Annotated in this window: 49 protein-coding genes, 1 tRNA gene and 1 pseudogene (1 of these 51 cut by a window edge); 27 read left to right on the top strand and 24 right to left on the bottom strand. The window is 72.0% G+C overall.

The features are described 5' to 3' along the window. The 4 genes from ACLBYE_RS05835 to ACLBYE_RS05820 all read right to left on the bottom strand — a co-directional run. On the bottom strand, positions 1-587 hold the 5' portion of the coding sequence (locus ACLBYE_RS05835) for a chlorophyllide a reductase iron protein subunit X (RefSeq protein WP_447693423.1). The gene continues 418 nt to the left of window position 1, outside the view; the window shows 587 of its 1,005 coding nt (coding positions 1-587); the start codon lies at positions 585-587; its stop codon lies off the left edge, out of view. Beyond that, complete coding sequence (gene bchC / locus ACLBYE_RS05830; RefSeq protein WP_447693422.1) at positions 584-1,522, bottom strand: chlorophyll synthesis pathway protein BchC; 939 nt, start codon at positions 1,520-1,522, stop codon at positions 584-586. The genes ACLBYE_RS05835 and bchC overlap by 4 nt, the downstream gene beginning before the upstream one ends. A gap of 94 nt (positions 1,523-1,616) precedes the next feature. Further along, positions 1,617-2,744: a methyltransferase gene (locus ACLBYE_RS05825; RefSeq protein ID WP_447693421.1), complete on the bottom strand. Its 1,128-nt coding sequence runs from the start codon at positions 2,742-2,744 to the stop codon at positions 1,617-1,619. 29 nt (positions 2,745-2,773) lie between these two features. Beyond that, positions 2,774-3,643 carry a polyprenyl synthetase family protein gene (locus ACLBYE_RS05820; protein WP_447693420.1) on the bottom strand — a complete coding sequence of 290 codons (870 nt, stop codon included), beginning with the start codon at positions 3,641-3,643 and terminating at the stop codon, positions 2,774-2,776. A 106-nt stretch (positions 3,644-3,749) separates the two neighbouring features. Between ACLBYE_RS05820 and crtD the strand changes: the two genes are divergently transcribed. Both crtD and ACLBYE_RS05810 read left to right on the top strand, forming a co-directional pair. Further along, on the top strand, positions 3,750-5,285 hold the full coding sequence (crtD, locus tag ACLBYE_RS05815; protein WP_447693431.1) for a 1-hydroxycarotenoid 3,4-desaturase CrtD: 1,536 nt from the start codon (positions 3,750-3,752) through the stop codon (positions 5,283-5,285). Beyond that, positions 5,282-6,142 carry a carotenoid 1,2-hydratase gene (locus ACLBYE_RS05810; RefSeq protein WP_447693419.1) on the top strand — a complete coding sequence of 287 codons (861 nt, stop codon included), beginning with the start codon at positions 5,282-5,284 and terminating at the stop codon, positions 6,140-6,142. The genes crtD and ACLBYE_RS05810 overlap by 4 nt, the downstream gene beginning before the upstream one ends. On the opposite strand, the gene ACLBYE_RS05805 is transcribed toward ACLBYE_RS05810, so the two are convergent. After that, positions 6,102-7,430, bottom strand: coding sequence for a glycosyltransferase family 87 protein (locus tag ACLBYE_RS05805; protein WP_447693418.1), 1,329 nt, complete (start codon positions 7,428-7,430; stop codon positions 6,102-6,104). The genes ACLBYE_RS05810 and ACLBYE_RS05805 overlap by 41 nt on opposite strands. A gap of 148 nt (positions 7,431-7,578) precedes the next feature. On the opposite strand from ACLBYE_RS05805, the gene ACLBYE_RS05800 reads away from it, so the two are divergent. Genes ACLBYE_RS05800 through ACLBYE_RS05765 form a run of 8 tightly spaced genes read left to right on the top strand, consistent with a single transcriptional unit; the run spans position 7,579 to position 18,887 of the window. Next, positions 7,579-8,829: a glycosyltransferase family protein gene (locus ACLBYE_RS05800; protein ID WP_447693417.1), complete on the top strand. Its 1,251-nt coding sequence runs from the start codon at positions 7,579-7,581 to the stop codon at positions 8,827-8,829. Continuing rightward, a complete protein-coding gene (locus ACLBYE_RS05795; RefSeq protein WP_447693416.1) occupies positions 8,826-10,106 on the top strand; it encodes a glycosyltransferase family 4 protein in 1,281 nt (426 codons plus the stop codon). Before ACLBYE_RS05800 ends, ACLBYE_RS05795 begins: the two co-directional genes overlap by 4 nt. Next, a complete protein-coding gene (locus ACLBYE_RS05790; protein WP_447693415.1) occupies positions 10,094-12,046 on the top strand; it encodes a glycosyltransferase in 1,953 nt (650 codons plus the stop codon). The genes ACLBYE_RS05795 and ACLBYE_RS05790 overlap by 13 nt, the downstream gene beginning before the upstream one ends. Beyond that, positions 12,043-13,884, top strand: a complete 1,842-nt coding sequence (locus ACLBYE_RS05785) for an ABC transporter ATP-binding protein (protein WP_447693414.1) — start codon at positions 12,043-12,045, stop codon at positions 13,882-13,884. Before ACLBYE_RS05790 ends, ACLBYE_RS05785 begins: the two co-directional genes overlap by 4 nt. After that, positions 13,884-14,750 (top strand): hypothetical protein, encoded by an 867-nt coding sequence (locus ACLBYE_RS05780; protein ID WP_447693413.1) that lies wholly within the window; start codon positions 13,884-13,886, stop codon positions 14,748-14,750. The genes ACLBYE_RS05785 and ACLBYE_RS05780 overlap by 1 nt, the downstream gene beginning before the upstream one ends. Beyond that, positions 14,747-16,714: an ABC transporter substrate-binding protein gene (locus ACLBYE_RS05775; RefSeq protein WP_447693412.1), complete on the top strand. Its 1,968-nt coding sequence runs from the start codon at positions 14,747-14,749 to the stop codon at positions 16,712-16,714. Before ACLBYE_RS05780 ends, ACLBYE_RS05775 begins: the two co-directional genes overlap by 4 nt. After that, a complete protein-coding gene (locus tag ACLBYE_RS05770; protein WP_020091976.1) occupies positions 16,711-17,727 on the top strand; it encodes an ABC transporter permease in 1,017 nt (338 codons plus the stop codon). Before ACLBYE_RS05775 ends, ACLBYE_RS05770 begins: the two co-directional genes overlap by 4 nt. A gap of 11 nt (positions 17,728-17,738) precedes the next feature. Continuing rightward, positions 17,739-18,887: an ABC transporter permease gene (locus tag ACLBYE_RS05765; protein ID WP_020091975.1), complete on the top strand. Its 1,149-nt coding sequence runs from the start codon at positions 17,739-17,741 to the stop codon at positions 18,885-18,887. A gap of 25 nt (positions 18,888-18,912) precedes the next feature. On the opposite strand, the gene ACLBYE_RS05760 is transcribed toward ACLBYE_RS05765, so the two are convergent. Both ACLBYE_RS05760 and ACLBYE_RS05755 read right to left on the bottom strand, forming a co-directional pair. Then, the gene (locus ACLBYE_RS05760) at positions 18,913-21,129 is read right to left on the bottom strand and encodes a sensor histidine kinase (protein ID WP_447693411.1); all 2,217 of its coding nucleotides are present in this window, start codon (positions 21,127-21,129) and stop codon (positions 18,913-18,915) included. Between the two features lie 55 nt (positions 21,130-21,184). Next, positions 21,185-21,526 (bottom strand): SelT/SelW/SelH family protein, encoded by a 342-nt coding sequence (locus ACLBYE_RS05755; RefSeq protein ID WP_447693410.1) that lies wholly within the window; start codon positions 21,524-21,526, stop codon positions 21,185-21,187. 258 nt (positions 21,527-21,784) lie between these two features. On the opposite strand from ACLBYE_RS05755, the gene ACLBYE_RS05750 reads away from it, so the two are divergent. Together ACLBYE_RS05750 and ACLBYE_RS05745 are read left to right on the top strand one after the other, a co-directional pair. Further along, positions 21,785-21,859, top strand: a tRNA-Val gene (locus ACLBYE_RS05750). A 157-nt stretch (positions 21,860-22,016) separates the two neighbouring features. Further along, positions 22,017-23,549: an acyl-CoA carboxylase subunit beta gene (locus tag ACLBYE_RS05745; protein WP_020091972.1), complete on the top strand. Its 1,533-nt coding sequence runs from the start codon at positions 22,017-22,019 to the stop codon at positions 23,547-23,549. Positions 23,550-23,587: 38 nt separating this feature from the next. Here the strand turns inward: ACLBYE_RS05745 and ACLBYE_RS05740 are convergent, their stop codons facing one another. From ACLBYE_RS05740 to ACLBYE_RS05730, 3 genes are all read right to left on the bottom strand, one after another. Beyond that, a complete protein-coding gene (locus tag ACLBYE_RS05740) occupies positions 23,588-24,049 on the bottom strand; it encodes an ABC transporter ATPase (RefSeq protein WP_447693409.1) in 462 nt (153 codons plus the stop codon). A 77-nt stretch (positions 24,050-24,126) separates the two neighbouring features. Then, positions 24,127-24,681 (bottom strand): tellurite resistance TerB family protein, encoded by a 555-nt coding sequence (locus ACLBYE_RS05735; RefSeq protein ID WP_447693408.1) that lies wholly within the window; start codon positions 24,679-24,681, stop codon positions 24,127-24,129. A gap of 191 nt (positions 24,682-24,872) precedes the next feature. Continuing rightward, a complete protein-coding gene (locus ACLBYE_RS05730) occupies positions 24,873-25,793 on the bottom strand; it encodes a metallophosphoesterase (protein WP_447693407.1) in 921 nt (306 codons plus the stop codon). Positions 25,794-25,976: 183 nt separating this feature from the next. Between ACLBYE_RS05730 and hemC the strand changes: the two genes are divergently transcribed. Both hemC and ACLBYE_RS05720 read left to right on the top strand, forming a co-directional pair. Then, complete coding sequence (gene hemC / locus ACLBYE_RS05725; protein WP_447693406.1) at positions 25,977-26,900, top strand: hydroxymethylbilane synthase; 924 nt, start codon at positions 25,977-25,979, stop codon at positions 26,898-26,900. A 10-nt stretch (positions 26,901-26,910) separates the two neighbouring features. Next, the gene (locus ACLBYE_RS05720; protein WP_447693405.1) at positions 26,911-27,822 is read left to right on the top strand and encodes a PhzF family phenazine biosynthesis protein; all 912 of its coding nucleotides are present in this window, start codon (positions 26,911-26,913) and stop codon (positions 27,820-27,822) included. 50 nt (positions 27,823-27,872) lie between these two features. Here ACLBYE_RS05720 and ACLBYE_RS05715 read toward each other — a convergent pair whose 3' ends face one another. From ACLBYE_RS05715 to ACLBYE_RS05700, 4 genes are all read right to left on the bottom strand, one after another. Beyond that, on the bottom strand, positions 27,873-28,001 hold the full coding sequence (locus ACLBYE_RS05715) for a hypothetical protein (RefSeq protein WP_447693404.1): 129 nt from the start codon (positions 27,999-28,001) through the stop codon (positions 27,873-27,875). A gap of 22 nt (positions 28,002-28,023) precedes the next feature. Next, positions 28,024-29,040, bottom strand: coding sequence for a phytoene/squalene synthase family protein (locus ACLBYE_RS05710; RefSeq protein ID WP_447693403.1), 1,017 nt, complete (start codon positions 29,038-29,040; stop codon positions 28,024-28,026). A gap of 34 nt (positions 29,041-29,074) precedes the next feature. Continuing rightward, positions 29,075-30,598, bottom strand: a complete 1,524-nt coding sequence (locus ACLBYE_RS05705; RefSeq protein WP_447693402.1) for a phytoene desaturase — start codon at positions 30,596-30,598, stop codon at positions 29,075-29,077. Positions 30,599-30,672: 74 nt separating this feature from the next. Then, positions 30,673-32,244 carry a hypothetical protein gene (locus tag ACLBYE_RS05700; protein WP_447693401.1) on the bottom strand — a complete coding sequence of 524 codons (1,572 nt, stop codon included), beginning with the start codon at positions 32,242-32,244 and terminating at the stop codon, positions 30,673-30,675. Positions 32,245-32,565: 321 nt separating this feature from the next. Between ACLBYE_RS05700 and fcl the strand changes: the two genes are divergently transcribed. The 3 genes from fcl (at position 32,566) to ACLBYE_RS05685 (ending at position 35,339) form a co-directional block, all read left to right on the top strand. Beyond that, a complete protein-coding gene (gene fcl / locus ACLBYE_RS05695; RefSeq protein ID WP_447693400.1) occupies positions 32,566-33,537 on the top strand; it encodes a GDP-L-fucose synthase in 972 nt (323 codons plus the stop codon). Positions 33,538-33,614: 77 nt separating this feature from the next. Beyond that, the gene (locus tag ACLBYE_RS05690; protein WP_447693399.1) at positions 33,615-34,637 is read left to right on the top strand and encodes an SGNH/GDSL hydrolase family protein; all 1,023 of its coding nucleotides are present in this window, start codon (positions 33,615-33,617) and stop codon (positions 34,635-34,637) included. A gap of 3 nt (positions 34,638-34,640) precedes the next feature. After that, the gene (locus ACLBYE_RS05685) at positions 34,641-35,339 is read left to right on the top strand and encodes a GDSL-type esterase/lipase family protein (protein ID WP_447693398.1); all 699 of its coding nucleotides are present in this window, start codon (positions 34,641-34,643) and stop codon (positions 35,337-35,339) included. Here ACLBYE_RS05685 and ilvD read toward each other — a convergent pair whose 3' ends face one another. Further along, positions 35,340-37,169, bottom strand: coding sequence for a dihydroxy-acid dehydratase (ilvD, locus tag ACLBYE_RS05680; RefSeq protein WP_447693397.1), 1,830 nt, complete (start codon positions 37,167-37,169; stop codon positions 35,340-35,342). It abuts the gene before it with no gap. A 127-nt stretch (positions 37,170-37,296) separates the two neighbouring features. Here ilvD and ade point away from each other — a divergent pair, with 127 nt between their 5' ends. Both ade and ACLBYE_RS05670 read left to right on the top strand, forming a co-directional pair. Then, a complete protein-coding gene (gene ade, locus ACLBYE_RS05675; RefSeq protein ID WP_447693396.1) occupies positions 37,297-39,018 on the top strand; it encodes an adenine deaminase in 1,722 nt (573 codons plus the stop codon). 85 nt (positions 39,019-39,103) lie between these two features. Then, positions 39,104-39,529 carry an organic hydroperoxide resistance protein gene (locus ACLBYE_RS05670; protein ID WP_020091957.1) on the top strand — a complete coding sequence of 142 codons (426 nt, stop codon included), beginning with the start codon at positions 39,104-39,106 and terminating at the stop codon, positions 39,527-39,529. 124 nt (positions 39,530-39,653) lie between these two features. On the opposite strand, the gene ACLBYE_RS05665 is transcribed toward ACLBYE_RS05670, so the two are convergent. The 6 genes and pseudogenes from ACLBYE_RS05665 to ACLBYE_RS05640 all read right to left on the bottom strand — a co-directional run bounded on the left by ACLBYE_RS05665 (position 39,654) and on the right by ACLBYE_RS05640 (position 48,372). After that, positions 39,654-40,487, bottom strand: coding sequence for an FAS1-like dehydratase domain-containing protein (locus ACLBYE_RS05665; protein WP_447693395.1), 834 nt, complete (start codon positions 40,485-40,487; stop codon positions 39,654-39,656). A gap of 1 nt (position 40,488) precedes the next feature. Further along, on the bottom strand, positions 40,489-41,637 hold the full coding sequence (locus ACLBYE_RS05660; RefSeq protein WP_447693394.1) for an acyl-CoA dehydrogenase family protein: 1,149 nt from the start codon (positions 41,635-41,637) through the stop codon (positions 40,489-40,491). 10 nt (positions 41,638-41,647) lie between these two features. Continuing rightward, positions 41,648-42,488 (bottom strand): annotated as a pseudogene (locus tag ACLBYE_RS05655) (SDR family oxidoreductase). 34 nt (positions 42,489-42,522) lie between these two features. Beyond that, complete coding sequence (locus ACLBYE_RS05650; RefSeq protein WP_447693393.1) at positions 42,523-43,668, bottom strand: CaiB/BaiF CoA transferase family protein; 1,146 nt, start codon at positions 43,666-43,668, stop codon at positions 42,523-42,525. Positions 43,669-43,904: 236 nt separating this feature from the next. Then, complete coding sequence (locus ACLBYE_RS05645; protein WP_447693392.1) at positions 43,905-47,069, bottom strand: efflux RND transporter permease subunit; 3,165 nt, start codon at positions 47,067-47,069, stop codon at positions 43,905-43,907. 49 nt (positions 47,070-47,118) lie between these two features. Beyond that, the gene (locus ACLBYE_RS05640; protein WP_447693391.1) at positions 47,119-48,372 is read right to left on the bottom strand and encodes an efflux RND transporter periplasmic adaptor subunit; all 1,254 of its coding nucleotides are present in this window, start codon (positions 48,370-48,372) and stop codon (positions 47,119-47,121) included. Positions 48,373-48,627: 255 nt separating this feature from the next. On the opposite strand from ACLBYE_RS05640, the gene ACLBYE_RS05635 reads away from it, so the two are divergent. Continuing rightward, entirely contained in the window at positions 48,628-48,855 is a 228-nt protein-coding gene (locus ACLBYE_RS05635; RefSeq protein ID WP_042673504.1) for a hypothetical protein, read from the top strand. A gap of 447 nt (positions 48,856-49,302) precedes the next feature. Further along, positions 49,303-49,482 (top strand): hypothetical protein, encoded by a 180-nt coding sequence (locus tag ACLBYE_RS05630; protein WP_447693390.1) that lies wholly within the window; start codon positions 49,303-49,305, stop codon positions 49,480-49,482. Here the strand turns inward: ACLBYE_RS05630 and ACLBYE_RS05625 are convergent, their stop codons facing one another. From ACLBYE_RS05625 to ACLBYE_RS05615, 3 genes are read right to left on the bottom strand one after another with little or no spacing between them, the layout of a single operon-like run. Continuing rightward, positions 49,483-49,698: a hypothetical protein gene (locus ACLBYE_RS05625; RefSeq protein WP_447693389.1), complete on the bottom strand. Its 216-nt coding sequence runs from the start codon at positions 49,696-49,698 to the stop codon at positions 49,483-49,485. After that, positions 49,691-50,305 (bottom strand): cysteine hydrolase, encoded by a 615-nt coding sequence (locus ACLBYE_RS05620; protein WP_447693388.1) that lies wholly within the window; start codon positions 50,303-50,305, stop codon positions 49,691-49,693. Before ACLBYE_RS05620 ends, ACLBYE_RS05625 begins: the two co-directional genes overlap by 8 nt. Further along, on the bottom strand, positions 50,302-51,555 hold the full coding sequence (locus ACLBYE_RS05615) for a GNAT family N-acetyltransferase (protein WP_447693387.1): 1,254 nt from the start codon (positions 51,553-51,555) through the stop codon (positions 50,302-50,304). Before ACLBYE_RS05615 ends, ACLBYE_RS05620 begins: the two co-directional genes overlap by 4 nt. A 97-nt stretch (positions 51,556-51,652) precedes the next feature. Here ACLBYE_RS05615 and ACLBYE_RS05610 point away from each other — a divergent pair, with 97 nt between their 5' ends. The 6 genes from ACLBYE_RS05610 to ACLBYE_RS05585 form a co-directional block, all read left to right on the top strand. Continuing rightward, a complete protein-coding gene (locus ACLBYE_RS05610; RefSeq protein ID WP_447693386.1) occupies positions 51,653-52,666 on the top strand; it encodes a LysR family transcriptional regulator in 1,014 nt (337 codons plus the stop codon). Positions 52,667-52,789: 123 nt separating this feature from the next. Then, positions 52,790-53,410: an urease subunit gamma gene (locus tag ACLBYE_RS05605; RefSeq protein ID WP_447693385.1), complete on the top strand. Its 621-nt coding sequence runs from the start codon at positions 52,790-52,792 to the stop codon at positions 53,408-53,410. A gap of 2 nt (positions 53,411-53,412) precedes the next feature. Further along, on the top strand, positions 53,413-55,140 hold the full coding sequence (gene ureC, locus ACLBYE_RS05600) for an urease subunit alpha (protein WP_447693384.1): 1,728 nt from the start codon (positions 53,413-53,415) through the stop codon (positions 55,138-55,140). Between the two features lie 32 nt (positions 55,141-55,172). Next, positions 55,173-55,652 (top strand): DUF29 domain-containing protein, encoded by a 480-nt coding sequence (locus ACLBYE_RS05595; protein ID WP_331317903.1) that lies wholly within the window; start codon positions 55,173-55,175, stop codon positions 55,650-55,652. A 33-nt stretch (positions 55,653-55,685) separates the two neighbouring features. Beyond that, positions 55,686-56,204, top strand: a complete 519-nt coding sequence (locus ACLBYE_RS05590; RefSeq protein ID WP_447693383.1) for an urease accessory protein UreE — start codon at positions 55,686-55,688, stop codon at positions 56,202-56,204. Then, positions 56,152-56,929, top strand: a 778-nt coding sequence (locus ACLBYE_RS05585; RefSeq protein ID WP_447693382.1) for an urease accessory protein UreF, incomplete at its 3' end; no start/stop codon positions are given. The genes ACLBYE_RS05590 and ACLBYE_RS05585, both read left to right, overlap by 53 nt.

The following is a 56,929-nucleotide window of genomic DNA, read 5'->3' as shown; positions in this document are numbered from 1 at the left end:
TTGGCGACGTAGAGCGACTGCAGGTCGTTCGAGCCGACGACGATGACCTTCTGGCACATGTCCCGGGCGATCGGCAGGCCGAAGCCGCCGCAGACCACGTCGCCGAGGAAGTCGAGGAGGACGAAGTCGAAGCCCCACTCGTGGAAGCCGAGCTTCTCCAGAAGCTCGAAGCCGTGGATGATGCCGCGGCCGCCGCAGCCGCGCCCGACCTCGGGACCGCCGAGCTCCATGGCGTAGACGCCGTCGCGCTTGAAGCAGACGTCGCCGATCGCGACCGACTCGCCCGCGAGCTTCTTCCTGGTCGACGTCTCGATGATGGTCGGGCAGGCCTTGCCGCCGAAGAGGAGCGAGGTGGTGTCGCTCTTCGGGTCGCAGCCGATCAGCAGGACCTTCTTGCCCTGCTGGGCCATCATGTAGCTGAGATTGGCGAGGGTGAACGACTTGCCGATGCCGCCCTTGCCGTAGATCGCGATGATCTGCGTCTCTTTCTTCGCCGGTGCGGTGGACACGGCATCGGGCTCGATCGCGGCCTCGGCGCGGAGCTGAGTCGCCTGGGACAGGGCAGCCTTGTTGAGCTGAACGTTCACGCGGCGTCCCTCCAGTCGAGGATCATCTTCAGGCAGCCCGGATCCGCGAACGCGGTGCGGTAGGCGTCCTGGGCCTGTGCCGCCGGGGCACGGTGGGTAATCAGACCGTCGAGGGAGAGCCGGCCGCTCTCGATCATCCGCGGCACCGCCACCGTGTCCTCGGGCCTGAACTCGGCCGAGATCCGGATCCGGGCCTCGCGCATGAAGGCGGGCGGGAAGGCGAAGCTGAGGGGCGCCTCGTAGAACCCGGCGAGGACGATCTCGCCCCCCGGAGCGAGCCGGGCGATCAGGTCGTCGAGGCCGGCGGCGTTGCCGCTGACATCCGTGATCGTCGCGTAGTCGCGCCGGGGATCCGCGTCGGGCGGGACGACGGTGTATCCGTGCTCGCCGGCTGCGCGCACGGGGTCCGTCTCCCAGACGGTGGGCGCGGCGCCCGCAGCCAGGGTCAGCCGCGCGAGCAGCCGGCCGAGGACGCCGTGCCCGACAATGAGCGGAGCCGCGCCGGGGGCGAGGCGCCCGAGGGCGCGATGGGCGGTCGCCGCGAGGGCCAGAAGGCAGGCCTGCTCGCCGAGGGCCTCGTCCACCGGCACGAGGCGGGCGGCCGGTGCGACCAGATGGGACGCGGCGCCTCCGAACAGGCCGCGAACGGCGCCGAAGCAGCGGGCCCCCGGGACGTAGACGGTCTGGCCGACCCGGACCGAAGCGCCGGCATCCGCCTCCACGACCGTCCCGACGGACTCGTAGCCCGGCACCAGGGGGTAGCCCATGCCCGGGAACGGCGGCATCCGCCCCGACCAGAGCAGGCGCTCGGTGCCGGTGCTGATCCCGCTCCAGGACACCGCCACGACCGCATCCGCGTCAGTGGGCGGCGTCAGGGCCAGGCGCTGAACCGAGAGGTGCTCCGGGTTTTCCAGAATGACGGCCAGTGCGTCCATGGCTGGAAGTGTCCACCCTTTGCGTTGCGACTCTCTCTGGTGTGAAGCCGCTATGTGTCATCCTAGATAGACACAGGTCAGCGTCAAGTCACACTTACTTTGCTGGGCCTGTTTTTTGGGCTCTGAGCACCCGCGCGAGCAGGGGGCGACGTGTCGGATGCTCGTGCGTGGCGGTGAAACCTGCGGCCGCGAGCATCGCGCGCAGCTCTTCGGCCCGGCGCGGCCGGCCGGAGCCCATCGCCAGGAGGTAGAAGCCGAAATAGGCGTCGCCGACCGGCTCCGCGCCGGGCGTCCCGGCCATCGGCTCCGCGATGAGCAGCGAGCCGCCCGGCGGCAGCGCCGCGTAGGCCGCCCGCAGCAGTGCCTGGGCCGCCGCGTCGTCGTGATCGTGGACGATCCGCACCAGGGAGATCGTGTCGGCGCCCGCGGGCAGCCCGCCGTGGAAGTCGCCGCCGCGGCAGGCGACCCTGTCGCCGAGGCCGGCTTGGTCGAGGCGGGCTCGGGCGCGGTCGGCGACGGCGGGCAGGTCGAACAGGGTCAGGTGGGGGGCAGCGTGCCGCGCCGCCACGGCCTGCAGGAAAGCGCCCTCGCCGCCGCCGACATCCATGAGGTGCCGGACGCGCGACAGGTCGCAGGCGTCGAGCACATCCTCGGCGATCAGCGCCTGCGAGGCACCCATCAGGCTGCTGTAGGGAGCCACCGTGCCCGCGTCGCCCGCCGCCCCGGCCGCGTAGGGCCAGTAGCCCGCGAGGCGGGTCGGCTGGGCCTGTCCGCGCAGCAGGGCGACCGGATCCGCGAGATCCGCGTAGAGCAGCCCGTGATGCTCGATCATGGCGGCGATGCCGGGATTGCCGACGAGGGCCGCGCCCAAGTCGGCGAGCCCGAATCGGTCATCCGTCAGGGCGCGCAGCAGACCGAGGGACTCGGCGGCGCGCAGCAGGCGTCGTGCCGCGTCGGGCGTGAGGTCGAGCCGCTGCGCCAGCGCGTCGACCGTCTGCGGGCCCTCCGCGAGGATCGCGAACAGGTCCAGGCGGATGCAGGCGGTCAGGACCTGCGCGTAGACGAAGCCGGCACAGAGGTCGAACAGCGCGCGCGTGTTGCGCTGCGCGATGCGGCGCGTCAGCGGAAAACCCGCCGCCCAGCGCTGGAACCGGGGGCTGGCGACGAGGCGGTTGCGCCACGCGAGCCACCTGTCCGCCCACGCGGGCGGAACGGGCGGCACCGTGCCGGTTCCGGGGAGCGATCCGGCGCTCAGACCGCCACCGCGCGCAGGCTCGCGGGCAGGAACAGCCGCGCCTGCGCCTCGATCTCGGCGGTGAGCGTGGCCACGCCCGGACAGGGCGGGATCGCCGCGATCGCCTCGCGGGTCAGCCGGGACAGGCGCTCCATCGCGCCGCCGGTCCCCAGCAGGGCGGCGGCGTTGGGGCGGCCCAGCGTCGCGTCGCGCCCGGCGGGCTTGCCGATCTCCTCCTGCCGGCAGGCGACGTCGCGCAGGTCGTCGGCGACCTGATAGGCCTCGCCGAGGCACTCACCGAGGCGGCGCCAGGGTTCCGGATCCGCGCCCGCCGCCGCGGCACCCGCCACGGTGGCGGCGGCGAACAGGGCGCCCGTCTTCGCCTGCTGATAGTCGCTGAGGCTGATATGCGCCTCCGATTCCCAGGCCTGCCCGGCCGCGATGCCGGACGGCGACCCCGCGGCGCGGCCGAGGAGTCCGACGAGGCGCCCGAGGCGCGCCGGATGAGGCCCGACGGACCGCGCGAGGGTCTCGAAGGCGAGGACGATCAGAGCGTCGCCGGTCAGGACGGCGATCGGCTCGCCGAAGGCGACGTGGACGGAGGGCTTCTGCCGCCGCATCGGCGCGTCGTCGAAGCACGGCAGGTCGTCGTGGACCAGTGAGGCGCAGTGCAGGAACTCGATAGCGGCGGCGGCCGCCACGGACCCCGCCGGGTCGTCGTCGCCGCAGGCGCGGGCCACCGAGAGGCAGAGGCGCGGCCGGATCCGATGGCCGCCGGGAAACACCGCGTAGCGGAGAGCCTCCGCCAGAAGGGGCGGGGCGCCGGGCGCCTCCGCGTGCGCAACGGCGCGATCCAGCGCCATCTCGATCCGCCGACCGGACTCCATATCGTTGCCTCCCGTGTTGTATGCGGTTGTCAGCAACAGGTGTCATTTCTTATTGACACTTTGCGGAGGGGAGATCAATCCCGTGGTGGGGGAGTTCGGAGCGGCCGTGGCGCAGGAGCGCGTCGTCGTGATCGGTGCCGGGATCGGTGGCCTCGCCGCCGCCCTGCGGCTCGCCCATGCCGGCTTCGAGACGACAATCCTCGAGCGCGCGCCGCAGCCCGGCGGGAAGATGCGCGCCGTCCCGGTCGGGGACCGCGCCGTCGAGGCCGGTCCGACCGTCTTCACGATGCGCTGGGTTCTCGAGGAGCTGTTCGCCGACTGCGGGGCGGATCTCGGCGACCGGGTCGCCCTGTCACCGGCAAGGCTCCTCGCCCGTCACGCCTGGAGCCGGGACGAGCGTCTCGACCTCTTCGCCGATATCGCCGCGTCGGCGGACGCGATCGCGGCCTTCGCGGGACCGCGCGAGGCGGACGGCTACCGGCGCTTCTGCGCCCGCTCGGCCGAGGTCTACCGCACCCTCGAAGGGCCCTTCATCCGCGAGGGCCGGACGGGTCCCGCCGGCCTCGCGCAGCGGGTCGGGCTCTCGGGCCTCGGCGATCTCTGGCGAATCCAGCCCTTCACGACGCTCTGGTCGGCGCTGGGGGCGTACTTCCGCGACCCGCGGCTGCTCCAGCTGTTCGGCCGCTACGCCACCTATTGCGGCGCCTCGCCCTTCATGGCACCGGCGACGCTGATGCTCGTCGCCCACGTGGAGCAGGCCGGCGTCTGGACCGTCGCGGGAGGGCTCAGCGGCCTCGCGCGGGCGGTGGCCGATCTGGCGGCGGAGCGCGGCGCGACCTTCCGGTACGGCGCGGAGGTCGCGCAAATCCTCGCGGACGGCGGCCGCGTCACCGGCGTGCGCCTGAGCGACGGCACGACCGTGGCCGCCGACTACGTCGTCTGCAACGCGGACTGCGCGGCCCTGGGGGCGGGGTTGCTCGGGCCCGATGCGGCCGCCGCCGGCGAGCGGCTCGCGCCCGGCGAGCGCTCGCTCTCCGCGGTCACGCTCTGCGCGGAGGCGGTGCCGGCGGGTTTCCCGCTGGCGCACCACACGGTGTTCTTCTCGCGCGACTACCGGGCCGAGTTCGACGCGCTCCTGCGCGCCCGCCGCCTGCCCGACGACCCGACCGTCTACGTCTGTGCCCAGGACCGGGACGCGGCGGGCGCCGCGCCGCGGGGACCGGAACGCCTGCTCCTGCTCGTCAACGCTCCGGCGGATGGCCGGGATCGCCCCCTTCAGCCGCCGGAGATCGAGAGATGCGAGAGGAACCTGATCCGCCGGCTGGAGGCCTGCGGGCTCACCCTGGACTTCACGTCGTCGGCGGTCACGACGACGCCGCGGGACTTCGACGCCCTCTTCCCCGGGACGGGCGGAGCCCTCTACGGTCGGGCGGCGCAGGGATGGGCGACGACCTTCAAGCGCGCGGGCGCGCGGACGGCGGTGCCGGGCCTCTATCTCGCGGGGGGCTCGATCCATCCCGGCCCGGGCGTGCCGATGGCGGCGCAGTCGGGGCGGCTGGCAGCGGCAGCGATCCTGGACGACCGCGATTCGATGGCGCGGTCGCGCGGGGCGGCTACGCGTGGTGGTACGTCGATGCGGTGAGCGACGACGGCCGCCAGGGCCTCACGATCATCGCCTTCATCGGCAGCGTGTTCTCGCCCTACTACGCCTGGAGCGCCGAGAAGGACCCCTTCGCCCACTGCGCCATGAACGTGGTGCTCTACGGCGACCGCAGCCGCTTCGCCATGACCGAGCGCCGCGCAACCAGCCTGTCGCGCAGCGCCGACCACATCGCCGTCGGACCCAGCGCCATGCACTGGGACGGCACGGCGCTGACGGTGCGGATCGACGAGCGCGGCGCGCCCCTGCCCCGGAGGATCCGCGGCACCGTGCGTCTCGAGCCGCGCGGATTCACGGGCGGCCCGTTCCATCTCGACCGGGCCGGGCGCCACCGCTGGTGGCCGATGTCGCCGTCCTCGCGGGTCGAGGTGGATTTCGACCAGCCGGACCTCCGCTGGAGCGGGAGCGGCTACTTCGACACCAACGACGGCGACGAACCCCTGGAGGCCGCCTTCTCGCGGTGGACATGGTGCCGGGCCGACCTGCCGGACGGCGCGGCGATCCTCTACGATGTCCATCACCGCGACGGCGGCGGCCAGAACCTGTCGCTCCGGTTCTCCGCGGACGGCAGCCGCCGCGAGATCCGGCCGCCGCCCGGCGCGGCGCTCCCGGCGACGCGCTTCTGGCGGATGCCGCGCGAGACCCGCAGCGACGGCGGCCGGTCTCGGGTGCTCGCGACCTACGAGGACACGCCGTTCTACGCCCGCTCGCTGCTCGCCTCGACGCTGGGCGGCGAGCCGGTCCGGGCCATGCACGAGAGCCTGTCGCTCGACCGGTTCCGCAACCCGATGGTCCGACTCATGCTGCCCTTCCGGATCCCGCGGCCGCTGGCTCCGTGAGGGCCCCGGCGCCGACCGTCCCGGATCGCCGTCGGTCCAGGGTGACGCTCCGCGGCACGATGCGCGCCGCGATGCAGGCGAAGGTCGCGACGCTCAGCACGAGGCCGAGGGGGAAGCCGGTCAGCGCGGCCGCCTCCCGGACGACCGCGAAGAGCGGCACCGCGCAGAGCAGGGCCCGCTCGCGCGCCCGCAGGCCGCCCGCGCGGTGCGCGGCGAGCGCCAGGAGGAGCACGGCCGGCACGAGAGGCGCCAGGTCGTAGACCGGGAGGTACGGTGACAGCAGCGGCGCGGAGACGAGGAGCGCGGCCGCGCGCAGCGTCGGGTCCGTGGGCCGGGACCAGGCGCGTAAGGCGAGGCCGAGCGCCAGGACGGCGACGAGACCCTGCGCCGTCCAGGCGGCGGCCATCGAGCCGCCGAGCAGGCGCACCGCGCCGAACGCGCTGGCGTTGAGGTTGAGGCTCGCCGCCGCGTTCTGCAGGATGATCCGGTTCGTGTCCCCGAGCGTGCCGAGGAAGCCGGTCCAGGGCGCCGTCCCGAACAGCGCCAGCGACGCGAGGCAGAGGGCCAGCACCGTCGACGCGCAGGCGGCCAGGCATGCGTGCCGTCCCGTCACGAGCAGGAGCAGAGGGGCCAGGGCCGCGAAGTGCGGCTTGTAGGCCAGCAGGCCGAAGCAGAGCCCGGCGAGCCACGGGCGGCGATCGACGAGCACCGCGCCGAGGGTGAGCAGCGACGCGGTGAACAGGCCGTTCTGGCCGTAGACGAGGTTGCAGAGCACGAGTGGGTGCGCGAGCGCGACGAGGGCCGCGTCCCGCCGGCCGGCCGCGACCCGCATCGCGAGCGCGAACAAGGCGAGGGAGAGCGCGGTCCAGAGCAGGTAGGCTGGCTGCAGATCCAGCAGTGCCATCGCGGCTGCCGGCAGGAGGAACACCGGGGGATAGTGCCAGGCGAACCGGCACGCCTGCCCGCAGGCCGCCTTCAGGTTCGCCAGATGCACCGGCAGGTCGTAGGGGTCTGCTCCCCGCCCCTCCAGCGCCGAGCGGCCCGCCACCCAGACCTGGACGAAGTCGTTGCCGAGGGGGTCGCCGTACCAGTTGCGCCGCGGGTCCGGGCCGGTCCCATAGACCAGGAGGACCATGGCGAGGCCGAGCGGCACCAGCACCCAGGCCGCCCGCCTACTGAGGGCGAACAGGCGGGCATCGCTGCTCAGAAGATCCACGAGATCTGACCGGAGCGCGGCGGCGCGTGCGGTCGGTGAGCCCGGCACGCGGGTCTCGATGGGCGCTGGCATGACGGAGGATTTCCGCGTCCGGATTCCGCGGCAGCCTAGGCACGCGCGGTTCCGGGCCCGTTAACAGGGGTGTTTGCGGCCCGGCCCGGCTTGTGCAAGAGGGCGGCGGCTGCGATCCTCGCGCCGTCAAACCGGGGCGATCACATCGATGCGACTGGACGAGGCGTCTCCGGCCCCGCGCGTCCTGATCTACAGCCACGATACCTTCGGGCTCGGTCATCTGCGCCGCTCGCGGGCGATCGCCAACGCGATCGTGGCGTGCAACCGCGGCGCACGGGCGATGATCGTCTCGGGCTCGCCCGTCGTCGACCGCTTCGCCTTCGCGGCGGGCGTCCGGACGGTCAGGCTGCCGCCGGTGACCAAGTTCGCCGACGGCGGCTACGCCAGCCTCGACGGCGCGACCCCGCTGGCGCGCACCGTCGCGCAGCGTTCCGCGATCATCGCCCAGGCCTGCGACGCCTTTCGACCCGACCTGATCATCGTCGACAAGGAACCGGCCGGCTTCCACGGCGAATTGCTGCCGGTGCTGGAGAAGGCCGCGGACCGCGACATCCGCCTCGTTCTGGGCCTGCGCGACGTCCTCGACGACGCCGACCGCCTCGTCCCCGAATGGGAGCGCAAGGGCGCTGCCGAGACGATGGCGCGCTTCTACGACGAGATCTGGGTGTACGGGCTGAGCCGGATCCACGAGCCCCTGGCGGCGCTGCCGATGGAGCCCGAGATGGCCGCCCGCATCGACGGGCGCCTGATCTACACCGGTTATCTCCGCCGCGACCTCCCGGAGCGCCGCGCCGGCCGCGAGGAGCCCCCGGTCGCGAGCGGCCCCTTCATCCTGGTGACGCCGGGCGGCGGCGGCGACGGGGCCGCCCTGATCGACTGGGTGATCGCCGCCTACGAGGCCGATCCCGCGATCCCCCTCCCCGCGCTCATCGCCTTCGGTCCCTTCCTCGACGCCGGCATCCGCGACGGGTTCATGGCGCGCATCCGCCGCCTCGGTGACCGGATCGCGGCCATCACCTTCGACAGCGAGATCGAGTTCCTGATGCGCAAGGCCGCCGGCGTCGTCGCCATGGGGGGCTACAACACGTTCTGCGAGATCCTGTCCTTCGACCGCCGGGCGATCCTCGTGCCCCGGACCGAGCCGCGGCGGGAACAGGCGATCCGGGCGCTGGCGGCCGAGCGGCTCGGCCTCGCGCGGGTGCTGATGGAGGCGGAAGGCTGGGCGCCCGGGCGCATGGCGGCGGCGCTCCGCGACCTGCCGGGACAGGACCCGCCGTCGCGGGTTCTGGTGCCGGGTCTCCTGGACGGCCTCGACGCGGTCGCGCGCCGCGTCCGGGCGCTGACCGCCCGCGGCGGCGCGGACGTCGCGGCCCGGCCGTACCTGCAGGCCTATTCGTGAGCGCCAAACGGGTCGCCGTGGTGCTGAAGGGCTATCCGCGGCTCTCCGAGACCTTCATCGCGCAGGAGTTGCTGGCGCTGGAACGGTGCGGACTGGCTCTCGAGATCTGGTCCCTCCGGCGCCCGACCGATCGGGCCCGCCATCCGATGCACGCGCAGATCCGCGCGGAGGCCGCCTACCTGCCCGAGTACCTGCGCGACGCGCCGCTGCGGGTGCTCCGAGGCCTCGGCGCCGCGCTCCGGCGGCCGAACCTGCCCGCGCTCCTGGCGCTGTTCGCCCGCGATCTCCGGCGCGATCCGACGGCGTCGCGGCTGCGGCGCCTCGGGCAGGCCCTGGTCCTCGCCCGGGAATTGCCGGCCGAGGTCGCCCATATCCACGTGCACTTCCTGCACACGCCGGCCAGCGTCGCCCGCTACGCCGCGCTCCTGACCGGGCGCCGGTGGAGCTTCTCGGCGCACGCCAAGGACATCTGGACCACGCCCGACTGGGAACTGGCCGAGAAGCTGCGCGACGCCGAATGGGGCGTGACCTGCACCCGTGACGGCCTCGCCCGGCTCGACAGCCTCGCTCCGGGCCGGACGCTGCTCGCCTATCACGGGCTCGATCTCGCCCGGTTCCCCGACGCGCCGCCGCCGCGCGAGCCGCGCGACGGGACGGACCCGGACCGCCCCCTCCGGCTCCTCTGTGTCGGCCGGCTCGTCGCCAAGAAGGGGCACGACGACCTCATCGACGCCCTCGCCGCCCTGCCCGCGCACCTGCACTGGCGGCTCGACCTGATCGGCAGCGGCGAGCGGCGCGAAGCCCTGGAGGCCCGGGTCGCTGCCTGCGGCCTGGCGGAGCGGGTCCGCTTCCGCGGCGCCCTGGCGCAGCCCGCGGTGATCGAGGCCATGCGCGCGGCGGACCTCTTCGTCCTGCCGACGAAGCCCGCCCCCGGCGGCGATCGCGATGGCCTGCCGAACGTGCTGATGGAGGCCGCGAGCCAGGCGCTCCCGATCCTGGCGACCGCCTTCGCCGGCACGCCGGAATTCATCACCGACGGTGTCCACGGCGTCCTGACGCCGCCCGGCGAGCCGGCGGCGCTGGCCGAGGCCCTGGTCCGTCTCGCGGGCGATCCGGGCCTCCGTCAGCGGCTCGGTGCAGAGGCCCTGGCCCGGCTCGTGCAGGACTTTTCCGAGGAAGCGGCGATCGCGCTGATCGCCGGCCGGCTGCGCGCGTCCGCGGGTCTGCCGCAGGGCGCGGTCGCCCGCGAATCGGAGTTGTCCGCGTGCGCGTCCTGATCGCGGTCACGCATCTGCTCGGCGCGGGGCACCTCACCCGCGCGGCCGCCATCGCCCGCGCCTTCGCGGCGGCCGGCCACGAGACGATGCTGGTCTCGGGCGGCGTCCCGGCACCGATGGTCCGACAGGACGGGCTGCGCCGCGTGCAGCTGCCGCCGCTCCGGATCGCCGGCACAGACTTCTCAACGCTGCTGGACCCCGACGGACGCCCGGCCGGGCCGGCGCTCCTCGAACGCCGCCGGGCCCTGATGGTCGACACCCTGGCGGCCTTCGAGCCGGACGCGGTGATCACCGAGCTGTTCCCGTTCGGCCGGCGCGCCCTGGCGGCCGAGTTCCTCGCCCTGGTGGACGCGGCCCGCGCCCGGCGGCCGCGCCCGCTCGTCCTCGCCTCCGTGCGCGACGTCCTCGTGGCCTCGACCAAGCCGGAGCGGATCGCCCAGGCGCACGCGCGTGTGGCGGACCTCTACGACGCCGTGCTGGTGCACGGCGATCCGACCCTGATCCCCCTCGAGGCCTCGTGGCCCCTCGACGCGGCGACAGCCGCGAAGGTCCGCTACACCGGCTACGTGGACGAGGGGACCGTGCCCGCGCCGGCCTCGCGCCGCTCCGGCGTGGTGGTCGCCGCCGGATCCGGACCGGCCGGGCTGGTCCTGCTGCGCGCGGCCGCAGGCGCCGCCCGGCTCCGGCCGGATCTTGGCTGGCGGATCCTGGCCGGCCACGGCGTCCCCGAGGCCGAGCTGTCAGAGATCGGTCACGGTCTCGCGCCCGGCATCCTCGGTCGCGCCCAGCCGGACTATCGCGCGCTCCTGGCCGGCGCCGCCCTGTCGGTCAGCCAGTGCGGCTACAACACGGCCGTCGATCTCCTCGCCACCGGCACACCCGCTGTCCTCGTGCCCTTCGAGGCCGGCGGAGAGACCGAGCAGCGCCTGCGCGCCGAGCGCCTCGCCGCCCGGGGACTCGCCCGGGTGCTGCCGGAATCGGAGCTGACGCCCGGGACCCTGGTGCAGGCCATCGCGGCGCGGGGCGTCCTCCCCGCGCCCGGCGATCCCGGGATCGATCGGGACGGCGCAGCGCGCACGGTCGCGCTAATCGAATCCCTCCGCGGGGGCGAGCGATCGCGCCCCGTCCGGGCTAAGCCGGTCGAGCCGGCCCTCGACGCTCTCCGCCGTGCTCTCGACGCCGTCGCGGCGCGGGGCCTGCGCGTGCCGCTGTTCTGGCGCGACGACGACGCGGTCGCGGGCGGTCCGGACCTCGACCGCCTCATCGGTCTCGCCGAGCACCACGGCGTCCCGCTGCTCCTCGCCGCGATCCCGGCCGTCATCGACGCCTCGCTGCCGCGGCGGCTCGAAGCGGCTGCCGGTGTATCCGTCGCCGTCCACGGCCTCGCCCACCACAATCACGCCCCGCCGGGCGAGAAGCGGGCCGAGTTCGGCGCGCACCGCCCGCTCGACACCCTGGTCGCCGACGCCGCTGCCGGCCTCCGGATCGCCCGGCAGCGTCTGCCGGAAGGCTCGCTGCTGCCTGTCTTCGTGCCGCCGTGGAACCGCGTCGCGCCGGAACTCGCCGCCGCCCTGCCGGATCTCGGCTATCGCGGCCTCTCGGCCGTGCCCGGCCCGTCGATCCCGGGTTTGCGCCGGCTCGATGCCACCCTCGACCCGATCGACTGGCGGGGCAGCCGGTCCCTGCGCGATCCGGAAGCCCTGCTGCGCGGCCTCGCCGCCGACATCGCGGGCGCGCCGGAGCGGCCGCTCGGCCTTCTGACGCACCACCGCGTCCACGACGAGGCCGTCTGGGACTTCGTCGGCGCGCTGGTGGCCAACCTCCTGCGGCACCCGGCGATACAGGTCGTGAATGTTCGGGCGCACTTCGGCGCGTCCGCGATGGACAAGGGGCCGGCGGCATCTAAGTCTCAGGTCTCACAGATCGCGAGGACGGGTTGAGCCCGCTATTGTCCATCCGCGACCTCGCGGTCGCGTTCCGCACGGAGAGCGGTCCGTTCGAGGCGCTGCACGGCCTGTCCCTCAACGTTCACCGCGGCCGCACCCTCGCCCTGGTCGGCGAGTCCGGTTCGGGCAAATCAGTGACCGCCCAGGCGATCCTGCGGATCCTGCCGCCCTCCGCCGCCATCACCCGCGGTCAGATCCTGTTCCGGGACGGCGAGGTCGAGGCCGACATCGCGCGGCTCCCCTCCGAGGGCGAGGCGATGCGGGCGATCCGTGGCCAGCGCATCGCCATGATCTTCCAGGAGCCCATGACCTGCCTGTCACCGCTCCACACGGTGGGCGACCAGATCGGCGAGGCGCTGCGCATCCACACCGGGGCCGACCGCAAGGAGGCCGATGCCCGGACCGAGGGGGCGCTGGCCCGGGTCGGCTTCCCAGACCCGCACCGCGCCCTGCGGACCTACCCGTTCGAGCTGTCCGGCGGCCTGCGCCAGCGCGCCATGATCGCCATGGCGCTGATCCTGAAACCCGCCCTCCTCGTCGCCGACGAGCCGACCACCGCGCTCGACGTCACCACCCAGGCCCAGATCCTCGCCCTGCTGGCCCGGCTCCAGGAGGAGACCGGGATGGCGATCCTGCTGATCACCCACGACCTCGGCGTGGTCGCCAACATCGCCCACGACGTCGCCGTCCTCTACCGCGGACGCCTCGTCGAGGCGGGCCCGCGCGACACGGTGATGCGCGCGCCGGGCCACGCCTATCTCCGCGCGCTCCTCCACGCGGTGCCGCGCTTCAACATGGCGCCCGGCGAGCGGCTCACGCCGATCCGCCCGGCCAAGACCGAGATCCCGCCCGGCCAGGCGCCCGCGCCCCTGGCCGGGCCGATCCTGCAGGTGGAGGGGGTGAGCAAGAGCTTCACGCTGCGCGCCGGTCGGCTTTGGCAGAAGCCGCGGATCGTCCACGCCGTGTCCGACGTCTCCTTGAGTTTGGCGGCGGGCCAGACGCTGGGGCTCGTCGGCGAGTCCGGGTCGGGCAAGACCACGGTCTCGAAGATGATCATGCGGGCGCTCCGGCCGGATTCCGGGCGGATCCTGTTCGACGACGGCAGCGGCCCGCGCAACGTCCACGGCCTCAGCGGCGACGCCCTCTTCGCCTACCGCCGCACGGTCCAGTTCGTGTTCCAGGACCCCTACGCGTCCCTCGATCCGCGCATGACCGTCCGGCAGATCCTGTCGGAGCCGATGGAGATCCACGGCGTCCCGGCGGCGGAGCGGCGGGAGCGCTGCCGCGCCCTGATGGCCATGGTCGGCCTGGAGCCCAGCGGTCTGGGCCGGTACCCGCACGCCTTCTCGGGCGGGCAGCGGCAGCGCATCGGGATCGCCCGGGCGCTCGCCCCGAAGCCGCGGCTGCTGGTGCTCGACGAGCCGGTCTCGGCCCTCGACGTCTCGGTCCAGGCGCAGATCCTGAACCTGCTCAAGGATCTCCAGGCCGCCCTGGGCCTCTCCTACCTCATCGTTTCCCACAATCTGGCAGTGATCGACTACATGGCGGACACGATCAGCGTGATGTGCCGGGGCCGCATCGTCGAGGAGGCGCCCCGCGCCGCCCTGTTCCGCCGGCCCGTCCATCCCTACACGCGGGCCCTGCTCGCCGCCGTGCCCGATCCGAGCCTGGACCATCCCCTCGACTTCGCGGCCGTCGCCTCCGACCGCAACGACCCGACCCGCTGGGAGGAGCCGTTCCGCCTGGCCGCCGACGAGGCCGGGGCGATGCGCCCGGTCGAGGACGGCCACCGGGTTCGCTTCGGCGCCGCCCACAGTGCGGAGGCCGCGTGATGCAGGCCCGGCCGCCCGTGATGCTGGAGCGCCTGCGCCGCAAGGTGCTGTCGCCGTTCTTCGACCGCCTGGGCTACGACCTCGTCCCGGCCGCCCCCGACTGGACTCACCGACCGACCTCGCCGCGCGAAGTCGCCACCTTGCTCGAATCGGCCGCCGCCATCCTGGAACGCGATCTCGCCGCCGCGGGCCTCGTCCCCGACGGCGACGTGATCGAACAGGTCCGGGCGTTCTGGGCGCTGATACCCACGGCCCCCGTCCGGCAGCGGCGCGGCGGCAGCGGCTTCAACGGCGCGCTGCAGCTCTACGTCGCTATGCGGGCGCTGAAACCCGACTTTGTGATCGAATCGGGCGTCTTCCGCGGACTCACGACCTGGGTGATCCGGCAGGCCCGCCCGCAGGCGCAGATCTTCTGCCACGATCCGGACCTGTCGGGCCTACAGTACCGCGACCGGCAGGCCCACTACAGCACGGCGGATTGGTCGACCGCCGACTGGTCCATGCTCGACCCGGCGCGGACGGTGGCGTTCTTCGACGACCACGTCGCGCAGGGGCGGCGGGTCGTGGAGGCGCGGGCGCGCGGTCTGACCCGGCTGCTGTTCGACGACGACGCGGCCGGGCACCGGATCCACGCCCATGGCGGCCCCGCGCACCCGACCATCGCGATGATCACCGGGCCCGAGCGCAGCCCGGAGCCGATCCGCTGGACGCGGAACGGCCGCCATTTCGAGCAGCCGGCCGACGACGCCCTGGTGCGGCAGGCCGCCGGGCTGATCGCCCGGTCCCACGCCTTCGACGACCTGCACAGGGCGACCGGCTACTCGCCCGCCCGGCTCACCTCCGTGACGTTGCGGGGCAGCTCATGAAGGCCTGGGACATCCGGGACGGCACCCCGTCCGCTCTCTCGCTGGGGAGCGGGAACGACAGCACCGTGTCCCGCCGCGCCCTGCTCGCCGGGCTCGGCGCGGGCCTGATCTGGTCGCGCGCGCCGTCGCGGGCCTTCGCTGATACCCCGCCGGCCGACGCGCCCGGCCCGCCGACCACTCCCTACGTGGCCGACCTCGCCGCCCACGGACGCCGCCTCGGCAGCGCGGGCGGCACGATCCGGACCCTGATCGCCAAGGCACGGGACGTCCGCTACCTGTCGGTCTACGGCTACACCCGCCTCGTCGGCTACGATTCCGACCTCAACCTGCGGCCCGACGTGCTGGAGCGCGTCGATGTCGAGGGCGGCCGCTTCACCTTCACGCTCCGCCAAGGCCACCGCTGGTCGGACGGGCACCCGTTCACCGCGGAAGATTTCCGCTACTACTGGGAGGATGTCGCCAACGAGAAGGCCCTGAGCCCCGACGGGCCGGCGGCCTTCTTCCGGGTCGACGGCAAGCTCCCGGAGGTGGAGTTCCTCGATCCGGTCACCGTCCGCTACAGCTGGGACCGGCCGAACCCGATGTTCCTGCCGGCCCTGGCGGCGCCGCGCGACCCGCTGATCTACCGGCCATCGCACTATCTCAAGCCGTATCACGCCCGCTACATCGGCAAGGAGGCAGCCGACGCGAAGGCCAAGGCGCTCAAGCTCCGCAGCTGGGCGGCCCTGCACAATCGCCTCGACGACAATTACGAGCTCAACAACCCGGACTGCCCGACCCTTCAGGGCTGGGTCCCGCGGACCCGCTCGCCGGCCACCCGGTTCCGGTTCGAGCGCAACCGCAGCTACCACCGGGTCGACACGGCCGGCACGCAGCTCCCCTACGTGGATTCCATCGTGATGGACGTGGCCTCGCAGGGCCTCCTGGTCGCCAAGACCAATGCCGGCGAGGCCGACCTGATGTTCCGCGGGCTGATGATGCCCGATATCCCGAGCCTCAAGGAGGGTGAGGCCGCGCATCGCTACCGTACCAACCTGTGGCCCGTGGCCCGCGGCTCGGAGATCGCGCTCTACCCGAACCTCACCACGACGGATCCGGCGTGGCGGCAGCTCAACCGCGACGTGCGTTACCGGCACGCCCTGTCGCTCGCCATCGATCGGCGCACCCTGAACAACACTCTCCTGTTCGGCCTGGGCACCGAGGGCAACGACACGATCGTGCCGGAGAGCGCGCTGTTCGAGCCCGAGATGCGGACCCTCAACGCCGCCTACGACCCGGCCCGGGCCGCCAAGCTTCTGGACGAGATCGGGCTGACGGCCCGCGACGGTTCCGGCACGCGGCTGCTTCCGGGCGGTCGGGCCCTGGAGCTGGTGGTCGAGAGCGACGGCGAGGCGGAGATGGTCCTCGACGCGCTGCTGCTCATCACGGAGTTCTGGCGCGAGGTCGGAATCCGCCTGATCACCAAGCCGCAGGAGCGCACGAACCTGCACCGGCGCTCGATCGCGGGCGTGACCGTCATGGTCGCCGCCCAGGGTCTCGACCTCGCCGTCCCGACCGCGATCATGCCCCCGACCGAGCTGAGTCCGGCCCAGCCGGAGCATTATTCCTGGCCGCTGTGGAGCATGAACGTGGAGAGCCGCGGCAAGAGCGGCGAGCCCTGCGACGTTCCGGAGGTCCAGCGCCTCATCGAGCTCGACCGGGAGTGGCGCCACACCGACGATGCCGGCCGGCAGGCCGCGATCTGGCGCGAGATGCTGATGAACCACGCGCACAACACCTGGGTGATCGGCACGGTGGCGGGCGCGCTCCAGCCGGTGGTCGGCGCCGATCGCCTGATCAACCTCCCGAAGCGCGCCCTCTATTCCTGGGAGCCCACCGCGATGATCGGCGTGCAGCGCCTCGACGAGCTGTTCTGGGACAAGGGCACCGAAACCGGCGCCGACAAGCGCGCGGAGGCCCGGTGATCGTCCAGATCCTTCGCCGCGTCGTCACGATGGCGGTGACGCTGCTGGTCATCTCGGCGCTCGTCTTCGTGATCATCAAGCTGCCGCCGGGCGACTACCTGACCAACCGGATCATGGAGCTGCGGGCCACCGGCGACGCGAGCTCCGTGGCGAAGGCCGAGCTGCTCATCAAGCAGTACGGGCTCGATCGGCCGGTCTGGCAGCAGTACCTGATGTGGATCGGCGTGCTGCCCGGATCGGTCGGGTTCTCCGGGCTGCTCCAGGGCGACTGGGGCTGGTCGTTCGAGTACGACAAGCCGGTGGCGGACGTCGTCGGCGACGCCCTGTGGCTGACCCTGCTGATCAACCTCACGGCGGTGGTGTTCGTCCACCTCGTGGCGATCCCGGCGGCGATCTACTCCGCGACGCACCGGAACACGCTCGGCGACGCCGTCGTCACCCTGCTGGGCTATGTCGGCCTCGCGGTGCCGGGCTTCCTGCTCGCCCTGATCCTGCTGTTCTACGCCAACCGGTGGTTCGGGCTGTCGATCGGCGGCCTCTACGATTCGGCCCTCACCAACCAGCCCTGGACCTGGGAGAAGGTCCGCTCGCTCATGGCGCACCTGATCGTGCCGACGCTGGTGATCGGCCTCGGCGGCACCGCGGCCATGATCCGGCGCATGCGCGCCAACCTGCTCGACGAGCTGGCCAAGCCCTACACGGTGACCGCCCGCGCCAAAGGCCTGCCGCCCCTGCAGGCGCTGCTGAAATACCCGTTCCGGATGTCGCTCAACCCGTTCGTCGCGGATATCGGCAACCTGCTCCCGCACCTCGTCTCGGGGTCGGTGCTGGTCTCCCTGGTGCTCAGCCTGCCGACCGTCGGGCCGCTGCTCCTCGAGGCCCTGCGCAGCCAGGACCAGTTCATGGCCGGGTTCATCCTGATGTTCGTCGCGGCCCTCACCCTCGTCGGCATGCTGATCTCGGACCTGATCCTGGTCTGGCTCGATCCGCGCATCCGCATGGGCCTGCGATGACTCGCCCCGCGATGACCGACGCGCTGCCCGCATCCGGACACTTCGTCGATCCGGCGCCCTTCGAGCCGGAGGCCCGGACCGAGAGCCCGGTCGCCACGGCCTCCGCGTGGCGGCTCATCCTCCGCAAGTTCCTGCGCCACCGCCTCGCCGTGGCCTCGGCCCTGATCCTGCTCGCGCTCTACGCGACCGTGCCGTTCGTCGAGCAGCTCGCGCCCTATGGACAGGCCCGCCGCAACGGCGACTTCCTCTACGCGCCGCCACAGGGCGTGCACCTGTTCCACGAGGGCCGCTTCGTCGGGCCGTTCGTCTACCCCTACCGGGCCCATCTCGACCTCGACACGTTCCGCCGGGACTACAAGGTGGACGCCGCCGCCCCGCAGCCGCTGCGCTTCCTCTGCCGGGGCGACGGCTACGACTGGCTGGGGCTCGTCCGCACCGACCTGCACCTCGTCTGCCCGCCGGAGAACGGCACGCTGTTCCTCCTCGGCACCGACAAGCTCGGGCGTGACCTGTTCTCGCGCATGATCTACGGGGCCCGGATCTCCCTCACCATCGGCCTCGTGGGCGTCGCCATCTCGTTCGCGCTCGGGCTCTTCTTCGGCGGTATCGCGGGCTATTTCGGCGGCGTCGTCGATGCCGGAGTGCAGCGGCTGATCGAGGTGGTGCGCTCCCTGCCGGAGCTGCCGCTCTGGCTCGCCCTGTCGGCGGCGCTGCCGCCGAACTGGAGCCCGCTGCTGATCTTCTTCGGGATCACGGTGATCCTCGGCCTGCTCGACTGGCCGGGGCTCGCGCGGGCGGTCCGCGGCAAGCTCCTGGCGCTGCGGGAGGAGGATTTCGTCCAGGCCGCCGAATTGATGGGCGCCTCGCCGACCCGGGTGATCGGCCGCCACCTGATCCCGAACTTCATGAGCCACCTGATCGCGTCGGCGACGCTGTCGATCCCGACCATGATCCTCGGCGAGACCGCCCTGTCGTTCCTGGGCCTCGGACTCAGACCGCCGGTGACCAGCTGGGGCGTGCTGCTCAACGAGGCGCAAAATCTCGCGGCGGTGCAGCTCTACCCCTGGCTGCTCCTGCCGGTCCTGCCCGTGCTCGTGACGGTGCTCGCCTTCAACTTCATGGGCGACGGCCTGCGCGACGCTGCCGATCCGTACCACTGACGGGCGCGCGCCGCGCCGTGCCGGCCTACCCGGCGAGCGGCAGCGGCGCGATCCGCGTCGGGGCGGCGACGCCCTTGCGCTCGAGGAGGCCCGGCGGCGGCACCGGGGCGTCGATGGTGCAGACCACGCCGGTCGGCTCGTAGCTCAGCACCACCTCGCCGGCGAGCTCGCGCGCCAGGCTGCGCTCGATCAGGCGCGAGCCGAATCCAGTCCGTGTCGGCTTCTTCACCGGCGGGCCGCCGCGCTCGGACCAGCGGAGCGAGAGCTGCATCTCGTCCAGGCGCCGCACCGTCCAGGAGATCTCAACCGTGCCGCCCTCGGTCGAGAGCGCGCCGTACTTCACGGCGTTCGTGCCGAGCTCGTGCAGGGCCATGGCGATGGACAGCGCGAGCCGCGGCGGCAGCCGCAGCGCCGGACCCTGAACCTGGAACCGCGAGGCCCGGCCGTCGCCGGCTTCCAGAGGCCGGATCGCATCGGCCACGACGGCGGAGAGTTCCGCTCCCTCCCAGCTCTCCCGGGTCAGGACGTCGTGCACCCGCGCCAGGGCGAGGAGGCGCGCCTCGAAGGCGGCGCGCGCCGCGTCCGCCTCCGCGCCTTCCAGCCCGCGCAGCGACTGGGCCGCGATGGACTGCACCGTCGCCAGGGTGTTCTTCACCCGGTGGTTCAACTCGTGGATCAGGAGCAACAGGTGCTCCTCGGCGTTCTTCGTGTCGGTGATGTCGATGTTGCAGCCTGTGTAGCCCAGGAAGTTCTGGGCGTCGTCGAGCCGCGGCACGCCCTCGCACTGGAGCCAGCGCACCGCGCCCGTCCGGTCGATCACCCGCGCCTCGGTGCGGAACGGGATCCGGGCCTCGAACGCCTCCGTGAAGGCGCTGCGGAAATTCTCCAGGTCGTCGGGATGCACGATCTGGTGCCAGCCGTCGTCGTTGAACCGCGCGGCCGGCAGCCCGAACAGGTGCTCGAAATGGAGGTTGGCGAAGCTGACCGCGCCGGTCTCGTCGGTCATCCAGATCAGGGCCGGCGCCGAATCGGCCATGTGCCGGAAGCGCGCCTCGGACTCGCTCAGGGCGCTCAGGCCGCGCTTGGTCTCGGCGAGCGCCCGGTCACGCTCCTCCTCCCGGGTGCGCAGCCGGAGAGACGCCTCCGACAGCACCACGCCGAGCCGCTGGATCTCGTGGACCGGCGACGACACGCGCGGGATCGCCTCGCCCCGGGCCAGGGCGGGCCCCGAAGCGGCCAGCAGCCGGAGGGGGCGCGAGACCCGCGACCAGAGGTTCACTGCCAGGAGCGACGAGGTGGCGAGCACGAGCAGGCCGAAGCCCGCGAAAGCCCAGATCCAGCGCCGCACCCGCGCGTCGACGAGGGCCTGCGGGATGCTGGTCGCGACCATCCAGCCGGTGAGCCGCGAGCGCGCCTCGATCACCACCACCGGCTTGTGCTGGCGATCCTGGCCCTCCCAGACCCCGGGCGTCGACGACTGCACCTGGCGGAGGCTGGCGAGGCGCTGCTTGCCGACCACTGCCTCGGGATCGGGCAGGCGCGCCAGGACGATGCCCGACCTGTCGCTGATCCCCGTCGTCCAGCCCGGGACGACCTCCCGTGACAGGATGCCCTGCAGGCGCGACAGGGGGACGGTGAAACTCAGGATGTACCCGACCTCGCCGTCGACCATCACGGGCACGCCGACTGCGTAGGTGGCCTCGCTCGGCGTCGGACCCGGCACATAGCCGCTCACCATGGCGCGCTGCGTGCCCCGAGCCAGATCCTGGTCGAAGGGTAGCGTCACGACCGGCATCGGCGCGCCGCGCGGCACCCCGGTATTCACCATCTCCTGCCCGTTGGGCCGGCGCAGGAGCACGTCCAGGTCGATCGATTCGCGCACGAGGCGCGCCTGGGCGTCGAACGCCTCGAAGTCGCCCTGCCGGATCCGCGGTGAGGTCGCCAGCGTCTGCAGCACCGACACGAGGCCGGCGGTGTCGCGGTCCAGGGACAGGCCGATGCCGCGCACGTTCTCGCGGGCGTCCTGCTCGAACCGCGCCCGCTCGGCGGAGGCGTAGCGCATCAGCAGGATGCTGGTGAACAGCAGGCCGGGGCCGATCAGCGCGATCACCAGCGCGATCAGGTAGACCTGGGTCGAGAAGCCGTTCCGCCCGAAGCGGTGCAGCCGCCGCGACAGCCAGGAACGGCGCGCGGGAATCACCGCGGGGACGCCCGCGCCCTCGGCGTGATGGTCCGGACTCAAGCGGGGTCCGTCCCCGGCCCGCGGTGCCACGCGGGCTCGTTGCCGTTCCCTCGCCTCATGACCGGTCGATATGACCGAGATCGCGTGTCGGGTCGAGGTGGTCGCGCACGCGCTGCTTCAGCGCCTTCACGTCCGGGAAACCGCCGTCGCGCACCCGTTCCCACAGGAGCACCCCGTCCAGTTGGATGTTGAAAGCGCCCCCCGTGGCCGGGACGAGGGCGACCTCGCCCAGATCATCGCGAAACGTCGAGAGGAGTTCCTGCGCCATCCAGGCGGAGCGCAGCAGCCAGTTGCACTGGGTGCAGTACGTGATCGCGACGCGCGGCCGTCCTGGCCTCGCCGCGCCCTCCGCCGTCACGTCGCTGCCGGGCTTCGCGCCCGCTGGCCCATCGTGCATGCCCGCACAGCGCACCGGGCCGGCGCCCTTGTCAACCTCACGCGCGCACACGTCGGCGTGCCGCGGACCGGCGACGGCGGCGCCCGGCCGTGTACGGCGCGTATTCGGACGCCCGCTCGAACGCTCGTCCGGCTGTCGGCCAACATCGCCGGCCGCGCTTGACGTCGCGGGCCGCCGCGCTCTAGAAGGCCCGCCACCGGGTCGCGGCGCCCCCACGGGCGAGCGGCGATGGCGTGCGCTCAGGCGGCCCGCCGGTACGGACGGTTAGCACAGCGGTAGTGCGTTCCCTTCACACGGGAAAGGTCGCAGGTTCGATCCCTGCACCGTCCACCATCATCCCCCATCCCCCGAAGGTCTGATCCCGCGGCTCCCCGCGTCGGTTTGCCACCCGAAAAGCGCGTGCTAAGGGCGCTCGATCGGTGAACGCATAAGCTTGGACCCGGCCCGATCCGGGTCGCAGGTCACAGGCAGGGGAAGGGCGGGAACAGCCATGAAGGACATCCTCGACAAGCTCGAAGAGCGGCGGGCGCAGGCCCGGCTCGGCGGCGGTGAGAAGCGCGTCGAGGCCCAGCACAAGCGCGGCAAGCTGACGGCGCGCGAGCGCATCGAACTCCTCCTCGACCACGGGTCGTTCGAGGAATTCGACATGTTCGTGCAGCACCGCTCCACCGATTTCGGCATGGAGAAGCAGAAGATCCCCGGCGACGGCGTCGTGACCGGCTGGGGCACGATCAACGGCCGCACGGTCTTCCTCTTCTCGAAGGACTTCACGGTGTTCGGCGGCTCGCTGTCCGAGGCGCATGCCCAGAAGATCGTGAAGGTTCAGGACATGGCGCTGAAGATGCGCGCCCCGATCATCGGTATCTTCGACGCCGGCGGCGCGCGCATCCAGGAGGGCGTCGCGGCGCTCGGCGGCTACGGCGAGGTATTCCGCCGGAACGTCATGGCCTCGGGCGTCATCCCGCAGATCTCGGTGATCATGGGCCCCTGCGCGGGCGGCGACGTCTACTCGCCGGCCATGACCGACTTCATCTTCATGGTCCGCGACACGAGCTACATGTTCGTGACCGGCCCCGACGTGGTGAAGACCGTCACCAACGAGGTCGTGACCGCCGAGGAACTCGGCGGCGCCAAGGTCCACACCACTAAGTCGTCGATCGCCGACGGGTCCTTCGAGAACGACGTCGAGGCGATCCTCCAGATCCGCCGCCTCCTCGACTTCCTCCCGGCCAACAACATCGACGGCGTGCCGGAGCTGGAGAGCTTCGACGACGTCAACCGCATCGACGCGTCCCTCGACACGCTGATCCCGGACAACCCGAACAAGCCCTACGACATGGGCGAGCTGATCCGCCGCGTGGTGGACGAGGGCGACTTCTTCGAGATCCAGTCCGCCTACGCGCGCAACATCATCACCGGGTTCGGCCGGATCGAGGGCCGCACGGTCGGCTTCGTGGCCAACCAGCCACTGGTGCTCGCGGGCGTGCTCGATTCGGACGCCTCGCGGAAGGCCGCGCGCTTCGTGCGCTACTGCGACGCCTTCGGCATCCCGATCGTCACCTTCGTGGACGTGCCGGGCTTCCTGCCGGGCACGGCGCAGGAATACGGCGGCCTGATCAAGCACGGCGCCAAGCTGCTCTTCGCCTACTCGCAGGCGACGGTGCCGCTGGTCACGATCATCACCCGCAAGGCCTTCGGCGGCGCCTACGACGTCATGGCGTCGAAGCACGTCGGCGCGGACGTGAACTACGCGTGGCCGACGGCGCAGATCGCCGTGATGGGCGCGAAGGGCGCGGTCGAGATCATCTTCCGCAGCGAGATCGGCGACCCGGAGAAGATCGCGGCGCGCACTGGCGAGTACGAGGACCGGTTCCTCTCGCCCTTCGTGGCGGCCGAGCGCGGCTACATCGACGAGGTTATCATGCCGCACTCGACCCGCCGCCGGATCGCCAAGGCCCTCGGGATGCTCCGCACCAAGAAGATGGAGCAGCCCTGGAAGAAGCACGACAACATCCCGCTCTGAGGCGGGCGCACGGGCCGGCGGCCGCGCCGCCGCCGGTCTCAGCTGCGGCTACTGTTCTCGATCACCGCGCACAGCGTCAGCGGGCCCTTGTCGGGCGACACCATCGCCGAACAGGTGACCCGGGCCCCGCCGAGGTCGACGTTGCTGTGCCTCAGCTTCGTGGCGGTGGCCTGAGCCCGGTGCGCGGCCTCGGTGATCACGGCGGCATCGATGCCGGTCACCGCGTGCCCGGCCTGCCCGAACAGGTCGTAGTAGCGGTCGGGCGGGCTCGCCCCGCGAAACTGCGCGCCCACGGAGGACAGGTTTGGCCCGCCGCAGGCCAGCGTCAGGGTCATGTCCGGACCGGCCGTGAAGCTGGCGTAGTCGCTCCGGCGCTCGGCCGTCTTGGCCGCCGTCTCGGCCGTGACCTTGTCGACGAGCGCGTCGCAGGACTGTGCTCGGACGGGGCCGGCGCCGGCCGAGAGGACGGTGAAGACGAGGAGAGGCAGGAGCGCGCGCATGCCCGCGAGGTAGCGCGGCGGTCCGCAAAGGCGAGCGGCGCGGCGTTCCGGCGCGCCTCGCCCCAACCCGATGCGGATCAGGCCGATTCGCCCCGCCCCCGGATCAGGACGGGTCCCTCGCCGACGAGGAGGCGCCGCTTGAGGCGGGCGATGCCCTCCCGCTGCAGCTCGCTGGGCGGGGAATGCGCGCTGGCCACCTGCGTCAGCATCGCGATCAGCTCGCCCCGCTCGGCCACCGTCAGCGCGTCGCGCAGCAGGGGCGCCAACGCGTCGGCGACCTGCGAGAACGGGAGACGCGCCTGCGTGTAGCTCCAGGCCCGCTCGAAGGTGGCCGAGATCCGATCCACCTCGAGCGGACGCTCCATGTATTCGAGGATCCGCGTCTTCTCGCTGGCGGTGAGGGGGCTGCCCGTCCGGACCAGCTGGATCATCAGGATCACCGCCGCCAGGCGCGGGTCGCGGACGCGCTGCAACGGCGTCCCCACGAGGTTCTGGAAGGTCGAGACGGCGCGGCGCTGAAGCCCCTTCGTGTCCCGGTTGACCTCCTGCAGACCCTTGACGGTCCCGTGCGTCCGCAAGATCCAGAACAGTCCCGCGACGATGATCCCGATGAGACCGAGCAGGATCGGCATGGGCGTTCCCAGATCGAATCGACGCGGGACGCTCTCACGCACATCTCGGTGTGTCAAACCCGCGTCAATGCCTGCGAAAGACCGTCGTAACTTGCGGGTTCGCGAGCGCGGGCGACACATCCATTGTGCGCGACCTGGATCTACTACACCGTTGCCGCGACCGTCGGCGTCCGCGTGCCGCTCCCGCGCGCTCAGCTGGCGGTCGCGGACGCGTCCGACGTGCCGAGCTCGAGGAGGACGATCTCGGGTGGGACGCCCATCCGCACGGGGATCCGGCTCATCCCGAAACCGCCCGAGACGATCATGTGGCGGCCGTCCTGGACGATGTGGCCGTAGGAGTAATCGTGGCCGCGCACCTTGCGGATGGCGGGGGCGTGGCCGAACAGCCGGACCTGGCCGCCATGGGTGTGGCCGGCGAGGGTCAGCGAGACGCGGTCGGGCACGGAGACGAAGATGTCGGGCTCGTGGGCCATCAGGATCACGGGCGCCGAGTCCGTGACCGCTCGCAGCGTCCGCGGCAGGTCGGCCAGGCTGACCGTGTTCCACGCGTTGAGGAACGGCAGCTGGTCGCCGAGCCCGGCCAGCCAGAACGGTCGCCCGTCCTTCACGAGGCGCACGGCCTGATTCTCCAGGACCGGGATGCCCTGCGCCTCCAGCAGGCGCCGGACCGCCGGAACGCCGCGGCCGGCCCGCTGGACGGCGTGGTCGTCCCACCAATCGTGGTTGCCGAGGATCGCGTGCGTGCCGAGGGGCGCCTTCAGCTCGGTCATCATCCGGGCGAACTGGTCGAGCGGCAGCTTGCGCCACGCGATGCGCCCGGCCGGGTAGTCGCCGAGCAGCAGGACCAGATCGGGCGCGAGGGCGTTGGTGGCCGCGACGATCTCCGCCACCCGGTCGAACGGCATGTACGGCTCGCAGATGTGGAAATCCGCCAGCACCGCCACCCGCAGGCGCAGCGCCGGATCCCAGCGCGGCAGTGTCGGCGCGTAGGACGTGACCACCAGCCGGTGCAGCGGCTCGACGTCGAAGGCGTAGACGCCCGTCGCGGCGGTGAGGCCGGCGCCCGCGCCGAGCCCGGTCAGGAACTGCCGGCGGCTCGGCATGATCAGCATCGCGATAAGACCTGTCGGCTCTGGAACCCGCCGGGGTCCCGCTAGGCGCGCAGTCCGGCGAAAGCGGGGCGGCCCGCCTTCACGGCCGCGAGACCCTGGCCCGAAACCGGTTGACGGAATGTGGCCTGCCGCCGCGCTCGGTCTATAAGGCAGTGTCCCGTCCAGCGAAGCGATCCGGAACAGATGTTGAACCGCCCCCTGCGCATCGGCACCCGCGGCTCTCCGATGGCGCTCGCGCAGACCGGGATGGTGCGCGACCGGATCGTGGCGGCCAATCCGGGCCTCGAGACCGAGCTCGTGGTCGTGACCACCGTGGCCGACAAGATCCTGGACCGGCCCCTGTCCGAGATCGGCGGCAAGGGCCTGTTCACCAAAGAGCTGGAACAGGCCCTGTTCGCCGGCGAGGTCGACGTCGCTGTGCATTCGATGAAGGACGTGGAGACCTGGCTCCCCGACGGCCTCACCATCGCCTGCATCCTCGAGCGCGACGACCCGCGGGACGCGTTCCTGTCGCCGCACGCCGACGGACTGGCGGGGCTGCCGGCGGGCGCCCGGGTTGGGACCTCGTCGCTCCGCCGCGGCGCGCAGGTGCTGATGCGGCGGCCCGATCTCCGAGTGGTCCCGCTGCGGGGCAACGCCAACACCCGGATGCGCAAGCTCGAGGCCGGCGAGTGCGACGCGACGCTCCTCGCCATCGCGGGCCTGGAGCGCCTCGGCCTGGAGAGCATGGCGCGCAGCGTCCTGTCGGTCGAGGAGATGCTGCCGGCCGTGGCGCAGGGCGCCCTGGGCATCGAGTGCCGCTCGGACGACGCGGCGATCCGCGACCTCCTGGCGCCCATCGCCTGCGCGCGGACCACCATCGCGGTCTCGGCCGAGCGGGCGCTGCTCGCGGAACTCGACGGGTCCTGCCGGACGCCCATCGCCGCCCTGGCGCAGATCGACGGGGACGCTCTGCGGATCGACGGGCTGCTCTTCCTGCCCGACGGCAGCCGCCACTGGGCGGCCTCCCGGCAGGGGCCCGTCGCGGAGGCGGAGCGGATCGGCCGCGAGGCGGGCGCGGCCCTCAAGGCGGCGGCCGGCGACACCTATACCCGCCACCTCCAGTGAGGCCCGGCCGATGCCCCCCGTGACTGTGGTCGACGTCTTCACGCACGCCGGCACGGGCGGCAATCCCTGTCCCGTCGTCTCCGACGCGCGGGCCCTCGACGCGGAGGCCATGCGGGGCGTCGCCCGGCGGTACGGCCACGAATCGGGCTTCGCGCTGCCGGCCGATGACCCGGCCCACGATCTGCACCTCCGCTTCTTCGTGCCGAACCACGAGATGGAAATGTGCGCCCACGCCACGATCGGCGTCCTGTGGGTGCTCGCCCGCGAGGGGCGCCTCCCGGACGGGTCGGTCCGCATCGCCACCGGCAGCGGTTCCGTGACGGGGTTCGTCAGCCCGCGCGGCGCGGATGCTTGGAGCGTCGCGATCACGCAGCCGGTCGGCCGCGTGCGGCCCCTGATGGACGAGCAGAGCGCCGCAGTCGAAGCGGCGCTCGGCATCGGGCGCGACGCCCTCGCTGCGCGGTCGGTCCACAACGCTGTGACGTCGCGGATCAAGACGCTCGTGCCGATGCGCGATGCGGCGGCGCTGAACGCCCTCGCGCCCGCCAGCGATGCCGTCGAGGCTGCCTGCACGCGGATCGGGTCGACCGGGCTCTACCCCTACGCCGTGCTCGACGGCCCGGCCCGGCTGTTCGAGGCGCGGCAGTTTCCCCGCGCCTCCGGCTATCCCGAGGACGCCGCCACGGGCATCGCGGCCGCAGCCCTCGCCTTCGGGCTGTTGCAGGACGGCCTCATCGAGCCGGACGATCGACCGATCCGGATCCTGCAGGGTCGGGCTATGGGCCGCCTGTCCGAGATCCGGGTGCGGCTCGGCTTCGTGCACGGCCGCCCGGTCGGGTGCCTGCTGGAGGGCGACGTCGCGCTCGATACGTCCGCCGACAGCGTGACCGCGACGGATGAGGGCGGCCGGATCGCGGGGTAGTGGCTCACCGCGCCGCCACGGCCCGGAGGCCGGCGTCGGTAACCGTGGCCTCAATCCACCTTGCCGTCCCGGTCGCGGCGGATGCTGCGGCGGACCGCGACGAGCTGCCAGACCCCGACGCCCAGCGCCAGGGCGAAGACGAGTCCGATATCGAGGGCGGCGAACAGCCCGTCGCTCACCGATGAGCCTCCGCCGCGTCGATCAGGACGGTGCGGAGCGGCCGAACGCCTCGCGCTCGCGCATCCGCTCGATCAGGTCGAGGACGTGCACGACCCGGCCGCCGACGTCCCACCAGGGCCGCAGCGCCGGGCGCGCGCGCATCGGCAGGACCGGCTCGGCCGCCACGGCCTCGATCAGGAACGCCGTCTCGGGAAGCGGGGCCGTGCCGAGGCCGGCCGCGTCCGCGGGCGTCCGGATCGCGCGGAATATCAGGGCGAGCTTCCGCGCCGTCGTGACCCGGGCGCGGTGGCGGACCGAATCGTAGCCCTGCGCCGCCACGACCCGGCCGATCTCGGCGTAGATCAACCCGGCCGCCCGGATCGAGGGCCGGCAGCCGCGTGGCAGCACCGCGATGCCCGCCTCGGCGCGCGCGTAGAGGCTGTCCGCCTCGGCGAGGAGGCGGGCCACCACGCCGGCCAGCGCCGGGCTCGGCCGCGGATCGGCGAGGAACGCGTCCGGATCGAGCCCCGCCTCCCGCATCCAGTCCAGCGGCAGGTAGAGGCGGCCCATCCGCGCGTCCTCGCCGACGTCGCGCGCGATGTTGGTGAGCTGCATCGCGGCGCCGAGATCGCAGGCGCGGGCCAGCGCGTCGGGACAGCGGGTCCCCATGATCAGGGCCATCATCGCCCCGACCGAGCCCGCGACCCGGGCAGCGTAGGCGTGGAGCGCCCCGAGATCGGCGTAGCGCCGGCCCTCGGCGTCCCAGGCGAAGCCCTCGATGAGCGCGCGCGGCAGCGCTTCCGGGATCGCGTGGGCCGCGACGATCTCCGCGAAGGCGCGGTCCGCCGGGGCGTCGGCGGGACGGCCGGCATAGGCCTGGCCGATCCGGGCCTCGAGACGCGCGACGGCGCCGCGCCGGTCCGCCGGGCTCGCAGCGTCGTCGACGAGATCGTCGGACAGCCGGCAGAAGGCGTAGAGGCCGTAAGCCGCCTCGCGCATGTCGGCCGGCAGCAGCTGGCCGGCCGCGAAGAAGCTCTTCGAGCCGGCCCGGATCGCCATCCGGCAGGCGGTCCGGTCAGCCGCGGCGGCGAATTCAGGCGGTAACGCGGGCATCGGGGACCACGCTGTCGAGGATGCGGGCGGAGGACAGCACCCCGGGGAGGCCGGCACCCGGATGCGTGCCGGCCCCCACGAGGTAGAGGTTGCGGACTGCGCTCGACCGGTTGTGCGGACGGAACCAGGCCGATTGCGTCAGCACCGGCTCCAGGCCGAACCCGGAGCCCCGGTAGCTCAGGAAATCGTCCTGGAAATCCAGCGGCGTCGTCACCTTCGAGGTCACGATAGCCTCCGACAGGCCGGGCATCAGGCTCGCCTCGAGCAGGGCGGCGATCCGGCGCCGATACGGTTCGGCGAGGGTCTGCCAATCCTGGCCGCCGGCGAGGTTCGGCACCGGGGCCAGCACGTAGAAGGCGTCGCAGCCCGGTGGGGCGAGGCTCGGATCGGTGGCGGTCGGACGGTGCAGGTACAGGCTCGCGTCCTCGGCCAGCACCTTGCGGTCGAAGATGTCGGCGAGCAGGCCGCGGTATCGGGGCCCGAGCAGGATCGTGTGGTGATCCACCGCCGGGTAGCGCCGCTTGGTGCCGAAGTACCAGACGAACAGTCCCATCGACGAGCGGGCCCGCTGGAACCGTCCCGGGCTCCAGCGCTGCGCCTCCGGCAGCAGGCGCGCGTGCGTCACGGCCGAGTCGGCGTTGGACACCACGACGTCGGCTGCGATCGCCTCGCCGCTCGTCAGGTCGACGCCGGTGGCCGCCCCCTCCTCCACCCGGATGCGCGCGACCTCGACGCCGAGGCGCAGGCGGCCGCCCTGCGACCGGATCAACCGCACCAGCCCGTCGACCAGCTGCCCCGTCCCGCCCATCGCGAAGTGGACGCCCCAGCGCCGCTCGAGGTCGGCGATCAGGCAGTAGATCGCGCTGGCCCGGAACGGGTTGCCGCCGATCAGGAGCGGATGGAAGCTGAAGACCGTGCGCAGCCGCTCGTCGCGGATGAAGCGCGCCACCACGTCGTGCACCGAGCGGTGTCCCGAGAGGCGCAGCAGGTCGGGCGCGATCTTGAGCATCGCGCCGACGCTGCCGAACGGCACGTGTCCGAGCTGCTCGAATCCGATCCGGCAGACGGCGCGGCTGTGCGCCATGAAGCGCTCGTACCCCGCGACGTCGTCCGGCGCGAAGCGGGCCACCTCGGCGCGCATCCGGTCCACGTCGCCGCTGTAGGCGAAGGACGTGCCGTCGGCGAAGCGGATCCGGTAGAACGGATCCATCGGCACCAGCGTCACGTCGTCGGCGAGCCTGCGGCCGGCGAGCTGCCACAACTCCTCGAAGAGCTGGGGCGCGGTGACGATGGTCGGGCCGGCGTCGAAGGTGAAGCCGTCCTGCCGGTGGACGCGGGCGCGCCCCCCGGGCTGCGCGAGGCGCTCCAGCACGGTGACCCGATAGCCGCGCGCGCCCAGCCGGACCGCCGCGGCAAGACCGCCGAAGCCCGAGCCGACCACGACGGCGTGCGGGCGCCGATCGATCTCTTGCGCAACCCGATGGTCGACCGCGAGTGTCAGCATTGCTTGACACTATCGCGGTCCTTTCCCGCCGCGCAAGGACCAAATCGTGCGTGTCCTCGGCGGCGGCGCTCGCGTCAGAACTCGCCCGCGAGGCCGGCGCGGACACCGACGGCGTTGTCGCCGCCGTAGGCCACGCCGGCGGTCACGGCGATCGGGACGCAGCAGGTCGGCAACCGGTGCGCCACGGCGAGGCCGCCGGCCCACTCGCCCCGGTAGGTCGCGCCGTTGGTGGCCCAGGTCGTCTTGCCCGGCGCCGACGGCATCGGCGCGGTCGCCATCGCGATCGCCATGGCGACGCCCTGCCGGGCCTCCTTCCGCGTCTGGATCGCGTAGCGCTGGACCGAGTCGGTCTTGGCTTCCAGGTTGTTGACCTGCGCCTGCACCGAATCGATCCGGTTGCCGAGGCCGGCGATCGTCGACGGTCCGTAGGCCGAGGCCGCGAGGTTACCGTTCGCGTCCGTGGTCACGAAGGCCGTCGCTCCGCTCTGGGCGGCGGCGCTCGCCTGCGAGGCGATGCCGGCCAGCGTGTACGTGTTCGCGGAATTGCCGATTGCGACCTGATTGGCCTGGGTGGTCTTCACGTTCGCGCCGATCGCGATCGTGTTGGCCTGGTTGGCGGCCGCCCCGTTGCCGAGCGCCACGCTGTTGTTGCCGGCCGCCGAGGCGGCCGCACCGACGGCGGTCGAGCCGGTCCCGGTCGCGCCGGCGACGAAGCCCAGGGCGGTGCTGCCGGCTCCGGACGCCGCGGAGGCAGTGCCGACCGCCGTTCCGCCGAGGCCCTGCGCGCTGGCCGCGTAGCCGAGGGCGACGCTGCCGGTGTTGGCCGCGCTGGCGCCTGTGCCGACCGCGGTCGAGGCCGTCCCGGCCGCGCTCGAACCGTATCCCACCGCCAGCGCGTCGCTGCCGACAGCGATCGGCGCGGCCTGGTTGCTGGTGTTGTTGGCGGCGACGCCCGTGACGCTCGTGAGCTGCGAGAGCCTCAGTTCGTTGATGACGGTCTGCCCCTGGGACTGCGTCACGTTGCCGGTGATGATGTAGATGCCCTGATTGGACCCGCCACCGGTACCACCACCGGTACCACCCCCACCGGTCCCGCCTCCGCCGGTCCCACCCCCGCCGGTGCCGCCGCAGGTGCCGCAGCTGCCCGTTCCGGTCCCTCCCGCGGTTCCGAGGGTCAGACCGGTGCCGAGCAGCCCGTCTCCCGGACCGGTTGTGCCGACGAGCACGCCGGTCCCGAGCACACCCCCGCCGGTGGTCCCGACGTTGAGCCCCGTTCCGAGGACGCCGGTCCCGGGAGCGGTGGTGCCGACCGTCACGCCGGTGCCGAGCACGCTGCCGCCGGTCGTGGTCCCGACATTGACGCCGGTCCCGAGGACGCCGGTCCCGGGATTGGTGGTGCCGACCGTGACGCCCGTGCCGAGAAGGCCGCCATTGGTCGTCCCGACATTGAGGCCGGTTCCGAGCACACCGCTGCCGGGGCTGCTCGTGCCAACCGTGAGCCCGGTGCCGAGGATGCCATTCGTGGTTGTATCCAGGGCGCCGCGCAGGAGCTGCGCCTGGGCGGGCGTCGCCAGGGCCGTGCAGAGCAGCAGCACGGCCGCGATCGGGATCGCGCGGGCGGCGCCCGGACGGATGACAGCGATCATCGCAGTCCGCGGCACAACCGGGACGACGGTCAAGGGACGCATCTGGAACTCCATTGCTGCGCGGCCGGGGAGCGATTCCGATCCGGCCCTGCGACCCGGTGGTCGGTAAGCAGGAACGAGATGCAGCTTCTGGTAGAATGATTAACGCTAACTTTCAGTTGTATTTGGTTTCGTCGTTTCCCGTACAATGACGCGGTTCGCGGCGGCCGGCGCCCGCCCCGCGGCCCGCCTCAGAAAACGCGTGTTTGCGCGGCGATATCGCGCCGCAAAGGGGCTATAGGGGCTTGGAAATCCGAGCTTTCGGCAGGGAACGGACGCGTGATGGACGGTCGAGGTCAGACCATTTTCGTGGCGGGCCACCGCGGCATGGTGGGCTCGGCGATCGTGCGTCGCCTGCGTGAGCTCGGTCACGAGCGCATCCTCACGGCCGACCGCCGGACCCTCGACCTCCTCGATCAGGCCGCGGTCCGGCGCTTCTTCGCCGAGAACCGCATCGATCAGGTCTACCTCGCCGCCGCGCGCGTCGGCGGCATCCACGCCAACAACACCTACCCGGCCGAGTTTATCCACGAGAACCTGCTGATCCAGTCCAACCTGATCGACGCCGCGCACACCCACGACGTCGACCGGCTGCTGTTCCTCGGCTCGTCCTGCATCTACCCGAAGCACGCGCCCCAGCCGATGCGCGAGGACGCCCTGCTGACCGGGCTGCTCGAGCCGACCAACGAGCCGTACGCGATCGCCAAGATCGCGGGGATCAAGATGTGCGAGAGCTACAACCGCCAGTACGGGCGCCGCTATCGCAGCGTGATGCCGACGAACCTTTACGGGCCGAACGACAACTTCCATCCCGAGAACGCCCACGTGCTGCCGGCGCTGATGCGCCGCTTCCACGAGGCGAAGCGGGAGGGGCTGGCGAAGGTCACGGTCTGGGGCACCGGCCGGGCGATGCGCGAGTTCCTGCACGTCGACGACATGGCGCAGGCCAGCGTCTACGTGATGGAGATGGACGACGCGGTCTACGCCGCGAACACGCGCCCCGACCTGTCGCACATCAACGTCGGCACGGGTGAGGACTGCACCATCCGTCAGCTCGCCGAGGCGCTCGCGCGTGTGATCGGCTACGCGGGCGAGCTGGCGTTCGACGCGACCAAGCCGGACGGCACGCCGCGCAAGCTGATGGACGTGTCGCGGCTGCGGGCGATGGGCTGGCGGCCGGAGATCGCCCTCGAGGACGGCCTGCGCCAGACCTACGGCTGGTTCCTGGAGAACCACGCGACCCTGCGGAGCTGACCGGGCCCGCCGTCCCGCCGCCCGGCTCACCGACTATCGCACAGCCACCGGGCATCCGCCCGGCGAGGAGACGGACCATGGCCCACCGGCCGCCCGACGACAGCGCGGACGCGCGACGGCGGAAGTTCCTGCAGAGCTTCCAGAACTTCGACGCGAACACCCGGTTTCCCGCGCCCTACGCGCAGTTCGCCGGGAAGCCGCTGACCCAGGCGTCCGATCAGGGCTGGCGCTACGACGCCCTCGGGTATCGCAACGACGCGCACGCGGACGCGCGGCCGCCCTCCGAGACGCTGCGGGTCTTCGTCGTCGGCGACAGCACGCTGATCGACGGTCAGGTCTTCGCCGACACCGTGCCCGGACGCCTGGAGACCGGGCTGAAGCAGGCGCACGGGCCCGGCGCGCGGGTCTACAACTTCGGCGCGGTCTCGGCCTGCCTCAACCAGATGATCGCCCTGATCACGACGCGGCTGATGGACCTGCAGCCCGACGTCATCCTGGTCGTCGGCGGCGCGACCGACATCTTCCAGCCCTGGAGCTTCGATCCGCGGGCCGGCGTTCCCTACAATCACTTCGCGAATGAGAGCCTCTACGACTACTTCTTCGACCCGAGGAAATCCGCCGCGGACGCGGAGGACCTGTCGTATGACGGCCTGCAGGCGATGATCTTCAATCGCCTCGAGAACCTGCGCGCGCTCACGAACTGGCAGTCCGACATCTGGGAATGGGAGGTGGTGCGGCAGTTCGAGCTGGCGCTGAAGCGCCTCGCGCGGCTCGCGCCCGGGATCGGCGCGCCGGTGCGGTTCCTCCTGCAGCCGACGGTCGTCCGGAAGGGGACGCTCGCGGGTGCGGAGGCCGGCGCCGCGTCCGGCGCGTTCCTCGCCTATCTCGACCGCCAGTACGAGCGCTTCGAGAGTGTCCTCGGGCGGCTGGACACGGCCGACCGGGCCTTCGCGGCGCGGGACCTGAGCCGGCTGTTCGAGGCCGACACCCGCGCCCTGTTCACCGACATCGTCCACGTGACTTCGGAGGGGCGCCAAGCGATGGCCGACCATCTCCAGGCGGAGGTGGTCGAGACGGTCGGGGCGGCGACGGCCGCCTGAGCCATGGCCGAACCGATCGTCTTCGTCGGTGACTCGATCACGGAGCTCTGGGGCTTCCACCGGGCCGGCACTTTCGAGGCCTACGACCTCATCCCCCGCGGCGGCTCCGGCCAGACGGCGCGCTGGATCACCATGCGGTTCGCCCGCGATCTCGCGGAGACCGGCGCCCGGGGCGTGCATCTCCTGTGCGGCGTCAACGATATCGGCCGCAACGAGGGCGTCTTCGTCCCGGTCGAGGAGATCTGCCGGACGCTCGCCGGCATGCTCGACGAGGCCCGCGCCCTGGGCGTGAAGGCCTGGATCGGCTCGCTCACGCCGGTGGACGGCATCCCGTGGAACCCGGAAGTGCGGGACGCACCCGCGATGATCGCGGCGGTCAACGCGTGGCTCTGGGACCACGCCCACGAGCACGGCGCGACGTTCATCGATTACCACGCCGTGCTGGTATCCGAGACCGGCGGGCTCCGGCCGGACTACGGGACGGATGGGCTCCACCTGAGCCCGGCCGGATACGCGGCGATCGAGCCGCTGATGCTCCGGGCGCTGGGGCGCATCCCGGATGCCCCACCCGCGCCTGTCCAGCCGGTGAAGAATGCGCCTGCGAGCACGACCCGGTCCGTCCGCGCGCGCCTCATCGGCGTCGCGGTGGCGGCGGCGGCCCTGCTGGCCGCCGTCGCCGCCCTGGTCCTCGAGCTCCGCTGATCAGACCCGGCGCACCGCGCCGTGCGCCGCGCTCGTCGTGAGCATCGCGTAGGCGCGCAGGGCCGCGCTCACCTTCCGCTCGCGCGGCTTCGCCGGTTGCCAGCCCGCCGCCTCCTGGGCGGCCCGCCGCTGGTCGAGCTCCGCCGTCTCGACATCGAGGTGGATGCGCCGGTTCGGGATGTCGATGGCGATCCGGTCGCCGTCGCGCACGAGGCCGATGAGGCCGCCCTCGGCCGCCTCGGGCGAGACGTGCCCGATGGACAGGCCCGACGACCCGCCGGAGAACCGCCCGTCGGTGACGAGGGCGCAGGCCTTACCCAGACCCTTCGATTTCAGATAGCTCGTCGGGTACAGCATCTCCTGCATGCCGGGGCCACCGCGGGGGCCCTCGTAGCGGATCAGCACGACCTCGCCGGCCGTGACCTTGCCGTTGAGGATGCCGTCGACGGCCGCGTCCTGGCTCTCGAACACGCGGGCGGTGCCCATGAAGGTCAGGATCGAGGCGTCGACGCCCGCGGTCTTCACGATGCAGCCCTGCTCGGCGAGATTGCCGTAAAGCACGGCGAGGCCGCCATCCTGTGAGTAAGCGTGCGCCGCGTCGCGGATGACGCCGCCCTCCCGGTCGAGGTCGAGCGCGTCGAAGCGCGATTCCTGGCTGAACGCCACCTGGGTCGGCACGCCGCCCGGGGCCGCGCGGTAGAAGGTCTGGACCGAGGCGGCCGGTTCGCCGCGCACGTCCCAGCGGGCCAGCGCCCCGCCGAGCGTCCCGGCCGAGACGTTGCCGACGCCGGTGTCGATCAGGCCGGCCCGGTCGAGCTCGCCCAGGATCCCCATGATGCCGCCCGCCCGGTGAACGTCCTCCATGTGGACGTTGGCCACCGCCGGGGCGACCTTGCACAGCACCGGCACCCGCCGGGACAGCCGGTCGATGTCCGCCATGGTGAAGGGCACCTCGCCCTCGTGGGCGGCGGCCAGCAGGTGCAGCACCGTGTTGGTCGAGCCGCCCATGGCGATGTCGAGGGTCATGGCGTTCTCGAACGCCCGGAAGCTCGCGACCGCGCGCGGCAGCACGCTGGCGTCGTCCTGCTCGTAGTGGCGGCGGGCTAGATCGACGATCAGGTGGCCGGCCTCGACGAAGAGGCGCTTGCGGTCGGCGTGGGTGGCGAGAACCGAGCCGTTGCCCGGCAGCGCCAGTCCGAGGGCCTCGGTGAGGCAGTTCATCGAGTTCGCCGTGAACATGCCGGAGCAGGAGCCGCAGGTCGGGCAGGCCGAGCGCTCGATGACGGCGACGTCCTCGTCGGAGATCCGGTCGTCGGCCGCCGCGATCATCGCGTCGACGAGGTCGACCTTCTTGGCGATGCCCGGCAGCTGGACCTTGCCGGCCTCCATCGGGCCGCCCGAGACGAAGACGGTCGGGATGTTGAGGCGTAAGCTGGCCATCAGCATGCCGGGGGTGATCTTGTCGCAGTTCGAGATGCACACCATCGCGTCGGCGCAGTGCGCGTTGACCATGTACTCGACGGAATCGGCGATCAGCTCGCGGGACGGCAGCGAGTACAGCATCCCGTCGTGGCCCATCGCGATCCCGTCATCGACCGCGATGGTGTTGAACTCCTTGGCGACGCCGCCGGCCGCCTCGATCTCCCGGGCGACGAGCTGGCCGAGGTCCTTCAGGTGGACGTGGCCCGGCACGAACTGCGTGAAGGAGTTCACCACCGCGATGATCGGCTTGCCGAAGTCCGAATCCTTCATGCCGGTGGCGCGCCAGAGGCCGCGGGCACCGGCCATGTTGCGGCCGTGGGTGGTGGTGCGTGAGCGATAGGCAGGCATCGAGAGCTTCGACTGGTTCAAAGGTGAAGGGCTTCTGCGCCCGCGCCCGCGCATCCGCAAGCGTCGCCGCGAGGCCGGCAGCCGTGGCATGCTTCTGGCGGATGGCAGGCGGGAGGGGCGGATCGCGATGACACAGGTGGATTTCCTCCGGCGCGCGATCGCGCAGGGTCAGGGCCGGGCCGAGGCCGATCTGGTCCTGAAGGGCGGCCGCTTCCTCGATCTCGTCACCGGCGACCTCGTCGCCTCCGACATCGCGATCTGCGGCGACCGGATCGTCGGGACCTTCGGGCAGTACCGCGGCGTCCGGGAGATCGACGCGTCCGGCAAGGTCGTGGTGCCGGGTTTCATCGACACGCATTTCCACGTCGAGTCGTCGCTGATGCCGCCGCAGGAATACGAGCGGTGCGTCCTGCCGCACGGCGTCACCACCGGGATCTGCGACCCGCACGAGATGGCCAACGTGCTCGGCACCGACGCCTTCACGTGGTTCCTCAGATCCTCCGAGACGCTGGCGATGGACCTGCGGGTGCAGCTCTCGTCCTGCGTGCCGGCCACCGACCACCTGGAGACCTCGGGCGCCCGGATCGAGGCGCAGGATCTCCTGCCCTTCGCGACGCACCCGAAGGTGATCGGCCTCGCCGAGTTCATGAACTTCCCGGGCGTGCTGGCGGGCGATCCGGGCGTGCTGGACAAGCTCGCGGCCTTCCAGGGGCGGCACATCGACGGGCACGCGCCGCTCCTGCGCGGCCTCGGGCTCAACGGCTACATCGCGGCCGGCATCCGCACCGAGCACGAGGCGACATCGCCCGAGGAGGCCCGCGAGAAGCTGTCGAAGGGCATGACCGTGCTGATCCGCGAGGGCTCGGTATGCAAGGACCTGCACGCCCTCGCACCGATCCTGACCGAGCGGACGGCGCCGTTCCTGGCCTTCTGCACCGACGACCGGAATCCACTCGACATCGCCGAGGAGGGGCACCTCGACTTCGTCATCCGCACGGCCATCGCCCTCGGCGTGCCGCCGCTGGCCGCCTATCGGGCGGCCTCCTGGTCGGCGGCTCGGGCCTTCGGGCTGCACGACCGGGGCCTCGTCGCGCCCGGCCAGCGCGCCGACCTCGTCGTGCTGGACGATCTCGCCGCCTGTGCCGTGTCGCAAGTCATCAGCGCGGGCCGGCCGGTGGACGCGGCGCTCTTCGACGCGCGCGCGTCGATCGAGCCGATCGGCCGCCGGAGCGTGCGGGCGCGGCACGTGACGGCCGCCGACTTCGCCGCTCCGGGCTCCGGGCCGTCGACGCCGGTGATCGGCGTCGTCCCCGGCAAGATCATCACCCTGCGGCACGACCTGACGCTGCCCTATTCCGGCGGCGAGCGCCGGATCGACCTCGACCAGGACGTCATCAAGGTCGCGGTGGTCGAGCGCCACGGCCGGACACAGCCGGGCGCGCGCGGCGTCGGGGTCGCGTTCGTGAAGGGGTTCGGCCTCAAGCGCGGCGCCATCGCCTCGTCGGTCGGGCATGACAGCCACAACATCACGGTGGTCGGGGCGGACGATGCCGACATGGCCGTGGCGGTGAACCGGCTCGGCGCGATCGAGGGTGGCTTCGTGGTGGTCGAGGGCGGCCGTGTGCTGGCCGAGATCGCGCTGCCGGTCGCCGGGCTCATGAGCCTCATGCCGTTCGACGCCATCCGCCGGTCGCTCGTAACCTTGCGCGACGCGGCGCGAAGCCTGGAGGTCGTCCTCCCGGAACCCTTCCTGCAGGTGGCCTTCCTGCCCCTGCCGGTGATTCCCCACCTGAAGATCACCGATCGAGGGCTCGTCGATGTCGACCGTTTCGCGCTGATCGATCCTTGAAATTAGATTGCGCACAATCTAAATGGGCTGTGCGGAAGCGAGTCGGCACCTACATGCCGGCGGCATCCCCAAACCGGAGAGTTCCATGCCCGTAGACGTGAAGTACCGCACCACCGCCACGGCCACCGGCGGCCGCGACGGCGCCGCCCGGACAGCCGACGGCAGCTTCGAGGTCAAGCTGTCGACCCCGAAGGAGCTCGGCGGCGCGGGCGGTCCGGGCGCGAACCCGGAGCAGCTCTTCGCGTCCGGCTACTCGGCCTGCTTCCTCGGCGCCATGAAGGCCGTCGCGCCGTCGCTGCAGCTGAAGGTCCCGGCCGAGACCACCGTCACCGCCGACGTCGGCATCGGCCCGCGCTCCGAGGGCGGCTTCGGCATCACCGCCGACCTGACCATCAGCCTCCCGGGCCTGGACCGCGCCGACGCGCAGAAGCTCGTCGACGCCGCCCATCAGGTCTGCCCGTACTCCAACGCGACCCGCGGCAACGTCAACGTCGGCCTGAAGCTGGCCTGATCCCGCCCGGGGCCGGCCCGCGGACGCGTCCGCGGGCCGCTGCGCCGCTTTTCGCTCGCCCACGGCGCGGCGGCGGTCCCGATCCCGGCCCAATCTCGGATGCGGACCGAGCGTCCGCGGCCTCTCACTCGTCTGCCCGGGCCCGCATGCAGACATGGCCCCCCGCGTCGAGGGTCACGCCCTCGAACGCCGTCCCGGCGACCCGCCCGCAGACCCGAAACACCTGGTTCGCCGTCATCGGCGCGACCCCGCGATACGTGAACGTCCGCGGCACGCGTCCGAGGAGCGTCGCGGCGAGGTTCATCAGCAGCGTCGCCTGCATCGGGCCGTGCACGACGAGGTCGGCGTAGCCTTCCACCCGCGTCGCGTAGGGCTGGTCGTAGTGGAAGCGGTGGCCGTTGAAGGTCATCGCCGAGTAGCGGAACAGCAGCGTCGGCGTCGCCGGCACCTCCCAGATCACCGCGTAGGATTCGGAACCGTCGCGCTCGGGCGCGGCGCCGGTTCCCGTCTGTGCGCCCGCCGCCTCGCGGTAGACGATATCCTGCCGCTCGCGGATCGCGACGCCCCGTTCGGTCGAGACCGTGTGGTCGACGGTGACGAAGCACAGGCTCCCGCTCCGCCCGCTCTTGAAGGCGACGTCCCGCACGGTCTCGGTGCGCGTGACCGTGTCCCCCGCGCGCAGGTCCGAGAGCGTCTCGATCTCGCCCCCCGCCCACATCCGCCGGGGCAGCGGCACCGGGGGCAGGAAGCCGCCCTTGGCGGCGTGGCCGTCGGGTCCGAGGGAATCGGCCGGCGGCGTCTCGGGCGCGAGACACCAGTGCAGGGCCGGCTCCGCGATCCCGCCGGCGACCGGCGCCAGATGCGGCGCGAAGGTCGCGCGGAACTCGGCGAGGAGGCGCGGGGTGACGAGGTCGGACGCCGCCCGCGTCCGGCCGATCCAGGCGCTGAGATCGGTCATGTCAGTACGAGCGCGGCAGGCCGAGCACGTGCTCGGACAGGTAGGCGAGGATCAGGTTCGTGGAGATCGGCGCGACCTGATAGAGGCGCGTCTCGCGGAACTTGCGCTCCACGTCGTACTCCTCGGCGAATCCGAAGCCGCCATGGGTCTGGATGCAGGCGTTCGCCGCCTCGAAGGACGCGTCGGCAGCGAGCATCTTGGCCATGTTGGCCTCGGCCCCGGGATTGGCCCCGCCCTCGTAGAGGGTCAGCGCCTCGCGGACCATGAGCTCGGCCGCGCGCATGTTGGCGTAGGCCTTCGCGATGGGGAACTGCACGCCCTGGTTGGCACCGATCGGCCGCCCGAAGACGGTCCGCTCGCCGGCATAGGCCCGGGCCCTGTCGATGAACCACTTGGCGTCGCCGACGCACTCGGCGGCGATCAGGATCCGCTCCGCGTTCATGCCGGACAGGATGTAGCGGAAGCCCCTGCCCTCCTCGCCGATGAGGTTCTGCGCCGGAACGCGAAGATTGTCGAAGAAGACCTCGGTGGTGGCGTGGTTCATCATCGTGCGGATCGGCCGGATCGTCAGGCCGTTGCCCTTCGCCGCGCGCATGTCGACGAGGAGCACCGACAGCCCGTCCGTGCGCTTCATGCCCTCGGCCCTCGGCGTGGTGCGGGCGAGGAGCAGCATCAGGTCCGAGTGCTCGGCGCGGCTGGTCCAGATCTTCTGGCCGTTGACGACGTAGTGGTCGCCCTCGAGACGCGCCGTCGTCTTCAGGCTGCCCGTGTCGGTGCCGGAGGTGGGCTCGGTCACGCCGAAGGCCTGGAGCCGCAGGCGGCCCTCCGCGATGCCCGGCAGGTACTCGGCCTTCTGCGCCTCCGAGCCGTGCCGCAGCAGCGTGCCCATCGTGTACATCTGCGCGTGGCAGGCGCCGCCGTTGCAGCCCGCCCGCTGCACCTCCTCGAGGATCGCGGCGGCCGCCGAGAGCGGCAGGCCGGAGCCGCCGTACGCCTCGGGGATCAGCACCGACAGGTAGCCGCTCACGGTCAGCGCGTTCACGAAGGCGGTCGGGTAGGCCATCTCCCGGTCGAGGGCCCGCCAGTACGGTCCCGGGAAGCCGGCGCAGAGCTTGGCGACCGCCTCGCGGATCTCGGTGTAGGCTTCCATCGGGGGCTCCTCAGGCCGTGCGGCCGCCGTCGATGGGGAGATCGACGCCGGTGATGAACGCCGCCTCGTCGGAGGCGAGGAACAGGGCGGCGGCGGCGATGTCGCTCGCCTCCGACAGGCGCCCGAGGGGGATCGTGGCGATGAAGCGGTCCCGATTCTCGGGCGTGTCGAGAACGCCCATGAAGTGCTCGAGGAGCCCCGTGGCGCCCATGACCGGGCAGAGGGCGTTCACCCGGATCTTCCAGGGCGCCAGCTCCAGGGCCAGCGACTTCGAGGCGAGGCTCGCCGCGCCCTTGGAGGCGTTGTACCACGTCAGACCCGGGCGCGGCCGCAGCGCCGCCGTCGAGCTGACGTTGAGGATCGCGCCGCCGCCCGCGTCGCGCATCAGCGGGGCGACTTCCCGGATGTAGTGGAAGATCGACTTCACGTTGACCCGGAAGACCCGGTCGAAATCCTCCTCCGTCACCTCCATCAGCGGCTTGTTGCGGTGGGTAGTGCCAGCGTTGTTGACGAGAATGCTCGGCACGCCGAAGCGCTGCCGCGTCTCGGCGACGCTGGCGGCGACGTCGGCGGCCAGCCCGACATCAGCGGCGATCGCGATGGCGTTCTCGCCGAGCGCCGCCCCCCGCGCCCCGGCCCGCCCCCCCGCCGGGTCCGCGCCCGGCCACCCCGCCACCAGCGGCGATCGCGAGGGCGTTCCCGCCGAGCCCCGCCGCGACGCGCCCGGCCGCCGCGCCGTCGATGTCGACGCAGGCCACCCTGGCGCCCTCCGCGGCGAAGCGCTGGGCGATCCCGGCCCCGAAGCCGCTGCCGGCCCCCGTCACGAGCGCGATCTTGCCGTCCAGTCTCATGGTCTCCTCCCGCCCATTCCGATGTGCTGTCAGATCACCGTCCTCGAGCCCGGCGCGCGAATTCCTCGCGGATCCGCGCCCCGTGCTCGTCGATCGCCGGGACCGGCCCGAGGGCGCGGACCGCGCCGTCGATCAGCACCGGCGGCGCCACGATCCGGGCCGGCCCCGAAGGCGTCCGGACCTCCGCGCGGATCAGCGCGGGGTGCGTGGCGAGGTCCGCCAGGGTGTTGACGAAACCGTAGGCGGTGCCCGCCGCCTTCAGCCGGGCGGCGGCCGCGTCGCGGCTCAGCCGCACCAGCGCGGCGCCGATGCGCAGGTCGACCGCGGCGCGGTTGGCCACGCGGGCGTTGTTGGACGCGAAGCCCTCGGCCCGGGCGAGCTCCGGCTCGCCGAGCACGCCGGCGCAGAAATTCGCCCATTCGCGCTCGTTCTGGATCGAGATCAGCACGAGGCTGCCGTCGGCCGTGGGGAAGGCGCCGTAGGGACAGATCGACGGGTGCGCGAGGCCGACCCGCTGGGGCGCCTTGCCGGTCCCCTCGAAGTAGAGCAGCGGGACGTTCATCCAGTCGGCCGCGCCGCTGAACAGGCTGACCTCCAGGGCGCAGCCCCGCCCGGTGATCCCGCGGGCGATCAGGGCCTCGAGGACCGCGGCGTGGGCGTCCATCCCGCAGGCGACGTCGCAGACGGAGACGCCGACGCGGCCGGGCCCGGCCGGGTGGCCGGTGATCCCGGCGAGGCCGCTCTCGGCCTGGACCAGCAGGTCGTAGGCCTTCATGTCGCTGTAGGCGTTGCCGGCGCCGTAGCCGGAGATGTCGACGGTGATCAGCCGGGGGTAGCGCGCGCGCAGCTCCGCCGAACCGAAGCCCGCCCGGGCCGCCGCGCCGGGGGCGAGGTTCTGGACGAACACGTCGGCCTCCGCGAGGATCGCGTGCAGCAGGCGGGCATCGGCCGGATCCTTGATGTCGGCGACGAGGCTCTCCTTGCCGCGGTTGAGCCAGACGAAGTAGCTCGCCAGCCCGTTGACCGCCGCGTCGTAGCCGCGGGCGAAATCACCCTCCGGCCGCTCGATCTTGATGACCCGGGCCCCGGCATCGGCGAGCCGCGAGGTGCAGTACGGCGCGGCGACGGCCTGCTCCAGGGCGAGCACGGTCAGCCCTCGCAGCGGCAGGTTCTGGCTCATCCGCATCCTTCAGCGTCCCGCGGTCTCAGAGGGCCGGCGCCGCATGAACTGGAACGGCGAGAAGCCCCGCCAAGCGGGCCGCGGTGACAGGGCTGCCCGGCCATTGGCTTCGGGACGCCTCTTCCGCGACGCTCAGCGTCTCTGCGCGCGGAGCGAAGCGATCCAGATGCGCCACGCGCGCCGACGGCGCGCTGCCCTGGATCGCTTCGCTCCGCTCGCAGAGACGGCGGTCGGCCTCACTCCGCCGCGCGCAGCGCCGGCGGCCCGCGAACCTCCTCCACCGGCTCGGGGTCCTCGAGCGCCGCGTCCACCGCCCGCGGCTTGTCCCGGAACGAGAAGCGGTGCGCCAAGCGGTCGAGGTAGATGTAGATCACCGGCGTGGTGAACAGCGTCAGCACCTGGCTGACCGCGAGGCCGCCCACCATGGCGTAGCCCAAGGGCTGCCGGATCTCCGAGCCGGTCCCGGTGGCGACCATCAGCGGGATGCCGCCGAGCAGCGCCGCCATCGTGGTCATGAGGATCGGCCGGAAGCGCAGCAGCGCGGCCTTCCGGATCGCGACCTCGGGCGAGAGACCCTCCTCCCGCTCGGCGACGATGGCGAAGTCGACCAGCATGATGCCGTTCTTTTTCACGATGCCGATGAGGAGGATGATGCCGATCAGCGCGATCAGGCTGAAGTCGAACCCCGCCCACATCAGCACCGCCAGGGCGCCGACGCCGGCCGAGGGCAGCGTCGACAGGATGGTGATCGGGTGGATGAAGCTCTCGTAGAGGATGCCGAGGATCAGGTAGACCACGAACAGGGCCGCCAGGATCAGCAGCGGCACCGTCGAGAGTGATTGCTGGAAGGCCTGGGCGGTGCCCTGGAAGCCGCTCACCACAGTCGGCGGGACCTGCAGCTCCCGCATCGCCCGGCCGATCGCCTCCGTGGCCTGCCCGAGGGCGACGTCGGGGGCGAGGTTGAAGCTGATCGTCACCGCCGGGAACTGCCCCTGGTGATTCACGGCCAGCGGCGCCACCGGAACCGTCGTCCAGCGGGCGAAGGCCGCGAGCGGCACCTGCCCGCCGCCGATCGGCGCCTTGATGTAGATCTTGTCGAGGCTCTCGACGCTGCCCTGCAGCGCCGGCAGAACCTCCAGCACGACGTGGTAGCTGTTGAGCTGCGTGAAGTACTGCGCGATCTGGCGCTGGCCGAACGCGTCGTAGAGCGTGTCGTCGATGAGCTGGGGCGTGATGCCGTAGCGCGAGGCGGCGTCGCGGTCGATCGACAGCGTCAGCGTCGTGCCGCGGGTCTGCTGGTCGGTCGCGACGTCGCGCAGCTCCGGCAGCGTCTTCATCTTGTCGAGGATGCGCGGCGCCCAGGTGTTCAGCTCGGCGAGGTCCGGGTCCTGGAGGGTGTACTCGAACTGCGTCCGCGAGGTGCGGCCGCCGGTGCGCACGTCCTGGGTCGCCTGGATGAAGGTCCGGATGCCCTCGACGCGCTCCAGCTTGGGGCGCAGCCGGCCGATCACCTGGAAGGCGTTGACGTCGCGCTCGTCGCGGGGCTTGAGCGTGATGTACATGCGCCCGGAATTGAGCGCCTGCCCGTTGCCGCCGAGCGACATGCCGACGGTGGCGACCGCGGGGTCGGCCTGGACGATCGCGCCGACCTTCTCCTGCAGCGCCTTCATCGCCGAGAAGGAGATGTCCTGCGACGCCTCGGTGACGCCGATCATGAAACCGGTGTCCTGCTGCGGGAAGAAGCCCTTCGGGATCGCCACGAACAGGTAGCCGGTCAGCGCCAGCGTGGCGAAGAAGACCAGCAGCGTGACGCGGCGGAAGCGCAGCGCGACGTCGAGGGCGTCGGCGTAGACCGCCAGCAGCCAGTCGAAGGCGGCCTCGCTCATCCGGTAGAGGCGGCCGTGGCGCTCGGCGTCGTGGGCCTTCAGCAGCCGCGAGGCCATCATCGGGGTCAGCGTCAGAGACACGAAGGCCGAGACCGCGATGGTCATCGACAGCACCACGGCGAACTCGCGGAACAGCCTTCCGATGATGCCGCCCATCAGCAGGAGCGGGATCAGCACGGCGATCAGCGACACCGAGATCGACACGATGGTGAAGCCGATCTCGCCCGCGCCCTTGAAGGCGGCCTCCATGGGCCGCATCCCCTCCTCGACGTAGCGGCTGATGTTCTCCAGCACGACGATGGCGTCGTCGACCACGAAGCCGACCGAGATGGTGAGCGCCATCAGCGAGAGGTTGTCGAGGGTGTAGCCCGCCATCCACATCAGCGCGCAGGCGCCGAGCAGCGCGAGCGGCACGGTCACGCTCGGGATCACGGTCGCCCAGAAGCTGCGCAGGAAGACGAAGATCACCCCGACGACCAGCGCGATCGTCAGCAGCAGGGTGAACTGCACGTCCTCGACCGAGGCGCGGATGGTCTGCGTGCGGTCGCTCAGGATGCCGACCTTGATGGCGGCCGGCAGTGTGGCGGTCAGGCGGGGCAGCTGGGCCTTGATGCTGTCGACCGTGTCGATGACGTTGGCGCCGGGCTGCTTGAACACGACCAGGAAGATGCCGCGCTTGCCGTTGGTCCAGCCGGCCTGCTTGGTGTCCTCGGGGCCGGCGACCGCCTGTCCGATGTCGCGGACGCGCAGCGGCGCGCCGTCGCGATAGGCGACGATGACGTCGTTCCAGTTGTGGGCCGCGGTGAGCTGGTCGTTGGCGTAGATGGTGTAGCTGTGGCTGCCGCCGTCGATGCTGCCCTTCGGGTTGTTGACCGTGGTGAGGGTGAGCTGCGCGCGCACGTCCTCCAGCGACAGGCCCTTGGCCACGAGCTTGGCCGGGTCGATCTGGATCCGCACGGCGGGCTTCTGCTGGCCGCCGATGAAGACCTGGGCGACGCCCGAGATCTGGCTGATCCGCTGGGCGAGCTGGACGTCGACGGCGTCGTCGACGTCGATCAGCGGCATGCTGTCGGAGGTGGCCGAGAGCAGCAGGATCGGCGAATCGGCCGGGTTGACCTTGCGGTAGGTCGGCGGGGTCGGGAGGTTCTTCGGGAGCTGGCCGCTGGCGGCGTTGATCGCCGCCTGGATGTCGCTCGCCGCGCCGTCGATGTTGCGGTTGAGGTCGAACTGGACCGTGACCGTCGAGATCCCGAGGGAACTCGTCGAGGTCATCTGCGACACGCCCGGGATCTGCGAGAACTGCCGCTCCAGGGGCTGCGCCACCGACGAGGCCATCGTCTCCGGGCTGGCACCGGGCAGCTGCGCGGTCACCTGGATCGTCGGGAAATCCACCTGCGGCAGCGGCGCGACGCCCAGCAGCGGGTAGGCCACGATCCCGAGGAACAGGATGCCGACCATGATCAGCGTGGTCGCCACCGGGAACCGGATGAACGGCGCCGAGATGCCGCCCTTCATGGCCGGGCCCCGCGCGGGGCCGCGCCCGCCGTGAGGCGTGCCGCGGGCGTCACTGGACCGCCTCCGCCTGCGCGGTGTGGGCCGCGTGCGGATCGGCCACGAGGCTGCCGTCCTGCACCTTGTACTGGCCGGCGACGATCACCCGCTCGCCGGGCCGGAGGTCGCCGCTGAGAACGCGCGTCCGTCCCGAATCCGAGCGGCCCGCCTTCAGCGCGCGCTGATGCGCCCGGCTGGCATCGTCCACCACGAAGGCGAACAGCCCGTCGGGCCCGTGCTGGATCGCGTCGTCCGGCACCGTCGTGGCGACCGCGACCGTGCCGACCCGCATCTTGGTGGAGACCGACAGGCCCGGCCACAGCGCGTGGTTCCTGTTCTCGTAGACGGCCTTGAGGCGGATCGTGCCGGTCGCGGTGTCGACCTGGTTGTTGAACAGGGCGAGCTTGCCGTCGGCGAGCTTGGTCAGCCCGTCCGACGTCCAGGCCTCCACCGGCACGTCACCGGCCTTGAGGGCCGCGGTGATGGCGGGCAGCTGATCCTCCGGGGCCGTGAACACCACGAAGATCGGCTCGACCTGGGTGATCGTCACGATCGGGGTCTGGCCGGCCGCGTTGACGATGTTGCCGATATCGACCTGCCGGAAGCCCGTGACGCCGTCGATGGGCGCGCGGATCGTGGCGTAGCCGAGCTGCGTCGTGGCGTTGTCGATCGCCGCCTGGTCCGACGCCACCTGCGCGGTGAGCTGCGCGACCAGGGCCGTCTGCGTCTCGGTCTGCTGCCGGGAGGCGAAGGCGCCCAGCCCGGTGTAGCGGACGAGGTCCGCCTTCGCGTTGCCGAGGTTGGCCGTGTCCTGCTCCTTCTTGGCCTTCGCCTGATCCAGCGCTGCCTGGTAGGGCCGCGGGTCGATCTGCACCAGCACGTCGCCCTTGCGGACGGTCTGCCCCTCGCGGAACGCGACCTGCTGGATCTCGCCGTCGACGCGCGTGCGCACCTGGACGGTGTTGTACGCCTGGACGGTGCCGAGGCCGTTCGACACGAGGGCGAACGGCCCCTGCTCGACCGTTCCGAGGGTGACGGGCACCGGCAGCGGGGCCGCCGCCCTGGACTTCACCGCGGGCTGGTTCAGGCGCGTGTAGCCGTAGGCGCCGCCGCCCGCGACGGCGAGCAGCAGGAGGATCAGGCCGGCCGCGCCCGAGCGCTTCTTCGCCGGTCCGGTCGCGGCGCGACGCGCGTCGCCGTGGCCCCGGTCCGCCACCGTCTCGTCCGCGCGAGACCCGTCGCGGTCGTGCACGTCCTCACTCAGCATGCGCCGCTATCCGCCCGTTGATCCGACCGCTCCGCGGCCCGGGATAATTTTGCATTCAATAGCATACAATGGCCGCGCCCGACATCGCGACGCTCCCCGGCTCGCGGCAATGTTCCGTGAGCGGAAAGCGTGCTACCGCCGCCGTGACTGGGCCGCGCCGCGCCGCCGGACGCTCCGCGCGGACCACAGGCGCCCGGCATGCCCGCGCGGGATGGCCGCCGACGCCGCGCCGAGGATGTGAGACCGGGACGCCGCATGGCCTCGACCCTGGAACTGGACGGCCTGAACGAACTGCGCGACGCGCTGATCGAGGAGCGGCAGGTCATCGTCGCGTCGGTGCGCAAGCTGCGCGACGCGCGGCGGCAGAAGGGCACCTTCGTGCTGGGCGACGGCGCGGATGCCGGGCCGCGGCTGGTCGCCGTGCAGGAGCAGATCGTGGTGGTCGAATCCATCATCGCCGCGCTGACGCGATCCCGGGCCTGAGGTGCTCGCGGTCCGATCGGAAGCACCCGTGCGGCGCCCGGGCCCTGGCCGATACCGATCGGGATTGTCACAGTTCGGTGTCCGAGATGTTTCTGAGGCTCGCGGCGTGCGCGGGCCTGGGCGGACACTGTTCGAGGCGACGGGCCGCGTCGCCGGTCGCGCATTCATCGGTTATCGTCAATAGATTATTTAATTCATGTCCCGGCACGCGCCGATATAGCGGCTGCTGATGCAACTCGGTCGAACAGGATCATCGTCCCGGTCGATCGACCGCCGTCAGCCACCTTATCCTCGCCGATCTACGATCCGGTGTTCGGTTTGCCGGCGATGGATTGCGCCGCGCGTGACGATCCCGTCGGCTTGTACAGGATCTGCCCAACTTTCGGGCTGGACGATCGCGATCCTGTCCTGTTAGCGGACCGCACCTCAAGGCGCGGAACCTCGAACATGGACGCCTTCGATCACGCCAATATCGCGCGCGATACCGACGAAACCGTCGATACGCCTCTCGAGGATGAGCTCGTCGTGCTCTGGCGGGCGCTCGCCGCGGACCGGCGCGCCCAGGATGAGCGGACCGCGCGCCTGCGCGCCATGCGCCTCATCGGCGGCGAGGACGCCGCCGACTGATCACGCGGTCTCCGGCACGCCGCCCGGCAGCCGGCTCGCCAGCACGAAGCCGACCGCCATCGCCATGGCCTCGGCCTGCGCGATCAGCGTCGGCTCGCCGGCCTCGCGCGCCGCCTGCAGCAGCTCGATCGCGTACCGGCCGAGGCGCAGGTCCACGTCGTCGTCGCCGGCCGGGACCCCGTCCGGAATCCCGTGATTCTGGCTTCGGTCAGTCATTGGCGTGCGTGGGTCTCGATGCTGCGGGCCTGGGCGCGAACGGCGCCGAGGCCGCGATCCAGGATTGCGTGTCGGTGACGTCGCCGAACACCCGCATCACCGCGCTCACCGAGCGGTGGATCACGTCGGCGGAGATGCCGTCGAGGTCGTGACTCGCGGAGGCGTCGGACAGGAAGGTCACGTCCTGGCCGCGGTGGAAGCCGTCGACCGCCGTCGCGAGGCAGGACGACTCGCCGGCGAAGCCCGCGATGACGAGCGGCGGCGATCCCCGCTCCATCGCGTCCGCGAAGGCGGGGCTGGCGTAGCAGGACGGGCGGTCCCGGTCGAAGATCATGTCGCAGCCGTGCGGCTCGAACCCCTCGATCCAGCGGACGAACCGGCTTCCCGCCTGGAACAGCGGCGCGCCGATCCAGCGGACGTAGACGACCTGCATGCCGCTCGCGCGGGCATGCGCGAGGGCGCGCCGGCAGTTGGAGAGCGCGGGCTCGATCCCCGCCAGGGCGAGCGGGCGGCCCGCGATCTCGTATTCCTGCTGCATGTCCACCAGCACCAGGGCGGGGACGCTGCGCGGCCGGCGATACAGCGCCGGGTTGATCGGCCGGTTCATCGCGCGGCGACCGCCCGGTCGACGGACGGGCGGGTCACGGCGCGGCTCCGCGAGCGGTCGAGGGCGCCCGCCCGGTGCCAGCGGCCCTCCGGCCGGATGATGACGTAGGGGTCGGCGCCGAGGCCGATCGCCTGCGGGTGCGGCTCCGCCTCCATCAGCATCTCGACGTAGTCGAAATCCGAGAAGACCAGCTCCTGCGCGCCCTCGAAGACGCGGAAGCCGAAGCGGCTCCAGAAGCCGACGAGGCGCTTCTGGGCGTGGCCGTAGAGGCGCCGGTAGCCCTTGACCCGGGCCAGCTCGATCCCGGCGCGGACCAGCGCGAAGGACAGCCGCGTGTTGCGGAACTCGGCCCGGACCGCGAGGCGCTCGATCTTGGCGAAATCCGCGAAGAACCGGATGCGCAGGCAGCCCGCCGGCTCGTCGCCGACGTAGCCGATCAGGTGCGTCGCCGAGAGGTCGTTGCCGTCGAACTCCTCCTCGTACGGGCAGGCCTGCTCCGCCATGTAGACGGCGGCGCGCAGGGCGATCACGCGGGACAGGTCCTCCATGCTCCGCGCGACCGCGACGCTGATGCCGGTCCCGCCGGACCGGTGGGTGTCGTACGGGGGCGCCGGCTCCGCCTTCGGCCCGCGGGCGAAATGGTACAGGGGCCCGCGGGCGGAGGTCTGCGCCGTGAAGCCGAGGGTCGTCAGGAGGTCGGCGCCCTCGGGGGTGGCGGCGCGGGCGTAGAAGTCGACGCCCCGGTAGGTCGGGCTCGACAGGCGGTCGAACACGAGACCGACGCCGCCGGAGAGGCGCCGCCGCGCGTAGACGGCCCAGACGTAGATCCCGGCCGGGCGTTCGTGCTGGCCGGCCAGCATCGCGGCGGGCGGGTCGGACGCGTCGAGCGTCCCGGCCTTGAGCGCCGCCATGCCGTCGGCGTTCAGCATCAGGCAGGCCACGAACCCCTCGCCCCGCGGATCCGCGGCGTCGAACCGGTGGCGCTGGGCGATCGCCAGGACGCTGTCGGGATTGATCGACATCACCCGCTGGACGGTGCGCAGGGGCGCGAGATCGGGCAGATCCGCGCGCGCCGCCGCGATCAGCCGCGCCAGATCGTCCGGGGTCGGCGTGAAGATGACGAGGTGGCGGGCAATTCGGCCGACCTCGAGCGCATTCAGCGCGTGCCGCGGCTCGGGAGAGACTAGCGCTGTACCGAGTTGATCGGCGTCCTTGGCGACGAACTGCGCGCGAGCAATGTGCACCGTCATCGGATGACCTGTCATTCGGGTACGGATTGACGGTTAAGCACTACGCATCTAGCGCTCTGGCTGTATGTGCAAAATTTGAAACAGGGGTGTTCCGTCGATGGAACAGGCGGAGGCGATCCGGGACCCGATGCCCGACTGGCAGAGCATCCGGGTCTTCCTGGCGCTCCAGCGGTCCGGCAGCTTCCGCTCGGCGGCCACGAAGCTCGGCCTGTCGGTGAACTCGGTGCGGCGCCGGATCGACGACCTCGAGGCGCTGATCGGCGCGCCGCTGCTGACCCGCCACGTCGACGGCATCCGCCTCACCGCCGAGGGCCACGCGATCCTCGAGGCCGCCGGCCGCATGGAGGCGGCCGCCTTCAGCCTCGTGCGCACTGGCGAGGGCGCGCCCTTCGCCGAGACCGGCGAGGTGCGGATCGCCGTGACGGAGGGGCTGGGCGCCTTCTGGCTCGCGCCGCGGCTCGTCGAGTTCCAGCGCGCCAACCCGCGCCTGACCGTCGACCTGCGCTGCGCGATGGAATCCGCCGACGTCCTGCGGCTGGAGGCCGATGTCGCCATCCAGCTGACGCGGCCGACCAGCCCGGACTTGCGGATCGTCAAGCTCGGCCGGATCCACATGGTGCCGTACGCCGCGCGGAGCTACGAGGAGACCTACGGGCTACCGGGTCGCCCCGAGGACCTAGAGCGCCACCGGATCGTGGTGCAGGACGGCGGCCAGACCGTCGCCCTCGAGGATTACGTGCGGAGCGTGCCGGGCTTCCCCGCGAAGGTCCCGATCACCCTGAAGATCAACGTCAGCAGCGCGTATTACTGGGCCATCGCCAAGGGGGCCGGGATCGGCCTGCTGCCGACCTATGCCAGCGCGATCGGCGCGCAGGTGGTCCCGGTGGACAATCTCGGCCGCTTCAGCGTCGACATCTGGCTGACCTATCACCCGGACGCCGAGCGGATCACCCGCGTGCGGCGGACGATCGACTGGCTGCGGGCCTCCTTCGATCCGAAGCGCTATCCCTGGTTCCGCGACGAGTTCATCCATCCCCGCGACCTGCCGGGTGCCGTGAAGGGCGCGGCCCTCCCCGACCTGTTCGCCGGCTTCATCGCCATGACGTCGTGACGCCTCCCTGATCCCGGCGGGCCGCGACGGCCGCTGGTCCGGGTCCTGCAACGGCCGACGCACGCCCTTGACCGCGCCGCGCGCATGATCCTTGCTCCGGCCGCCGCGACGACGAGGTTGCCCGTGCTGCTGACGCCCCGTGAGAAGGACAAGTTGCTCATCGCCATGGCGGCGCAGGTGGCGCGCAACCGCCTCGCCCGCGGCGTGAAGCTCAACCATCCGGAATCGGTGGCGCTGATCACCGACTTCGTGGTCGAGGGCGCGCGGGACGGCCGCACCGTGGCCGACCTGATGCAGGCCGGCGCCACCGTGCTGACCTCCGATCAGGTCATGGAGGGCGTGCCCGAGATGATCCACGACATCCAGGTGGAGGCGACCTTCCCGGACGGCACGAAGCTCGTCACCGTGCATCACCCGATCCGCGGCGCGGCCTCGTCCGACATCCCCGGCGCGGTGACGACGCTGCCCGGCGAGATCGTGTTCAACCCCGGCGCCGAGCGGACCGTGATCGAGGTCGCCAATGTCGGGGACCGGCCGATCCAGGTCGGCTCGCACTATCACTTCTTCGAGGTCAATCCGGGCCTCGTGTTCCCGCGGGAGCAGGCCCGCGGCAAGCGCCTCGACATCGCGCCGGGCACCGCCGTGCGGTTCGAGCCGGGATCGACGCGGGAGGTGGCGCTGGTGCCGCTCTCCGGCGGGCGCACCGTCTACGGGTTCCGCGGCGACGTGATGGGCAAGCTCTGACCATGGCCAACACGCTTAAGCCCGCCAGCCTGCCGCGCTCGGCCTACGCCGACATGTTCGGCCCGACCGTCGGCGACCGCATCAGGCTCGCGGACACGAGCCTGGAGATCACGGTCGAGCGCGACTTCACCACCTACGGCGAGGAGGTGAAGTTCGGCGGCGGCAAGGTCATTCGCGACGGCATGGGCCAGAGTCAGGCCACGAACGCCGACGGCGCCGTCGACACGGTGATCACCAACGCGGTGGTCCTCGACCACTGGGGCATCGTGAAGTGCGATGTCGGCATCGTGCGGGGCCGGATCTTCCGGCTCGGCAAGGCCGGCAACCCGGACGTGCAGCCCGGGGTCGACATCGTGGTCGGGCCGGGCACCGAGGTCATCGCCGGCGAGGGCAAGATCCTGACGGCGGGCGGCTTCGACAGCCACATCCACTTCATCTGCCCGCAGCAGATCGAGGAGGCGCTCTGCTCGGGCGTCACCACGATGCTCGGCGGCGGCACCGGCCCGGCGCACGGCACCTTCGCCACCACCTGCACACCGGGCCCCTGGCACATCGCCCGGATGATCGAGGCGGCGGATTCCTTCCCGATGAACCTCGCCTTCGCCGGGAAGGGCAACGCGTCCCGTCCGGAGAGCCTCGTCGAGATGGTGCGGGCGGGTGCCTGCGCGCTGAAGCTGCACGAGGACTGGGGCACCACGCCCGCGGCGATCGATACCTGCCTGTCGGTGGCGGACGCCCACGACATCCAGGTCATGATCCACACCGACACGCTCAACGAGTCGGGCTTCGTCGAGGACACGATCGCGGCCTTCAAGGGCCGGACCATCCACGCCTTCCACACCGAGGGCGCGGGCGGCGGCCACGCGCCGGACATCATCAAGGTGGCCGGGCTGCCGAACGTGCTGCCGTCGTCCACCAACCCGACGCGGCCCTACACGTGGAACACGATCGACGAGCATCTCGACATGCTCATGGTCTGCCACCACCTCGACCCGTCGATCCCCGAGGATCTCGCCTTCGCGGAGAGCCGGATCCGGCGCGAGACCATCGCGGCCGAGGACATCCTGCACGACATCGGCGCGCTCTCGATGATGTCCTCCGACAGCCAGGCGATGGGCCGGGTCGGCGAGGTCATCATCCGCACGTGGCAGACCGCCGACAAGATGAAGCGCCAGCGGGGCGCCCTGCCGGGCGACGCGTCCGGCACTGACAACCTGCGCGCGCGCCGCTACGTCGCCAAGTACACGATCAACCCGGCGATCGCGCACGGCATCTCCCGGCACATCGGCTCGGTGGAGCCCGGCAAGCTCGCCGACCTCGTGCTGTGGACGCCGGCCTTCTTCGGCGTGAAGCCCGACCTCGTGCTGAAGGGCGGCAGCATCGCGGCCGCGCCCATGGGCGACCCGAACGCCTCGATCCCGACGCCGCAACCGGTGCATTACCGGCCGATGTTCGGCGCCTACGGCCGGGCGCCCTTCGCCACCGCCCTCACCTTCGTCTCGCGGGCGGCGGTGGAGGACGGCCTGCGCGAGCGGCTGGGCGTGCAGAAGGAGCTGGTCGCCGTTGAGAACGTCCGCGGCGGCATCTCGAAGAAGAGCATGGTGCTGAACGACGCCACGCCGGTCATCGAGGTCGATCCGGAGACCTACGACGTGCGCGCCGACGGCGAGCTGCTGGTCTGCGAGCCGGCCGAGGTGCTGCCGATGGCGCAGCGCTACTTCCTGTTCTGAGATAGGATGGGCCCGGTGGCAGGAGAGCCGCGATGACGAAGATCGCCCAGCTTCCGGCGAGGGACGACCTCTACACGACCGATCTCTGCCTCTGGACCGAGGAGCAGGCAGCCCTGCTCCGGGCCGGGCGCTGGCCGGATCTGGACAGCGCCAACGTCGCCGAGGAGATCGAGAGCTTGGGCGGATCCCAGAAATCCGAGATCCGGAGCCGTCTCGCCATCCTGCTGCTGCACCTGCTGAAGTGGGAGTTCCAGCCGCAGAAGCGGAAGTACGGCTGGCGCGCGACCATCCTCGAGCAGCGCATCCGGATCGATGACCTGATCGACGTGAGCCCCAGCCTCCAGTCCTGGCCGGATGCGGTGCTCGCGAAGGCCTATTCCGTCGCCGTCCTCGGGGCGGCGAGCGAGACGGGCTTGCCCGGATCCGTCTTTCCGAAATCCTGTCCCTACGCGATCGAGCAGATCCGTGAACTCGGCTTCTATCCGGGCGCGCCGGAGACGGACGTTGTCTGACCGCGCCCGAGAACCCCGCCCGATCCGTCGACCATGATCCGCGCCACCCGCATCCTCCGCCGCGACGCCCTGTCGGGCGGCGAGATCATCGACCGCGTCGTCCTCGATCACGGCGACCGCCACCGGCGCCGCGTCGCCATGCGCGGCGCCGGGGGGCTGAGCTTCCTGCTGGACCTCCCGGAGCCGACCGTGCTGGAGGACGGCGACGCCCTGGTCCTGCAGGACGGACGCCTCGTCTGGGTCGAGGCCGCGCCGGAGCGCCTGCTCGAGATCCGGGCCGCCGGCGATCACGCCCTCAAGCGCCTGATCTGGCACATCGGCAACCGGCACATCGCCGCCGAGATCGGCCCGGACGCGGTCTGGATCGCGCACGACCACGTCCTCGCCGAGATGGTCCGGGGCCTCGGCGGCACCGCCGAGCCGGTGGTGCGCCCGTTCCGGCCCGAGGGCGGCGCCTATTCCGGCGGCCACGGGCACGACCACGGGCACCATCACGGGCATGACCACGACCACCCGCATGGCGGCCACCAGCACCACCATGCCGCGGGCTGACGCCCTGGAGGCGCTGCGCCTGATGGCGTGGCTGTCGCCCGGCTACCCGGTCGGGGCCTACGCCTACTCGCACGGGCTCGAATGGGCGGTCGAAGCGGGCGACGTCCGCGACGAGGCCAGCCTGACCGCGTGGCTCCGGGACGTCTGCGAGCGCGGTGCCCTGCGCAACGACCTGATCCTGGCGGCCCAAGCCCACGCGGCGGCGCTGTCCGCGGACGGCGCCGCGCTGGTCGCCGTCAACGACCTCGCCCTGGCCCTGGCGCCGTCGCGCGAGCTGCACCTGGAGACGAGCCAGCAGGGCCGCAGCTTCCTCGACGCGACGCGCGGCGCGTGGCCGTGCGACGCCCTCGACGCCCTGGCCAGCAATCTGCCGGGGCCGGTCGCCTACCCGGTCGCGGTCGGCCTCGCGTCCGGCGCGCACGGCATGGATCCGGGGCCCGTGCTCGCCTCCTACGGCCTCGCCTTCCTCCAGAACCTCGTCTCCGCGGCCCCCCCCGCCCCGCCCCCGGGGCCGGGCGCCCGCCCGCGGGGGGGTGGGGCCCCCCCCCCGCGCCCCCCCCGCCCGCGACGGCGAGCAGCAGGAGGACCAGGCCGGCCGCGCCCGAGGGCTTCTTCGCCGGTCCGGTCGCGGCGCGACGCGCGCCGCCGTGGCCCCGGTCCGCCACCGTCTCGTCCGCGCGAGACCCGTCGCGGTCGTGCACGTCCTCACTCAGCATGCGCCGCTA

The sequence above is a fragment of the Methylobacterium sp. A52T genome, from assembly GCF_053346095.1.
The sequence above is the reverse complement of the archived record's forward strand: the minus strand, read 5'-3'. Positions and strand labels throughout refer to the sequence as shown.

Bases quoted from the DNA above. Each gene is read 5' to 3' on its own strand.
- bchC (WP_447693422.1), bottom strand. From the start codon at position 1,522: ATGGACGCACTGGCCGTCATTCTGGAAAACCCGGAGCACCTCTCGGTT.
- ACLBYE_RS05820 (WP_447693420.1), bottom strand. From the start codon at position 3,643: ATGGAGTCCGGTCGGCGGATCGAGATGGCGCTGGATCGCGCCGTTGCG.
- ACLBYE_RS05805 (WP_447693418.1), bottom strand. From the start codon at position 7,430: ATGCCAGCGCCCATCGAGACCCGCGTGCCGGGCTCACCGACCGCACGC.
- ACLBYE_RS05800 (WP_447693417.1), top strand. From the start codon at position 7,579: ATGCGACTGGACGAGGCGTCTCCGGCCCCGCGCGTCCTGATCTACAGC.
- ACLBYE_RS05780 (WP_447693413.1), top strand. From the start codon at position 13,884: ATGCAGGCCCGGCCGCCCGTGATGCTGGAGCGCCTGCGCCGCAAGGTG.
- ACLBYE_RS05775 (WP_447693412.1), top strand. From the start codon at position 14,747: ATGAAGGCCTGGGACATCCGGGACGGCACCCCGTCCGCTCTCTCGCTG.
- ACLBYE_RS05765 (WP_020091975.1), top strand. From the start codon at position 17,739: ATGACCGACGCGCTGCCCGCATCCGGACACTTCGTCGATCCGGCGCCC.
- ACLBYE_RS05755 (WP_447693410.1), bottom strand. From the start codon at position 21,526: ATGCACGATGGGCCAGCGGGCGCGAAGCCCGGCAGCGACGTGACGGCG.
- ACLBYE_RS05745 (WP_020091972.1), top strand. From the start codon at position 22,017: ATGAAGGACATCCTCGACAAGCTCGAAGAGCGGCGGGCGCAGGCCCGG.
- ACLBYE_RS05740 (WP_447693409.1), bottom strand. From the start codon at position 24,049: ATGCGCGCGCTCCTGCCTCTCCTCGTCTTCACCGTCCTCTCGGCCGGC.
- ACLBYE_RS05735 (WP_447693408.1), bottom strand. From the start codon at position 24,681: ATGCCGATCCTGCTCGGTCTCATCGGGATCATCGTCGCGGGACTGTTC.
- ACLBYE_RS05730 (WP_447693407.1), bottom strand. From the start codon at position 25,793: ATGCTGATCATGCCGAGCCGCCGGCAGTTCCTGACCGGGCTCGGCGCG.
- hemC (WP_447693406.1), top strand. From the start codon at position 25,977: ATGTTGAACCGCCCCCTGCGCATCGGCACCCGCGGCTCTCCGATGGCG.
- ACLBYE_RS05720 (WP_447693405.1), top strand. From the start codon at position 26,911: ATGCCCCCCGTGACTGTGGTCGACGTCTTCACGCACGCCGGCACGGGC.
- ACLBYE_RS05710 (WP_447693403.1), bottom strand. From the start codon at position 29,040: ATGGCGATCCGGGCCGGCTCGAAGAGCTTCTTCGCGGCCGGCCAGCTG.
- ACLBYE_RS05705 (WP_447693402.1), bottom strand. From the start codon at position 30,598: ATGCTGACACTCGCGGTCGACCATCGGGTTGCGCAAGAGATCGATCGG.
- ACLBYE_RS05700 (WP_447693401.1), bottom strand. From the start codon at position 32,244: ATGATCGCTGTCATCCGTCCGGGCGCCGCCCGCGCGATCCCGATCGCG.
- fcl (WP_447693400.1), top strand. From the start codon at position 32,566: ATGGACGGTCGAGGTCAGACCATTTTCGTGGCGGGCCACCGCGGCATG.
- ACLBYE_RS05690 (WP_447693399.1), top strand. From the start codon at position 33,615: ATGGCCCACCGGCCGCCCGACGACAGCGCGGACGCGCGACGGCGGAAG.
- ACLBYE_RS05685 (WP_447693398.1), top strand. From the start codon at position 34,641: ATGGCCGAACCGATCGTCTTCGTCGGTGACTCGATCACGGAGCTCTGG.
- ilvD (WP_447693397.1), bottom strand. From the start codon at position 37,169: ATGCCTGCCTATCGCTCACGCACCACCACCCACGGCCGCAACATGGCC.
- ade (WP_447693396.1), top strand. From the start codon at position 37,297: ATGACACAGGTGGATTTCCTCCGGCGCGCGATCGCGCAGGGTCAGGGC.
- ACLBYE_RS05670 (WP_020091957.1), top strand. From the start codon at position 39,104: ATGCCCGTAGACGTGAAGTACCGCACCACCGCCACGGCCACCGGCGGC.
- ACLBYE_RS05665 (WP_447693395.1), bottom strand. From the start codon at position 40,487: ATGACCGATCTCAGCGCCTGGATCGGCCGGACGCGGGCGGCGTCCGAC.
- ACLBYE_RS05660 (WP_447693394.1), bottom strand. From the start codon at position 41,637: ATGGAAGCCTACACCGAGATCCGCGAGGCGGTCGCCAAGCTCTGCGCC.
- ACLBYE_RS05650 (WP_447693393.1), bottom strand. From the start codon at position 43,668: ATGAGCCAGAACCTGCCGCTGCGAGGGCTGACCGTGCTCGCCCTGGAG.
- ACLBYE_RS05645 (WP_447693392.1), bottom strand. From the start codon at position 47,069: ATGAAGGGCGGCATCTCGGCGCCGTTCATCCGGTTCCCGGTGGCGACC.
- ACLBYE_RS05640 (WP_447693391.1), bottom strand. From the start codon at position 48,372: ATGCTGAGTGAGGACGTGCACGACCGCGACGGGTCTCGCGCGGACGAG.
- ACLBYE_RS05635 (WP_042673504.1), top strand. From the start codon at position 48,628: ATGGCCTCGACCCTGGAACTGGACGGCCTGAACGAACTGCGCGACGCG.
- ACLBYE_RS05630 (WP_447693390.1), top strand. From the start codon at position 49,303: ATGGACGCCTTCGATCACGCCAATATCGCGCGCGATACCGACGAAACC.
- ACLBYE_RS05625 (WP_447693389.1), bottom strand. From the start codon at position 49,698: ATGACTGACCGAAGCCAGAATCACGGGATTCCGGACGGGGTCCCGGCC.
- ACLBYE_RS05620 (WP_447693388.1), bottom strand. From the start codon at position 50,305: ATGAACCGGCCGATCAACCCGGCGCTGTATCGCCGGCCGCGCAGCGTC.
- ACLBYE_RS05615 (WP_447693387.1), bottom strand. From the start codon at position 51,555: ATGACGGTGCACATTGCTCGCGCGCAGTTCGTCGCCAAGGACGCCGAT.
- ACLBYE_RS05610 (WP_447693386.1), top strand. From the start codon at position 51,653: ATGGAACAGGCGGAGGCGATCCGGGACCCGATGCCCGACTGGCAGAGC.
- ureC (WP_447693384.1), top strand. From the start codon at position 53,413: ATGGCCAACACGCTTAAGCCCGCCAGCCTGCCGCGCTCGGCCTACGCC.
- ACLBYE_RS05595 (WP_331317903.1), top strand. From the start codon at position 55,173: ATGACGAAGATCGCCCAGCTTCCGGCGAGGGACGACCTCTACACGACC.
- ACLBYE_RS05590 (WP_447693383.1), top strand. From the start codon at position 55,686: ATGATCCGCGCCACCCGCATCCTCCGCCGCGACGCCCTGTCGGGCGGC.